This window comes from Pseudomonas sp. Soil_N_39 (assembly GCF_057655955.1).
Map to the genome: position 1 here is coordinate 55,220 of NZ_JBDGLI010000017.1, position 57,671 is coordinate 112,890.

A 57,671-nucleotide genomic window follows, 5' to 3' on the forward strand; every position below is an offset into this window, starting at 1 on the left:
TGTTCACCGCAGATCTTTGTGAGAGCGACTTGCTCGCGATGGCGCCGGTACAGTCCACATCCCTGCAAGCTGACATACCGCTATCGCGAGCAAGCTCGGCTCCCACACTGATCTCGGGTGTTCATGGAATCGGTGTTCACCGCAGATCTTTGTGGGAGCGAGCTTGCTCGCGATGACGGCGGCACATTCAATCTCAATGCAGCCTGATCCACCGATATCGCGTGCAAGCTCGCTCCCAGTCGATGCCGCTTGCGTCGCGGGCAAGTTGTCCTTTAGCATTGGGAATACTTCTCAATTGCAAAAAGCTGCAGCCATGAGCGAAACCCTGCCCGCGAACAACGACCATCATCTGCGCGTGATCGAAGACCTGTACGCCGGCCATCACGGCTGGCTGTACGCCACGCTGAAGAAAAAGCTGGGCAATGCCATGGATGCGGCGGACCTGGCCCAAGACACCTTCACGCGCATTCTTGCCTCCCAAGTCACGGCCATTGACCAGCCCCGGGCCTACCTGAGTTGCGTGGCCAAGGGCATTCTCATCAATTGGTATCAGCGCAAGGCCCTGGAACGTGCCTACCTGGAGGCGCTCGCGCATTTGCCGGCCCAGGAAGTGCCGTCCCCTGAATTGCGCTTCTTGGTGCTGGAAACCTTGCACGAAATCGATGCCATGCTCGACACCCTCCCGGCGCCGGTCAAGCGGGCATTCCTGTTGTCGCAGATCGGCGGTCTGAAATACGACGACATCGCCCAACAGCTGAACGTCTCGCTGATCACGGTCAAGCGCTACATGAAGCAAGCATTCGTGCAGTGCTTGATGCTGGTGGAATGAATGCTCACTCGTCGCCGTGAGCCGCCCCTCGATCCCAAGGTTCTCGAAGAAGCCGCCGAGTGGCTGATGCGCTTGAGTGAAAGCGACCTCAGCGACACCGAGCGTGCCGAATGGGAGTGCTGGAGAGCCAGCAGCCCCGAGCGCGGCCGGGCCTGGTCTCGTGCGCAGTTGCTGCAAAGCAAGCTCGGCGGCTTGCCACGAGCATTGGCAATGTCGGCGTTGGATCGCCCAAGCAGCCCCGAACGGCGTGCGGCCCTCGGCAAACTGGCGTTGCTGCTGGCAGCGGTGCCTGTCGGTTGGGGCAGCTGGAAACTGGCGCAGTCGCAGCAATGGTCCGCCGACTACCGCACCGCCATTGGCGAGCGTCGCGAGTTGACCCTGGCCGACGGCTCGCACCTCACCCTCAATACCGGCACGGCCATCGACGTGCTGTTCGACACCCAGCAGCGGCTCATCCGTGTGCGCGAAGGGGAAATCCTGGTGCAGACCGCGCCGGATGCTTCACCCCAGGCCCGACCGTTCCTGGTCAGCACCGGCGAGGGTCGGATGCAAGCCCTGGGTACGCGGTTCACCGTGCGCCAACTGCCATCGCGCACCCAGTTGGCGGTACTCGAAGGCGCCGTGCGGATTGAATTGGCCGAGGCTCGCCGGGCCGCGCCGCTCATCGTCAACGCCGGGCAGCGCACTGACTTCTCGTCCCAGGCCTTCGGCCCGTTGACCCCGACAGATCGCAACGTCGGCGCCTGGACCCAAGGCATGCTGATGGCCGACAAGATGCGCCTGGCGGATTTCGTCGCCGAACTGGCGCGCTATCGCCGGGGCTTCGTGCGGTGCGACCCGGCCATCGCCGATCTGCGGGTTTCCGGCGCCTTTCCCATCAGCGATACCCAGCGCACGCTCAACATGCTGGTGCAAACCTACCCGGTCCTGGTCACCGGCCATTTGAGCGGTTACTGGGTAACGCTCTCCCCTGCCTGACCCCACAAAAATTATTCGCTACCCAGGTGATACTTTTTTTGATCTCAACTGGCAAAGAAAGGAATAACCATTTCATCTCCTCCATAGGGTCATCCATCCATGCTCGTTGCACGGCCCCTGCGTCCGGATCGTCCGTCCAAGCCCGTCATGCGCAGTGTGCTGTTGAGCCTTGCGTTGAGCACGGTCACCGGGTCGTTCGCCTTCGCCGCCGTGCCCGCGCAACTGGAAGCCATCGCCCCGCGCGCCTATGAAATCGCCCCCGGGCCGCTCGGCCCCGCCCTGTCGAGTTTTGCGATAGCCGCCGGCATTGCCTTGTCGTTCCAGCCGTCAATCACTGAGGGCCTGGTCAGCCCGGGACTCTCCGGCACTTATCCGACAGCCCAAGCGCTCACACACCTGCTGGCCGACAGCGGCGTGGAGATGGTTGCCCGCGACGATGGCAGTTACACGCTGGTACTGCGCCAGGTGTCCCTGCCTGAGATCAACGTCGATGCCGCCGGTAGACGCAGCACCGGCCTGCCACCCACCGACGCCAGTGGCCAGGTCGCCCGCGGTGCCCGCCTCGGCCTGCTGGGCAACGCCGATGTGATGGATGCGCCGTTCAGCATCAGCAGCTACACCTCGACGATGATCAAGGATCAACAGGCGGTCACCGTGGGCGACTTGCTGGAGCGCGATGCTTCGGTGCGCTCCACTGGCCAGGCGGGCGGTATCGTCGACTCGTTCTTCATCCGCGGTTTTCCGCTGGGGGAAGGCAATCTCGGTGAGTTGGCGTTCGACGGTGTGTATGGCGTGGCATCCAATTACCGGGTATTCACCGATTACGCCGAGCGCATCGAACTGGTCAAGGGCCCCGCCGCCCTGCTGTATGGCATGTCGCCCAACAGCGCCGTAGGCGGTGTGATCAACGTGGTCCCCAAGCGCGCCCTCGACGAAGACCTGACCCGGTTCACCAGCCGCTACGCCAGCGACTCGCAACTGGGCGGTCACCTCGACGTCAGTCGACGCTTTGGTGAGGAGCGCCGGTTCGGGATCAGGCTCAACGGTAGCCTGCAGCAGGGTGACACGGCCATAGACAAGCAGTCCCGAGACGTCGGTACCGGCGCCATGTCCCTGGATTACCAAGGGGATCGCCTGCGCATGACCCTGGACCTGATCAGCCAGGATGAAAAGTTCGACGCCGCCTCACGCCCTTTCAGGATCGACCCCGGCGTGCAAATTCCCTCCGCCGCCAACGGCCGCACCAGCGTCAGCCAGGACTGGGGACGCTCGCGAGCCCGGGACAAATCGGCGTTGCTGAGTGGCGAGTATGACCTCAGCGACCAGTTGACCCTGTTTGCCCACGCCGGCGGTGGGAAATCCGAGGTCGAGCGCCTGTCCGACCAGACCCCGACCATCCTCAATGCCGCCGGCGACACCTCATCGGTACCCGGTTATTACAAGTTCAAAGTCCAGCGCTACACCGTCGACGCCGGCGCGCGCCTGGGCTTCGACACCGGGCCGGTCAGCCACCGCGCGGTGCTGCAAGTCAGCCGTTATCGCGACGAGTTGTCCCGGGGCATTGTTTCCGGCCCCGCCATCCTCTCGAACATCTATCACCCGGTCGACCGGCCCCGGCCCAACCTCGCCGAGCCCCACACGCCGAAAGTCTCGGCGAGCGAACTGTCGGGCGTCGCCCTGGCCGACACCTTGTCGGTGCTCGATGAGCGCCTGCAAGTCACCCTCGGGCTGCGCCGGCAAAACATCCAGTCGGACAACTACAACACCACCGTGGCCACCCCGTCCTACGACAAGAGCAAGACCACGCCCCTGTTCGGTATCGTCGCCAAGCCCTGGGAGCATGTCGCGCTGTACTACAACTACATCGAAGGCCTGAGCAAGGGTGACATCGCGCCGTCCGCCGCCACCAACGCCGAAGAGGTTTTCTCCCCCTACATCTCCCGCCAGCAGGAGATCGGGGTCAAGGTCGACTACGACCGTTTCATGGCCACGCTGGCGTTGTTCCAGATCAAGAAACCCAGCGGTGAATTGTCATCCGGGGTGTTTTCGGTGCAGGCCCAACAACGCAACCGTGGCGTGGAATTGAACCTGTCCGGCGAAGTTGCCCGGGGCACGCGCCTGCTCGGTGGCGTAACGCTGCTCGATGGAGAACTGACCCGCACCCGTGTGGCCGCCAACCGTGGCAACACACCGGTGGGCGTCCCCACGGTCCAGGCCAACCTCTGGGCCGAGTGGGACACCCCGGGCATCGACGGGCTGACGCTGACCAGTGGCGCGATCTACACCGCCAGCCAGTACGTAGACCAGGCCAACACCCAAGAACTGGATGCCTGGACCCGCTTCGATGTCGGTGCCCGTTATGCCACCCGCATCGCCGAACGGCCGACGACCTTTCGCGCCACGGTGCAGAACGCCTTCGACCGCGCCTATTGGTCGGGAGTCGCGTCCTATGGCGCGTTTTCCCAAGGCGCACCGCGCACCCTGTTGTTATCCGCCACCGTTGATTTCTGAAACCTGCGGGCCGGGGCGGCGACTTGCGCCGTTGTCCGGTCCGGCTTTTGTAAAGGCATGAACCATGGTTACCGCTTTTCGCCGCCCTCACACCCTCTTCGCCCTGCTGTTCGCCGGGCTGCTCGGTGTGTCGTTTCTTTCGCTGACGCCCCGCAGCGCCCTGGCCGTCGAGGCGGCCCCTGCCCTGGGCAGCGTGACCGACCTGCTCGGGCGCCAGGTCAAGGTCCACCTCCCGGTCCGGCGGGTGATCCTCGGCGAAGGCCGCCAGTTGTACCTGGTGGCGGCGCTGGATACGCAAAACCCCATCGAACGCATCGTCGGTTGGCGCAAGGACCTGATCCAGTCCGACCCGGACACCTATGGCGCCTACCTGCGCAAATTTCCCGACATCGCCAAGATCCCGACCTTCGGCGGGTTCGAGGACGGCACCTTTGACATCGAGCAGGCGATTTCCCAGCGTCCCGATGTGATCATCCTCAATATCGAAGCCCAGCACGCCACCGAGGATGCGCGCTACATCGAGAAGCTCGACGCCTTGGGTATCCCGGTGGTCTACGTCGACTTTCGCAACAACCCGATGCAGAACACCGAGCCGACCATGCGCCTGTTCGGCCAGTTGTTCGGCAAGCAAGCCCGTGCCGAAGCCTTCATCGATTTTCGCAACCAACAGATTCGCCGCGTCACCGACGTCATTGAAGCGCGCCACCCTGCCCGGCCAAAAGTCTTCATCGAGCGCATCGGCGGTTACACCGATGATTGCTGCCTGAGTTTCGGCAACGAGAATTTCGGCCTGTTCGTGGAAATGGCCGGCGGCGATAACATCGCCAAAGGCATCATCCCCACCACGTTCGGCCAGTTGAATGCCGAACAAGTGGTGGTCGCAAATCCGGCGCAGGTGGTGGTCACCAGTGCCAACTGGGAAGCCTTTGCCCCCGGTGGCCATTGGGTCGGAGTCGGACCGGGGGCGGACATGACCCAAGCCAGGCAAAAACTGGCGTGGTACACCCAGCGGCCAGCCTACGCCGGCATCAAGGCCCAGGACGACCGAGCGTTCCACGCCATTTGGCACCAGTTCTACAACAGCCCCTATCAGTTCGTAGCCATCCAGCAATTGGCCAAATGGTTTCACCCGACGTTGTTCGCCGACCTGGACCCGGATGCCTCGTTCCGCCAACTGCATGAGCAGTTCCTGCCGGTGCCTTATGAGCCGGGCTACGCCGTCAGCCTGCGCCAGACCGAGGACAAGCCATGACTTCGCTGAACGAAACCCTGGTGATGCAACGTGACACCTACCGGCGCCTGGTGCTGCGCAAGCGGCTTATCCTCGGTGGGCTCGCGCTGTTGCTGATCTGCAGCGTCCTGCTCGACCTGGCCCTCGGGCCGGCCCGCTACAGCCTCGACGAAGTCCTCGGTGCGCTGTTGTCACCCGACAGCGCATCACCCCAGGTCCGCGTGGTGATGTGGGACATCCGCCTGCCCGTGGCGCTGATGGCCGTGGCGGTGGGTGCCGCCTTGTCGCTGGCCGGCGCGCAGATGCAGACGATCCTCAACAACCCGCTGGCCAGCCCATTCACCCTGGGTATTTCCGCCGCCGCCAGTTTCGGCGCGGCCATGGGGCTGGCGTTTGGCGTGGCCTTGTTCCCGCTGGCGGCGCAGTACATGGTGCCGGTGAACGCGTTCATCATGGCCATGCTGTCGGCATTGCTGATCCACTTCCTGAGCCTGCGTCGCGGTGTCACCGCCGAGACCATCGTGCTGCTCGGCATCGCCCTGGTGTTCACCTTCAACGCGTTGCTGGCGCTGGTGCAATTCTTTGCCACCGAACAAGCCGTGGCTGCCGTGGTGTTCTGGACGATGGGCAGCCTGACCAAAGCCACCTGGCCCAAGCTCGGGGTGATCTGCCTGGTGATCCTGGTCACCCTGCCGATTTTCGCCCGGCGCGCCTGGGCCTTGACCGCGCTGCGCCTGGGGGACGACAAAGCCGCGAGTTTCGGCATCAATGTGCGCAGCCTGCGCTTTCAGACGCTGATCATGGTCAGCCTGCTTGCCTCGTTCCCGGTGGCGTTTGTCGGCACGATCGGCTTCATCGGCCTGGTCGGCCCGCACATTGCGCGGATGCTGATTGGTGAAGACCAGCGGTTCTTCCTCCCGGCGTCCCTGCTGACCGGCGCACTGATTCTGTCCGCCAGTTCGGTGATCAGCAAAACCCTGATCCCCGGGGCCATCTTCCCCATCGGCGTGGTCACGTCGCTGATCGGCGTGCCCTTCTTCATATCCTTGATTCTCGGCGGGAAGAAAAACTCATGGTAACGATCCGGCTGGAGAATCTCGGGGCCCGCTACGGCCAGCGCACGGTCATTCACGGCGTCACCACCGCAGCGTTTGTCGGCGGCCAAGTGGTGGCGGTGGTCGGCCCCAACGCGGCGGGCAAATCCACCTTGTTCAAGCGCATGGCCGGGTTGATCGACGGCCCTGGGCAGGTGGTCTTGGCGGACTCGAAAAAGGGACCCCAGGGCATCAGCTACATGCCCCAAGGCTTGAACGCCAGCGCCCGGTTGACGGTGTACGAGTCGGTGCTGCTGGCGCGCAAGCAGCTCACGCCGGGCTGGGTCGTCCATGATGATGAGCTGAAGCTGGTGGACGACATTCTCGCCGCACTGGGCATCACTGAGTTGTCGTTCCGTAACCTCGGCGAGCTCAGCGGCGGACAGCAGCAACTGGTGTCGATCGCCCAGACCCTGGTGCGCGAACCGGAAATCCTGCTGATGGATGAACCGACCAGCGCCCTGGACATGCATCGGCAAGTCCAGGTGCTGAACTTCATGCGGGCCCTGGCGCGCAAACGCCAGGTCATTGTGTTCATCGCCATCCATGACCTGAACCAGGCGCTGCGCTTTGCCGACCAGGTGCTGGTTATCGCCGACGGCACCGCCCAGGGCAGCGGCCCGAGCGCCGAGGTGATTACCGAGCCGATGCTGCGCCAGGTCTACAAGGTGCAGGCACGGATCGAGCAGTGCAGCCGCGGCGAGCGCCACATCCTGATTGACGATATCGTTTGAGCGCACACCCGGGCCTTGCGCCAAAGGCCCGGGGCCGCAGGACCTAGGCCACCTTGAAGCGATTGACCAACTGTTGCTGGTACTCGGCCAGGCGCGCCAGTTCCTGGCTGGTGATGGCTGTCTGTTCGGCTCCGGCGCTCACCTGGATCACCAGGTCATTGATCTCGTTCACGTTGCGATTGATATCCTCGGACACCGCGCTTTGCTCTTCGGCAGCGGAGGCGATCTGGATGTTACGGTCGCTGATCGTCGCCACGCCCTCGGCGATCTCCACCAACAACTCGCCCGCGCGCTCGACTTTGCTCGCCCCGTCCTGAGCCTTGTCCAAGGTCTGCTGCATGGACAGCGCCGCACGATCCGACCCGGCTTGCAGGTTGCTGATCATCTGTTGAATGTTGCCCGTGGATTCCTGGGTCTTTTGCGCCAAGGTACGCACTTCGGAGGCGACCACCGCAAAGCCGCGCCCATGATCCCCAGCCCGCGCCGCTTCAATCGCCGCATTGAGCGCCAACAGATTAGTCTGTTCGGCAATGCCGCGAATCACATCGAGCACGGAAGAAATGGCATCGCTTTCCAGCTTGAGATCACCAATGATCCCAGCGGTTTCCTCGGCCTGCCCGGACAATTGGCGAATCAGCCCGATGGTGCTTTCGATTTCCACGCGCCCTTGGGCCGTATTGAGATTGACCTGTTGCGACATGTGCGCCGCATCGTTGGTACTTTGCGCCACCTCGCGCACCGTGGCGCTCATCTGATTGATCGCGGTGGCCACCAACTCGGTGCCTTGGCGCTGTTGCTCGACACTCTCGCTGGTCTGGACCGTCACCGTGGAAGACTCTTGCGCGGCGGTGGCCACTTGCGCCGTGGCATTGCCGATTTCCTGCACGACTTCGCTGATCTCTTGCGCCATGCGATTGAGGTTGCGTGAGATCTGGCCGAACTCATCCCGGCCTTCATAGGTGGCCCTGGCGGTGAGGTCACGCTGGGCAAGGCCGTTCAGAACCCGGTTCACATCGCGTACCGCCAGATCGATCAGGCGGATGATCACATACGACAGTACCGTCACCGCCAGCAGCGCCACGATGACCGAGCCGAGGGTCAGCCACAACGCACGGTTTGCTTCATCACGCCCCTGTATCGCCAGGCGGCTGACGCTTTGACCGAGAGCTTCTTCCACCTGGCTCATCATGTCGATGCGCTGAGTGGAGAGTTCGAACCAGGCCTCTGGCTTGATGCCCAGCGACTGGCCCAAAGGAACCTCGAAAGCCAGGCGCTGCAACTTGCCGACTTCGACCGCAGCGGGTTTGAGCATCTGCTCGGTAAATTGTTGAAGCAGGGCTGGCTGGGCCTGGCGACGGAATGCGTCGGAATAAGCAGAGAACTCGCCGAGATTTCGGCTAAAGCGCGATAACAAGGTCTCGTCGAAACGATCCTGACTGAATACCAGGCCCAGCACGACCCGTTCGCGTCCGGCCCGTTCTTTCATCTCGATAAACTGATTGAGCGCACCGAGCGCATGAACAATGGTGGCGTTATTGATCGTCGCTTCCAAAGAGTGGGTATAGCCCATCAGCGCTTGAATGATCTCGGTATAACGAACACCGGATTCGGTGCTACTGATACCCAACTTATCCACTTGCCCACGAATGGCGGGCAGTTGCTCCAAGGCCTGGAGGACAGTGTCCAATTGCGCGCTCCCCGACGCAGACAACCGGCGCACCACCTCGGCCGAGGCATTGGAGCCCTGGCGCGCCTGGGCCATCCGTTCGCCCATCGACTTGCCACCGCTGCCCAGGAACACCCCGCTGGCGCCGCGCTCGCGCTGCAATACCGTGATCAGTTGACTCAATTTCTGCGCCGTGGCGCTGGCGGTGACCGTGGCGTCCATATCGCGCAGTGTCTTGTAGTTGTCCACGACAAAGACGCCGGCCAAGGTGAGGAATCCCAATAAGGGAAGTAGCAGGATCAATAAAAGTTTCAGACGCAGCGGTGCATTCCTGAGCATTTCCGTTCAAGCCTCATTTCATATTGAATTAGTGACGCGTGAACTTGTTGTAAGAAGGCTGTTATACACGCTGACTTGGGTCGATCTTAGCGCAATACTAAATAGCCATCACCCCTGATATTGCACCGCTTGGCACTTATAACGGTCATGAAGCGGGAATATGTATTTGCCTTGATCGAGGTCAAGCTTTCGACAATTAACCGTAAGTATCCGGTAAGGGAAAACGCTCAACGATAGGCGCGCATTTCATCCTGTCCCGTTGGAGCCCCCCATGCATTTGCTGCGCTTAGCCGTTTCAACCATCCCGAATGTGATCCTGCTCGCCGTGGTCAGTTCGGCGATGACCGCCCAGGCTACAGAGCCTGAAACCGTCGAACCGTCGTCGTCCTGGGGACTGGGGGTCGGCGCGATCAGCAGCCAGCAGCCCTATACCGGCATCGATCGTGACAACAAGGCGATACCGCTGATCTACTTCGAGAACGAATACCTGCGGGTGTTCGGCCCAAACGCCGAGGTCAAGCTGTCGCAGTTGGAGATCAGCGACACCCAGCAAATCGATTTCAGCCTCGTGGGCCAGTACGACTTCAGTGGCTATGATGCCGATGACTCGCGGGTTTTCGATGGCATGAGCGACCGTAAAAGCAGCTTCTGGGCCGGGGCCAAAGTGCAGTGGCACACCAATCTGGTGGACGTGCACGCCGAGTGGCTGGCGGATGTCTCGGGCAACAGCAAGGGGCAGCGCTTCAACCTGGGCCTGGAGCGGACCTGGCGGCTCGGCGAGCACATCACCCTCACGCCCCATGTGACGGCGATGTGGCAGGACAAGAAATACGTCGATTATTATTTTGGTGTGCGCGACAGTGAAGCCCGCATCGGTCGCGCGGCCTATGACGGCAAGTCTGCCCTCAATAGCGAATTTGGCATCCGGGGAAACTACATGTTCGATCAGCACCACTCTGTGTTCCTCGATATCAAGGCGACCCGCTTCGCCAGTGAGATCAAGGACAGTCCGCTGGTAGACCGTTCTACCGAAAACAGCGCGCTGTTCGGCTACCTGTACCGCTTCTGATGAGCCGCATTCTGCTGGTCGAGGACCACGAACGCTTGGCGCAACTGGTCAGCACGGGATTGACGAACGCCGGGATCGCCGTCGATGTGATCAACCGCATGGATGGCGCATGGGCGGCCATCCAGCGGATGCCCTACCAGGCGTTGATCCTCGATCGCGGCTTGCCGGACGGCGACGGGCTCGTTTTGTTGAAGCGCCTGCGCAGCGCCGGGCTTGGCCTGCCGTGCCTGGTGCTCACGGCACGGGATGCCCTGCATGATCGGGTACAGGGGCTCGATGCCGGTGCCGATGACTATCTGCCCAAGCCGTTTGCCATGGATGAAATGGTTGCCCGGGTGCGGGCTTTGCTGCGGCGCCCGGTGGACTGTCGCCCACTGGCCCCCAGCCACGGTGACCTGAGCCTGCAACCCGAGACCGGCACTATGTGTTGTGCCAATGAAAGCATTACCTTGGCGCCGGCGGAAATGCAGATCATGTTGCTGCTGTTGCGCAAGTCTGGGGAAATCGTCCGTCGCCCCAGCATCGAGGCGGCGGGCTGGGGCTTGAGCGAAGCGGTCACGCCGAACGCCCTGGACGTGGCCCTGCACCGTATCCGCCGCAAGCTGCTGGCCATCGGCTCCCGCCAACGCATCGTCAACCTGCGAGGTCTCGGTTATGCGCTCCGCCAGGTCGACGTGGTTGAGTAGCCTCAGGTTCAAGGTGCTGCTGGCCTATATTGCCGGCGTGGCGCTGAGCATCCTGCTGATCGTCTCGGCGGCGTTGGTCCTGGTCACCTCACAGAGCGACATCCTGTCGGTCATGAACATGGCCGAACGCACCCAGGAGCTGGCGGAAAAACTCCAGTTCGATGCTGGCGGGCGCCCGGTCGGATTCGACCCCAGCGAGGCGGATCGAATCTGGACCTATGACAGCATGCGCCAGGAGATCGGCTACCGCGTGCTGGACGCCTCGGCAAACGTGGCCCTGGCGTCCACCGATGCGACCTTTTGGCCGGCGAGCGCCTCGGTGCGCCCTTTGGAGCAGGAACCGTTCAAGTTCGAGCGCCAGGGCATTTTGATGTATGGCGCCACCGCACCGGTCGAACACGACGGCCAGACCTGGTTCCTGCAGCTCGCCGTCAGCGAACGGTTGATGGACCTTTTCCACGGTGCCTTCGCCCTGCCCTTCATGGGCGCCGGCATCGTCCTGTTCAGTCTGGTACTGCTCTTCGTCTTTGGCGCCTGCGCCTATGTCATTTTGGGCTATACACTCAAACCCTTGCGCGAAGTGTCCGAGTCAGCCGCGGCCATCTCGCCTCGCTCGCTGCATTCACGCTTGCAAGTCAGCAGCGTACCGTCCGAGGTCGTGCCACTGGTGGACAGTTTCAATCGAGTCCTCCAACGCCTGGAAAATGGCTACCGGATCCAGCAGGAATTCCTGGCGACCGCGGCACACGAGCTGAAGACACCGCTGGCGCTGATACGTGCGCAAATCGAATTGATGGCAGACAGTCCCAATCGCAATGCGCTGCTCAACGACGTGGCCCACATGACCCGTCAAGCTCAGCAACTGCTGTTGTTGACCGAAACCAGTGAGGCCCAGAATTATCGGTTTGCCGCGGTCGAACTGGCCGATGTGGCGAAGGAAGCCACCGACTATCTACAGCGCATGGCCGAAGCCGTCGATGTGCGCCTGGTGCTGGCCGAGGATTGCACGGGCATTGCCCCTTGGCAGGCAGATCGCAGCGCCCTCTTCACCTTGCTGAAAAACCTGCTGGAAAACGCCCTCCAACACGCCCCTCGGGGCACGGAGGTTCGGGTGGACATCGGCAGGGATCACCTGAGCGTACGCGACTGGGGCCCTGGGGTTGATCGGGAGCAACTGCCCCAGCTGTTCGTACGCTTCTGGCGCGGACCTCATCGTCGCGACCATGGCGCCGGCCTGGGTCTGACGATCTGCCAGGAAATCGCCCAGGCCCATGGCTGGACGCTCTCGGCCACGAGGGCGGAGCCAGGCTTGTTGCTGCAGGTATCTCGACGAGATGACTAGATTCAGATGCCAGGCATGATATGCAACTCAATGTGGGAGCGAGCTTGCTCGCGATGATGGCGGCACATCCAACATCGATGCCTGCTGGACCACTGCTATCGCGAGCAAGCTCGCTCCCACAGGGGGTTGAGTATGGGGGGAACTTGATGGGCGGCCTCAGGCAACGCCACCGTCAGCTACCGCAAGGGTGTCGACCTGGGGAACGCGGCTTGGCCGGAACGTCTCGGGCATCGCCAGCAACAGACCAAATGCCAACGCGGCAATCGCCGCCAGGGTCAGGAACGCCGCGCTGTAGCCAGCTCCTTGCACGACGAAGCCGGCCAGGCTGTTGCTCAACGCAGCACCGAACCCGAACACCGTCGACAATACCCCGAGGCTGACGTTGAAACGCCCGGTGCCCTGGGTCAGGTCCTTGACCACCAGCGGAAACAGCGCGCCAAACAACCCGGCACCAATCCCGTCCAGCAGTTGCACCGCCACCAACCAATAGGGATCGTCGGAGAGTACGTACAACACACCGCGGATGGGCAGGATCAGGAAGCCGGCCAGCAGCAACGGCTTGCGGCCCCAGGCATCGGCCTTGACCCCCACCAGCCACGCCATGGGTACCATGACCAGTTGCGCCGCAACGATACAGGCCGACGTCAGCGGCGTGGCCAGGTGTACGTTGGCCTGGGCCAGCTTCTGGCTGACCAGGGGGAGCATCGCCGCGTTCGCCAGGTGAAACAGCCCACAGCAAATGGCGAACAACAGCAGCGTGCGGTTATCTAGCAAGACCCGCAGCGTCGAGGGTACCGGGCCGTGGACCGACTGACCGGCCTCCAGGCCCCGTGCCACGTCATGGTCGATGGCTTCGGCGGACACGCAACTGACCGCCACGATGCTGGCCAATGCCATGGCCGCCATCAAGTAGAACACCGCAATGGGACCGAACAGCCAGGCGAACCCACCCGCCAGCAGCGCTGCGCAGGCATTGCCTGCATGGTTGAACGTTTCGTTGCGCCCGGTGCGCCGCGTAAAGGCCTTGGCGCCGGTAATGCCCAGGGAAATCGCGGCGATAGCCGGCGCGAAGACCGATGCCGCCACGGCGCCGATGGCCTGGGTCAATGCCACCAGGCCGAAGGACGACGTGAACGGAAGCACCAGACAACCCAGCGTCACCATCAAGGCCGCGACAGCCACCGCGGCACGCTTGCTGCGCACCCGATCGATCAACGCGCCGGCGGGCGCCTGGGCGACGAGTCCGGCCATCGCCGCCACCGTCATGACCACGCCAATGCTGGCCGGGTCCCAGCGATGCACCGCCAGTAGGTAGATCGCCAGGTAAGGACCCAGCCCATCGCGCACATCCGCGAGGAAAAAATTCAGGCCATCCAGGGACAGGTTGTTGCGTCGGTCTCGGTTTCGATCCACAGCGGCCTCGACGAGGGCTTTGCCCAAAGTTGATTGACGCCATGATGTCGCAAAGAATCGAACCGAGCCACCGCGACGAACCCGAGGTCACTGAGAAAACCGTTGATAGTTCCCACCTGTGGGAGCGAGCTTGCTCGCGATAGCGGACCATCAGCCAACGATGATGCTGGATCTGACACCGTCATCGCGAGCTCGCTCCCACACTGGCTTTTGGGTTGGGTGGGAGTTCCATGTTCACCCCTCAGCAAGGAGAGCTGAGCCCGATCTCGCAACGATTCGATCCTAGCCACTGCGATGTACGCGCAGCCGCTGAGGGCGCGCTACGCCAAGGCGTCGGCCGTCGCACACAGCGCCCTACCAAAGCGCGATGTCGTAGGTGAAATAGATCCGGTTGCTGTCACGGCCCCGGGCAAAGTCCGAGCGATAGACGTAGTTTCGCACCTTCACGCCCAACCCCTTGAACGTACCCTGCTGCACCACATAGGCGATCTCTGCGTCACGTTCCCACTCTTTGACCGTGGTGTTGGACTTGCCGTCGTTGCCGCTCAGGTAACGGGTGGAAAACGTCAGGCCGGGCACACCGAGGCGAGCGAAGTCGTAGCCGTAACCGAGCATCCAGGTCTTCTCGTCTTCCTCGATGAACTTGCCGATCCCGACGTTGCTGAAGGAATACACCGTGGCGCCGCTGATGTAAGGCAAGCCCGCATCGCCGCTGAGCGTTTGGTAGCCGGCGCTCAACGTGTGGCCGACAACGGCGTAGGACAGCGACCCGCTGAGCATGTCGTTGTCGACCTTGCCGCCGTAGGCCGACCCCGAATCGACGCTGTTGAAGTAGCGCAGGTCGCTGGTCAACACCCCGGCGCCCAGGGGCAGATCATGCTGGATGCCAACAAAGTTCTGTCGATAGAAATTCTCCAGCTCGCCGTAGAAGTAACTCAGGCGGATGTTCTTGCCCAGCTTGTAGTCGGCACCGGCATAGCTGAAGTCACCGGACTTATCGCCACCATAGCCGTCGGGCACGATAGGCATGCTGTCGCTCGAATCCCGCAGCTTGAAACGCTCCAGATGCCCGCCGGTGAGGGTGAGGTTGTCGATGTCACTGCTCATGATCTGGGTGCCCTGGTAAGTCTGGGGCAACAGCCGCGCATCGTTGTAGATCAGCACCGGGGTCTTGGGCAGCAAGGTCCCGTATTTGAGCGTGGTCTTGGCCAGCCTGGCCTTGGCAGTCATGCCCGCGCTGGCAAACTCGTCGGCGGCGCGACCGTCGTCATGCACCGGCAGCAGACCAGTGCCGCTGCGGCCACGCCCGGAGTCGAGCTTGACCCCGAGCAGGCCCAAGGCATCGACCCCAAAGCCGATCGTGCCCGGCGTAAAGCCTGACTGGTAATCCAGCAGGAAACCCTGGGCCCATTCGGTGCGCTCACTCTTGGCGGTCCTCGCCGCCCGTGCGCTCATCCCGTGCTCGTCACGGAAATTTTCGTTGAAGTAGACGTTGCGCAATTGCAGCTTCAGCTTGCTGTCGTCGATGAAACCTTCGGCGCTGGCCGTGGCCAGGGGCAACAAGCCAAGGATTGGAAACAAAGCCCCGCGGGTAAGCAAAGTGGTCATGTCTAGCTACTCGTTGTTGTTATTGGGCGTGCAGGCCGGCACACCCCCACTTGCGGGGGCGTGTCAGGCAGGAAAACCAAGGTTGTCGGGTGAATCAGGAAAACAGCGTCAGCGCCCCGGTCAGCAGGGCCAGTGCGGTAATCACCAGGGACGTGAGCACCGCCCATTTGACGGTGGCTTTCTGGAAGTCGCCCAGGTCGCGGTCGACCATGCCCACCAGCAATAGGGTCGATGCCACCAGCGGGCTCATCAGGTGCACCGGCTGGCCGAGAATGGAGGCCCGGGCAATTTCCACCGGATCGATCCCGTAGGCTGCCGCGGCGTTGGCCAGGATCGGCACGACACCGAAGTAGTAGGCATCGTTGGACAAGACGAAAGTCAACGGCATGCTGGTAATCGCCACCACCAGCGGGAACAGATGACCCCAGGAAGGCGGGATCCAGTCCACCAGGGTTTGCGCCAGAGCATCGACCATTTTCGTCCCGGAAAAAATCCCGGCGAAGATGCCCGCGGCAAACACCAGCAGGACCACGGTCATGGCGTTACCCGAATGGGCAAGAATGCGCTCCTTCTGAATATCCAGTTGCGGGTAGTTGATCATCAGCGCCAGGACGAAACCGATCAGGAACAGGATCGCCGAGTGCATGAGCCCCATCACCAGCGCGACCATCACCGCAACCACCAGCAGCAGGTTGACGTAGGCCAGCTTCGGACGCTTGTGTGGCGTGTCTTCCATGATCGCGTTGATGTAGCAGTCACCGCCACCGCTTTGCAGTTGAACGTTGCCGATGCGCTTGCGCTCGGCACGGCCCAACAGGAACGCCGTGAACACCACCCACATCGCACCGCCGATCATGGTCGGCAGCAACGGCACGAAATACTCGCCGGCATCCAGGCCCAGCGCTGCGATCGCACGGGTCGCCGGACCGCCCCAAGGGGTCATGCCGCTCATGATGCTCAACGAGAGCATGGAAATGGTTGCCAGGATCATCGGATTCATGCCGATGCGCTTATACAGCGGCAACATCGCGGCACAGGTGATCATGTAAGTCGTCGTGCCGTCACCGTCCAGTGCCACCAACAGTGACAGCAGCGCCGTGCCCACGGCGATCTTCATCGGGTCGCCGTTGACTCGTTTGAGGATCTTGCGGATCAGCGGGTCGAACAGACCGGCGTCGATCATCAGGCCGAAAAACAGGATCGCGAACAACAGCAGTGCCGCCGACGGCGCGACCATTTTCAGGCCGTCCAGCATCATCTTGCCGGTGGTCCCGCCAAAGCCGCCGATCACGGCAAAGACGATCGGTACCACCGTCAGCGCGACGATCGGTGATAACCGTTTGGTCATTATCAGGAAGGTGAAGACCACCACCATGGCCAAGCCAAGTAAAGCGAGCATATGTCAGATCTCTTGTTGTTATGAGTAGCTTGGCAGACACCCAGGCACACGCCCTCCCACCCGCCAGGCAACACTAAGGCGTGCCTGGCGCAGAGGTATTGAGTGAGCTTACGCGGTGCTGTCAAGTCAGCCGTGAGCGGTTAGATGTGTTTGGCGACCTTCGTGCCGTCCCAGCTCGAGTCCGTTGCCGGGGTCTGCGTCTGGGCGGGTTTGCCATCCAGGGTCTGCAACAGGACTTTGCGGTCACAGGCATTTTCCGAGAGGGAGATCACCACGGTCGCGACGGCGTTGCTCGCCAGGCTGGTCAACGCCCGCGCTTCAGACATGAACCGGTCGATTCCGATCAACAGGGCCAGGCCCGCCAGGGGAATGTCGTGGATGACCGTCAAGGTCGAGGCCAAGGCGACAAACCCGCTACCGGTCACACCCGCGGCACCCTTTGACGACAGCAGCATGATCGCCAGCATGGTGATGACCTGGGTCAGCGTCAGATCGATGTTGCAGGCCTGGGCAATGAAGATCGCCGCCAGTGACAGGTAGATCGCCGTGCCGTCAAGGTTGAACGAATAACCGGTCGGCAGTACCAGCCCCACGACGCCTTTCTTGCAGCCCAGGGCCTGGAGTTTTTCCAGCATTCGCGGCATCACCGGTTCGGTCGAAGACGTCCCCAACACCACCAGGAACTCTTCACGCAGATAACGCAGCAGCTTCCACAGGCTGAAACCGTGTGCCCGGCAAATGCTGCCCAACACCACGAAGACGAAGAAGGCGCAGGCGATATACAGGGTCATGATCAGCTTGGCCAGGGAGCCCAGCGACGTGATGCCGTACTGCCCCACCGTGAAGGCCAAGGCCCCGAAAGCGCCAATCGGAGCGAAACGCATCAGGTACGAGAAAATCTTGAACACCATGTGCGAAGCTGATTCCAGGACCTCCAGCACAGGCTTGCCGCGCTCGCCCAAGGACGACAAGGCAAAACCGCAGAGCACCGCGATAAACAGCACCGGCAACACCTCGCCTTTATTGAAGGCGCCGATGAAGGTGTCGGGGATGATGTGCATGAAGAAGTCCACCACGCTCAGTTTCGCGGCGGAGTCGGTGTACTGCGACAGTCCTTGGGTGCTCAACTGCGTCGGGTCGATGTTCATGCCCGCGCCGGGCTTGAACAGATAGACCGACACCAGGCCGATGATCAGGCTGATCACCGTCAGCGCCAGGAACAGCAGCATGGTCTTGCTCAACAAACGCCCCAGCGAGCGCTTATCGCTCATGCCGGCGATGCCAGTGACAATGGTGCAGAACACCACCGGCGCGATCATCATCTTGATCAGCTTGATGAAGGCATCACCCAGCGGCTTCAAGGCAATCGCCTGTTGCGACCAGAAATGCCCGACGACCACGCCCAGCAGCACGGCGCAGATGATCTGGAAGTAGAGCGATTTAACAACTTTCATGGCATCACCCATTTTTAGAATTGTTCTGATGCAAAAGACCCAGGCGACCTGGGCTATCCGGCCAGCCGTTGGGACGCCGTGGCGTAGACGTAGCCTGAGAAAAGCCGGCGCGCAGTACGTACTACCGAAGCCCGAATGGTCTCACCCTTTTCACCGGTGTAGGACAGTACGACATCGATACCGCCGCTTGGGTGTTCGATCCGAACCTGTTGCAAGCGCGGCTCACTGACGGTGCCGAGCAACTGTGCGACGACACTGCCCTCGGTCACGCATGCGGTGGCCAGGCCGATGGAGCCAGTGATCGCCAGGGCGCGGTGACAGTTGTGCGGCATGAAGTAACGCACCTGGATCGTCCCGCCGGACTTGGCCGGAGACACCAGCACCGGCTTGGGAATGACCTTGTCACTGACATCACCCAGGCCCATGGCCAGGCCGGCTTTCAGGCGCAGGGACTCCAGGCGCTGCAGGAAGGCTTTATCGGCGTCCAGTTCAGCGGGGCTTTCATCGCCGCGCTTGCCAAGCTGGCTGGCCTGAACAATCACCATCGGCATCGCCATGTCGATGCAGGTCACCGGGATGCCGTCAATCACGTCCAGGGTTTGCCCGGTCGGAAACAGTTTCCCGGTCTTGCTGCCCGCTGCGTCGAGGAAGGTCAGTTGCACCGGAGCGGCCGTGCCAGGCACGCCGTCGATGGCGGTGTCGCCTTCATAGCTGACCTTGCCTTCCGGGGTTTGCACGTCGGAATTCACGAAGGTCCCGGTATTGAGGTTACGAATGCGCACCTGGGTCAGGTCACCGGAAGCCTTGACCAACCCCTGCTCGATGGCGAACGGGCCGACGGCGCAGAGCATATTGCCGCAGTTGGGAGCGGTATCGACCCGACGCTGGGAAACCATGACCTGAACGAACAAATAATCGACATCCGCGTCAGGGTGCAGCGATGGGCTGACGATCGCCACTTTGCTGGTTTGTGGACTACCGCCACCGATGCCGTCGATTTCCAGCTCGTGGCCGGAGCCCATCAGGTTGAGCAGCAGCTCGTCACGTTCGGCGATGGCGACCGGCAGATCCCAGGCGAGAAACACCGGGCCTTTGGAGGTACCGCCGCGCATTAGCACACAAGGAATTCGCTGCATGATCACTAACTCTTGTTGATCAATCTGGATAATTGATGCTCTGGACACAAGAGTGGCAGGGTTTAAAAAGTGTTTCCAATGCAAAGATCGGAGCAATTATTGCGTTTCACAAATGAATTATCTTACGATGATTGGTATCGCGCAGCCCTCTCTCCGCCGAGGTAGAACATGGAATATGAGCTCCAGGACATACGATCTTTCGTGAAAATCGCCGAACTGGGCAGTTTCCACGAAGCCGCTGATGCGCTGCACCTGTCGCAACCGGCCCTGAGCCGACGGATGAAAAAACTCGAGGAAGGCCTGGGCACCGCTTTGCTCGATCGCACGACTCGCAAGGTCAGCCTGACCAGTGTCGGCCGTGATTTCCTGCCCAAGGCGCGGCGCCTGCTGGATGATTTCGACGACTCGATTCTCAACATCCGCGAGCTGGCGGAACGGCAGATCGGCCGGGTGACCTTGGCCTGCATCCCCACGGCGGCGTTCTATTTCCTGCCTTCGGTGATCCGCCTCTACAACGAGCGCTACCCGAAAATCCGCATCCGCCTGCTCGACCTCAGTGCCAACGAAGGGCTCGAAGCGGTGCTGCGCGGCGAAGCCGACTTCGGCATCAACATGATGAGCGGCCAGCACCCCGACATCGAGTTCGTGCCCCTGGTCAACGAACCCTTTGTGCTGGCCTGCCGGCGCGACCATGAGTTGGCTGAACGCAATGCGGTCACCTGGTCGGAACTCAGTGACTATCGGCTGATCGGGGTCGGTCGCCTGAGCGGCAACCGCATGCTGCTGGATCATGCGCTGTCGGGCCTGAGCTGGCGCCCGCAGTGGTTCTATGAAGTGCAGCACCTGTCGACGTCGCTGGGGCTGGTCGAGGCGGGCCTGGGCGTATCGGCGATGCCCAGCCTGGCAATGCCCGCCGGGGATCATCCAACCCTGGTCAGCGTGCCGCTGATCGAGCCGGTGGTAAACCGCTCGCTGGGCCTGGTCTACCGCCGGGGCGCATCGCTCTCCCCGGCCGCGGAGAAATTCGTCTCGATCCTGCTTGAGCAGTGGCCGCAATGAAGCGAGCGCCGCCACAACACCAGTGCGGCGAGGCTGATCAAGGCGCCCAGCAGGCTGACCGCCCTCCAGCCCCACAGCGCATAGACCTGGGTCGCGGCGGCCGCCCCCAGTGCGCTGCCCACCGAGTAGAAGCACATGTACGCGCCGACCATGCGACTTTGGGCATCAGGCCGCGCGGCGAAAATCAGGCTCTGGTTGGTGACGTGCACGGCTTGTACCGCGAAGTCGAGTAGCACCACGCCGCAGACCAGTGCGATCAGGGAGCTCTCGGTAAAACTGATGGGCAGCCAGGAGAGCGTCAGGAGCCCCAGCGACCAGCCGGTCACCCGTTGTCCAAAACCTCGATCTGCCCAACGACCGGCGCGTCTGGCCGCCAGGGCCCCGGCGACGCCCGCCAGGCCAAACAGGCCGATGGCCGTGTGTGAAAGCGACAGCGGCGCGGCGCTCAACGGCAGCACCATCGCCGTCCACAGCACTGAAAAAGCGGCAAAGATCAGCAAGGCCAGCAGGCCCCGGGTCCGCAGCACCGGCTCGGTCGCGAACAGCATGAACAGCGAGCGGATGAGCGCCAGGTAGGGCTGCCGGTTACCGGGCGACACGGCGGCAGGCACCCTGGCCCAAAACACCGCCGCGATGATCAACATCAAGCCCGAGGAAACGAAATAAACCCCGCGCCAGCCCGCCAGATCGGCGATCACCCCGGAGGTAAACCGCGCCAGGAGAATCCCCAGGACAACGCCGCTGGTGACGGTTCCCACGGCCTGCCCTCGCTGCGAGGGCGAGGACAGCACGGCGGCATAGGCCACCAGCACCTGGACGACCACTGCCAGTAACCCCATCACGATCATGGCGCCCAGCAAAGCCAACCAATGTTGGGCTGCGCCGACGGCTGCCAGCGCAATCGCAGACAACACCAACTGCGCGAACACCAGCCGTTTACGGTTGATCCTGTCCCCCAACGGGACGATCAACAGCAATCCCAGGACGTAACCCACCTGAGTGGCCGTCACCGCCACCCCGATCAATCCTTGAGCAACGCCCAGGCTATCGGCCATCGAGGCAAGCAAGGGCTGGGCAAAGTAGACATTGGCGACGGCCAGTGCGCAGGTCACGGAAAACAATAACGTGAGCGATGGCGAAAGCCCTGGGCACTGCTGTTCATTCAACGACCCTGTGGCGAGGGAGCTTGCTCCCGCTGGGCTGCGTAGCGGCCCCTTTTGTGAGCGCTTCGCACTCAAGCGGGAGCAATCTCCCTCGCCACCCTGCTTGTCCGAAGGCTGCCGGGTGAAACAGTCGGCCTCTGCTGTCATGCACGTCTCCTTGGCGCTAAACTGGTTTCAATTAAAAACCTGAATGGATTGTTGATCGATCAGGTTTCAATTTGCAACCACAAAGTTCCGGCCAACTTGGCAATGCTTTTTCAGAGGTCAATGAAATGGAAACCGCTTCATCGCAAAACAACGAATGCCCGGTCGCCAGGACACTGGACGTGATTGGCGATCGCTGGTCGCTGATGATCATTCGAGACGCCTTCGACGACATACGTCGATTCAGCGAATTTCAAAAGAGCCTGGGCGTTGCCAAGAACATTCTGGCTTCGCGACTCAAAGCCTTGGTCGAGGTCGGCGTACTCGACGTTCGACCCGCCTCGGATGGGAGCGCCTACAAGGAGTACGTCTTGACGGAGAAAGGCCGGGAGATCTTTCCAGTGGTAGTCAGCCTGCGGCAGTGGGGTGAACGTTTCCTGTTCGAGCCGGGAGAGACGCGCTCCGTGCTGCTGGACAACGCATCCGGCCAGGCCCTCATGCCGATGGAGGTGCGCTCGGCAAGCGGTCAGACACTCGGGCCGACCGATTGCCACAGGGTGAGACTCGTGACCGACAACCTGACGTGAGCGTTTTTATCCCTGCAAGACCAGGGACAGGTCCGGGTACCTGGCGCACATGGAATCGGCCACTATGAAGACTTCGTTCGCGAGGCCGTCGCCGGGGTTTAAATGGCACAGGCAGTACTGTCAGGTCATCCCTGCTCAGCGATGGGCGCTCGGTCAGCGGATGACCGATCTGGAGACCACGGCGACGAAATTCGGCCCAGGAATCACCACACCGGCCAGGTAGACCAAAAAAACTGTCAAGACAGCGGAACCGTCGATCTTGTGCTTCCTCGCGAGGTCTGTGGGTGGTGATCGTTACCCAAAATGCCGTATGGCGGCCCTGCGGACGGGGCAACACCCTTACTCCTCGGCAGGCCTCATATGAAAAATCGTATAGGGCAGAATCAGCGTATCGGCGACGATACTGAAAGGCAGGTCAATGATTGCAAACGGTGCCAGCGCACGTGAATACACGTCGTTGTCGTTCGTCGAGCCCTTGATGATCTTGATATCGGTGGCCGCACCGCAGTAAGGCTGGCGGCCGCAAAGCTGCCCCATGCCAAAGGTTTCGTTAGCCGTCGCGCATCCCGTCAGCAGCGCCATCGTCAAAGCCAATACCACGATCCGCATGACGCTCTCTCCCCTGGAAAGACGGGACTGTAGCATCGATGGCGGACGACCTGTAGAGGTACACCATGCTGACGCTGCGTCGGCCGGTCGCTTAGGAGGCCTGTGTATTCGGCGCTCCCCACTCCCCGCTCGTTCAACGCTGCCTGCTTTTTTGGCAGCAAGTGAATCCCCGCCTGCACCCGCCAGATATTTAGCTTGACGCAAGAGATGACGATCATCATATTTATGAAAATATTACGATCATCATGTAGAAAGCCGCCGTCACTACGTCGGGGTCGCGAGCCACCATTGCGGCATTTGGCATCAACGTCTTTACCCGCCAAGCAAACACCGGAGAGGATGTATGGAAGCCCAAACTTCATTGGCGATTGCCAATACCCAGCCCCACGCCTCCACCCAACCATTGACCGGCAAAGTCGTGGCGCTGCTTGCAGGCCTGGCGGCGATCAGCATGCTCTCCACCAACATCATCCTCCCGGCGTTTGCAGATATCGGTGAAGACCTGGGCGTGACCGCTCGCGAGCTGGGCCTGACGCTGTCCAGCTTCTTCATCACGTTCGCCTTGGGCCAGTTGGTGGTCGGTCCACTGGCCGATCGCTACGGACGCCAGAAACTGGTGCTGGGCGGCCTGTCGGTGTTCGTGGTCGGCACCGTGATCGCCGGTCTTGCCAGCACGCTCGATGTCCTGATCGCCGGACGCGTCGTGCAGGCGTTGGGCGTGTGCGCGGCCTCGGTGCTGTCACGTGCCATCGCACGGGATCTGTTCGAAGGCGAGACGCTCGCCCGCGCCCTGTCGCTGACGATGATCGCCACGGCCGCGGCACCGGGGTTTTCGCCGTTGGCCGGCAGCGTCCTGGCCGTCACGCTCGGCTGGCGCGCCATCTTCATCCTGGTGGGACTGGCCGCCGTTGTACTGGCGTTTTTCTACGTGCGCGACCTCGGGGAAACCCACCCCGCCGATCGCCGGGCACCACACTCAGCCAAGAGCGTGGTGCTCGCCTATCGCCGATTGTTGCTGGATAAGCGCTTCATCCTTCCCGCCCTCTCAATGAGCTTGCTGATGAGCGGCCTGTTCGCCTCGTTCGCAGCGGCGCCGGCCATTCTGATGCAAGGTATCGGCCTGACGTCGGTGCAGACCGGCCTGTATTTCGCCGCCACGGTCTTCGTCGTGTTCGCGGCCGGCATGGCGGCTCCGCGCCTGGCCCATCGGCATGGCGCCCGAATCGTCACGCTGCTGGGCATTGCCTGCGCCATGGTCGGCGGCGGCCTGCTTCTGGTAGGTCCGGCCGTGCCTGGCCTGGGGTGGTATGCCCTCTCGATGGTCACCTTCCTTTGGGGCATGGGCCTGGCCAATCCGCTGGGCACGGCCATCACCATGGGCCCTTTCGGCAAAGAAGCCGGGATGGCGTCCGCACTGCTGGGCTTTCTCTCCATGGGTGCGGCGGCGCTGACCACCTGGCTCGCCTCGGTCTTGAGCTTAGCGCCGATAACGACGCTGGGTGGAATTCAGGCGACGGCCTGTCTGGTCGCGCTGGTGCTGCTTCTGTTGCGGGGCCGGTTGTGAGCAAGCGCCTTGCCAATCAATACACCGACCAGGTTTCGACAATCTTCCCCCCGCGCACGGCCAGCAAATCGCCAAACTGCAGCAGCACGGATTCAGTCTGGGTGGGTCGTAAAAATACCTGGTCCTCTGCGTTCAACCCCACGGCCGGCGAACCGTTGACCATTTCCTGATTGGAACTGCGACCATAGAGTTCGTTGCTTTGCAGCCCCGAGGGAGACTCGAACTCGGCCATCCAGTTGCCGCCATAGATGAAGAATGTTCCGCGCTGATTCGGATTCCACCAGGAGAACAATCGGGACTTGTCATCCAGGGCGGGGAAATTGACCGCCCCGGTGCTTTTCAACACGGGCGTTGCGATAAAGGCCGCCGGCACATGCTCGGCCAGCGAGGGCAGGTCGTAATGCGTCGGCTTGAGAAATGCTGTCCCCACCGAGACCTCGCTGCTCAAGCGCTCCTGCTCGTGCATGCCGTAGCTGGGGCTGCCGGCGGTATTGAGCGTGAGCCCGTCGTGCCAAAGCGCCGGGAAATGTTCACGCACGTAATTCACATGACCGTTGTAAATGACCATCACCTGATCGAACAACGCCTGGGACGAACCGAGGACCCGGGGCACGCCCATGCCGACAAACGGGTCATACCCCATGAAGCCTGAAAATTCGAGCTGCTGCGGGTGGGCACTGATCAGCGTCAGCATTTCGCCGAGCACCGCGTGATCCGCGACTCCGCCGCGATGCAGGCCGACATCCAGCTCGATATTGACCCGCATCCGAATGCCCAGACCCTGCGCTAACGCCCGGTAATCCATCAGCCGCTGCGGGGTGTCGATCAACCATTGCAATTGCCTGGAAGGGTCGAAGGTGCCTTTGTGGGTTTGGTAAAACAGCTCGGCCGAGCGCACCGGCAGAGGTTTGCCGAGCAAGAGGTCAGACTCGGGGAAAGTCACCGCATCGTGGTTGAGGAACGGCTGGTGAAACGACATCAGCCGCCGGGTATCGGTACGTTTGGCGATGTACGCCAACAACCCGGGCGACGGCAGGGACTTCTCCACCAGGCGCAAGTGTTTACCGGCACGTTTGACGGACTGCGTGACCACATTGATGTTGTGATCGAGCCGGTCGAGGTCGATCAGCATCACGGGGCGCATCGGCCCATGGACCTTCAGCTCCTGGTTCAACGCACGGAAGTACTCGTTGTAGGGACTGCCCCGGTCGCTCGGTCGCAACAGCGCACCCGCTGCCATCAAGGCACCCACGCCCGCGGTGCCGAGCATAAAGGTTCTACGGTTCATCAGGATGCTCCTTCGCGCGCAGTCAGGTGCACGTTACGGCAGCGGTACCAGGCTGTTGAGGCTATGGGAGGTCAGAAAGGGGACTTTGGCGGCCATGCTTTGCCGATGCCCGGAAGAAATGCCCCTCATGGGTGAGTGGCTACAACGGACTCGATCCGTTCATGCCCTCCTCTTGGCGCAAGTTTTTCCAAAATATCCTGATGACATATTCACGTCCGTGGTGGCAAGCTTCCGACCGCAGCCCAGCCCCATATGCAACCGGGCAAGTCGTCCATGGCCGATGCCCGTTGCCATTCATCTCGGGCTCCCATTACCTGTTATCCAACTGTACAAGGATGTCCTCATGAAAATCTCTCTTGGTGTCGTTGCCCTGGCTGGCTGCCTGTCCACCGCCCCTGTCTTGGCCGCCGGTCCAAGCCACAGCGATCTGTTCAAGGCCCTGGCGCAGTGCCAGGCCAGTGCGCAACAGGTGGGCGAGTTCAACGGCCTGGTTGACGCGGAGCAAGTGTCGCTGCCCAAGGATGAAGCGCACACCCCGTGGGGCGGTGGCGCCTGGCAAGCCTCCCCGGCACTGACGGTGCACGGCGTGTCGTCGACCACCCTGGTGATGACCGACCGCTTCAGCTTCTTTCTCCAGGCCAAGAGCAGCAATCCGAAGGCCGATGCAGAGAAACTCGCCAGCACCCTGAAACTGGAAAAGACCTTGGATACCGACGGCTACGTGGATTACCAGCGCAATCTCGACAACGGCGCGACCCTGCGCGTGGTCTCCACCGAAAACAAGGACAGTGACCTCTACGTGGGTTGCACCTATCAGCAGGACGCGTCCTGAGACCAGACGGCCTCGACACAAGGGTCGGGCCATACCCCAGGCCATTGTGGGAGCGAGCTTGCTCGCGATGAGGGCCACCCGGCTGATACTTCATCGACTGACCCTCCGCCATCGCGAGCAAGCTCGCTCCCACAGGTTGCATTCAGTCGTTGTTGAATGGCGCGGTTGTATCCCTTTCACCCGGCGGACCGGGCCTTTGCAGAGTGGAGCAATTCGAGCCAGGGCCCGATCCGTCGAGCTGGGCCTCAACGAAGGCAAATGCATCGTCCAATGAACCATGCAGCACCCCGTCATGCCCCAGGCCTTCATAAGTCCGCCAGGTGACTTGATTACCAGCGGCGCACAACGCCGCCGCGACCGCGTACTGGCGCACAGGGGTGATCGTTTCATCCGCCTGGCCGGTAGCAATGAGTAACGGGAAGGCAATCGATGCCTGGGGCATGTCGGTCGTTGGGATGCGCATCGCATTCAACGCCTCGGGGGTAACGGTCAGAAGCTCGGCAAACGAATCGATCTGCAACGCTTTGGATTCTCGGGCAATGTCACGGGTACAGCCGTGCCGAGCCACACTTAGCAGTTCAAGCCCCTTGTCCGTCAGGATGTCCTCGACCTGCGGCCCGTCCTCGCGCAAGCCGCCGGATGCCAATGCCAGGAACACCGTATTGGACTGGCGCGGCGGCAGCGCAATAGGGCCATGGGGAAATGTGCTATTCGGCGCCGTGAGTACCGCGCCCCGGATAGAAAGCTCCGGTGCGTAGCCATCGGCAAGGATCGCCGCGCCCAATGCCGCCCCTCCCCCCTGAGATTGCCCGGCCAGGATCGTGTGACTAGCCATCAGGCCCGGCCGGATCGAACGGACCGCGCGAATCGAGTCCAGGACAGAGCGTCCCTCGGCCTGCCAGAACGTGTAGGGATGCGGCCCTGGCCCTCCCAAACCTTGATAATCGGTGGCGACCACCGCGAATCCGCGCGCCAGCCAGCGATTGATATACGCCGCATCACGGTCGCGCCAGCCAGCCCAGGACGGTGCGCAAGCATCGGCAATCCCCAGCGTACCATGGGCCCAGGCCAGCAACGGCCAGCCTTGCGCGGGTGGAGGTCCAGCCGGCAGGTACAACGTCCCGCTGACCGCAACGAGTCCGGAGTGCCAGCGCTCGTCGATAGAGCTGTAGAGCAGGCGCAAAGCTTGCGCGGCGGCAGGCATCTGCGGTTGTGTCGGCAAGGTCTCGCTTCGCAGCAGCGCACCGGGCAGCGCGGGCATTGCTTCAGGCCAGCGGTAAAACGCCGACAGCTCGTTGTCTCCTGCGGCAGGACCGACAGGGAGCCTGCCAGCCGCGAGGGCGTTGGCCGCCATGACGAAGAATAGGCCGCCGCAAATTCGCGCAAAGCCCGCGCTACGGAATCGGCTCATGGGAAGTTCGCCTGAACAGAAAGAGCCTTGCGCAAAGCACTGCCCTGCGCAGCGATGACATCGCGCACGACCGGAGCCACCTCATTGAATCGGACAAACCCGTGGGTCATGTTCGCGAGCACTTGCAGGTGTGTCGCCACACCCGCGCTTTCCAAGCGGTCCGCCAGCTCACGGTTCTCATCCAGCAACGGGTCCAGTTCCCCCACCACCAATCGCACCGGTGGCAGGCCGACCAAGTCAGCGTTGATCGGCTGTACCCGCCAGTCATCCTCGTCATTGACCAGGTAGCTCGCCCAGTAGGCGCTCATGGTCTCGACCGACAGATTCTGCCCCCCGTATCCACCCAGCCTGTGCCACGAATCGGAGCTCATGTCGCGTGAGTAATTGCCGTAGAACAGCAACAACTGCCGCAACACATCAAACCCTGCGTCGCGCAGCGCAATCGCAGCACCCAGGGCCAGGTTGGCGCCTGCCGAATCGCCACCCAAGGCATAACCGCGCACCGGGCAATCGGTGATCGCCCCAAGCTTGATGACCCGGCTGATGATCGACACCACTTCGTTGAATGCCACCGGAAAACGATATTCCGGCGACAGCGCATAGTCGATGGACAGCACCGCCAGGCCACTGTCGCGCACCCACTGGCGCAGCGGCGCGTCCCAGCCGGCGAGCGAGCCGTGGCGAAACCCACCGCCATGGCAGTAGAACATCAAGCAAGGCGTCTCGTCGCCCTCCGGCCAATAGAGCTTGCAGGGCACCGTTCGACCATCGACGGCAAACCCCAAGGTGCGCTCATAGGACAGCGGCACGCTGCGGTGTGCAGCCCAGACATTGATCCGCTCCAACTGAGCCCTGACGCTATGCAAATTCCCGTGAACGACCGGCAGCAACCCTTGCTCGCGCAGTGTCGTGGCCACGGCCACCAGGTCAGGGTGAACCGGCGCAGGTGCATCCGCCGACAAGCTTTCAACGCCACTCATGGCCGGTCGTCCTCACCGCTTCCAAGCGCATCCAGCAGGATGAACGCCCATTGCGCTCCGTGCATGTCCCGGTCCTGCAAGGCGCCCTGCGCCACGGGACGCGGCAGGCTGATCTTGATCACGTTCAACGCCTCGATGGGGAAAACACTGATCGACTCCGCCGGCCTGCGGAACAGCTCGGCGACCGCCAATGCTTGCAGCTTCGGCGCCGCGGCCAGTTGCGCGAAGATTTCCGAGTCCTTGCAGAACACATCGATGGTCAGGGAAAACGGCCCGGCGTTCTTGGAACGGATCTCATAACCCAATGCTTGCAGAGTATTCATCTCATGCTCCCTCGACTGTCTTGATAGCAAACCGGAAAGGTGCCAACGGGTCTGCCACGACCATCACATGACTGAGCACGAACTCGTGCACCATGCCCCGGTCCATCGAGGCCGGCGAGAACGGGAACGCGTGGGTGGGCAGGTCCTTGTCGCCGGGCAACGGAAAGTGCAGCAGGTAGGGATTGAGCAACGCGACCATGTCCTGGGTGCGCTCGGCGGTTGCCGACGTGGCTATCGCCATGACACCGATTTCCACTGGCGTCACCCTTCGCGACTCGAGGGCTCCCAAAGCGGAATCCTTGCCAATGGCGCGGAACTGCAAGTCGTAGTCATCGGAGCCGATGCCCAGGTGTTTTTCGATTCGCTGACGCATGACCGAATCCAGGCTGGCAAGCCACTCATCGAAGCGCTCGACGTATTCCGGATCACGGACAATGCACATGACTACCGATTGGAAACCGCACGGCGCCGCTCCCTCCAACTTGACGGTGTAGTCTTCGCTGGGCTTCCAGACCGAACCTTCCACTCGCACGGTCTGTTCGTCCAACGCGGTGTAGACCGCCTCTTCCACGTGCAATACGCCGCCGGGCTCGACGAGCACGTAGGGGTTGCTGTTTTCATAAAGCATGTGGGCCATGACTGATCGCGGCGTGAGCCGGGCGCCCTCGCCGATGGCCTTGATGGTGAATCCCGTGTCGTCGATCGTTGCCATCACCACCGCGCTGGCGGGCGTCGTCGTGCAGGACGCGCCGCACTCCAGAATCTTTCCGGCATGCCACGCAGCGCCCTGATGGGCTCCGCGCAGGATGGGCAGCGAAGCCATGACCGCTGTGTCGGTGGAACGGCCCGCCAAGATAATATCGGCACCGTCTTCAAGCGCATGAATGAAGGGTTCCACGCCCATCAGCGCGACAATGCGCGAGCAGCGCTCAACCAGGGCATCGTCGATGTGACCCAGTTGCAAGGGCCTGATTCGACCTTGGGCCAGTGCTTGTTTCACGACGCTTGCCGGTTGTTCACTGTAGAGGCTCGCAATACGTACGACCTGACCGAGTTCGGCGGCGATGTCCTCGCACAGGCCGCGCATCAAGTCGACGCCCGCGTCGGAACCACAGGTGCCACAGCTGCCAATGATCAGCGGGATGCCCAATTGCGCCCGCGCCTGCATGAACACGCGCAACTCGGCCCGTAGTATCGAGGCCGAAGCCTTGGTCGTGCCGGTGCCCAGGTAATGAGGACCGGAGTCGGTAGACCCCGCGTCCATTGCAATCACGTCCGGTCGTTCCAGCAGCGCCTGGTCAAACGCCGCCCGTGGGAAGCCGGTGCCAATGGCACCCGTTGGCGTCAGCACTTTGATTGGGGTATTCATGGATTCTCCTTCGAGCCTGTAGAGCGACGTCCGTCAGCGATGACGCAATGACCCGGCAGGCTACGCCCTTGCAGCACGGCCACCGCACATTGAGCGGCAATCAGGTTGGTACGATTGAGCCCCTCGACCGTGGAGGCGCCGACATGGGGCGTCACGATCACATTCGGGAGCTGGATGAGTTGTTCGGTCACGGCCGAAAGCACCGGATCCGACTCGCTTTCGAACACATCGAGCCCTGCCCCGGCCAATTGGTTTTCCCGCAGGGCCCACAGCAGATCCGCATCCCGTACCAGCCCACCCCTCGCGGTATTGATCAGCACTGCGGAAGGTTTCATCCGCTTCAGCGCACGGCCATCGATGAGCCCCTGGGTATGTAGGTTGAGCGGCGCATGAAGGGTGATGAAATCGCTTTCCTCGAGCAGCGTTTCCAGGTCGACAAAGCAGCTTTGAGCAATACCGTCGAGCTGTGTGCCGCGCGGACGAGGGGTGTAGATCAGCGGTTTGACTTCGAACCCGGACAAGCGCTGCAGCACGCCCCGACCAATCCGGCCCAAGCCGACGACACCAACGGTCTTGCGGTACAGATCGCCCCCAAGGGGAATCGACCAGTCGTTTGCCGACAGCCCCAACTGGCAGCGTTTGAGCTGGCGGCACACGGCGAGCATCAACGCCACGGTATGGTCGGCAACGCTGGCGTCGTTGCCGCCGATGGCGATGGTCGCCACCTTTCCGGCCGCTGCTACCGCTGCGGTATCGACCCGCTCGTAGCCCACGCCACGACGGGCAATGACTTGCAGACGCGGGAGCGCACTCAACAGGCCCGACGTGACGTTCGCGTGCCCGACGATCCAACCGTCGGCGTCTTCCAGGAGATCGATCAATTGGCGTTCGCTCAGGTCGCCGTCCGCTTGCCCCTTAGCCAGCTGCGCGACGACAACGTCACAGCCATGGCTCTCCAGGTAATGCACGGTTTCTGAATCGAAGAATCGCTGTGTAACCACGATGGTGTGGCGAGGTTTAAACATCACGGGCCTCTCGATAGGTATGTCCGGCAATCAAAATGCGTAATCCAGGTACACCCGAGCCTCTGAGCCAGTCACCACGTTGTCGGGTTGAGCGGACACCAGCGCGACAAAGTCCTGGTCGATTCGGTAATCGATATAAATCAGGCCGACTGAAAGTCCGGAATATTCTTTTTCGTCAAAGCGATAGTAGAGACGGTATTCATTCTGTCGTTCGATCACGTCAGTGCGTCGGCCACTGAAAGGGTCGGTGGCATCAAATTCGCCTTGTTTGTAGATAGTCATGACTTTGAAACCGTCCAGCGAAGCCCCTAACAACGAATGCCCGCTCAAGTCATACTCGGCGCCTATTTGCCAGGTTCGCTCGCCATCGTTATTGAAGTCGTTACCGGAACGTGTCCAGGCATCCATCTTGCCATCGACGTTATCGCCATGATCGAAATAGGCGTAGCCCAGTTGTCCGTTGCTCAACTCGGCTTTTGTTTCGGAAAATGAAACACCCAGGCGAAGTTTATCGAGCAATAAACCCAGATTGATGTTCAGCCACGTGGCGTCATCGTCATAAGCGGCCTGGCCGGCCTGCCAATCACGCTCCCATATTCGTCCGGCTTTTTGAAACTCATAGTATTGAGTGTCCAATACAACACCCGCCTTTTCGCCGAGAGGTGCTTTCAGCGTCAGTCCATAACGGGTATTTTCATTGAAGTCTCGCGACACCCCATGATCGTAGCCAAGTTCAATGGCCTTCAAATCGTATTTGATGCCGTAGGTGTACAGGTCTTTTATTTCCTCGCCTGACTGGCTCAGCAGGTGTTCGAACTTTTCCCGGTCCCGAGGAGATGTGCGGTTGATGTAAGCGGTTTCAAACCCCAACGTACCGGGTAATGGGCCAATGCCCATCTCGGTAAAGTTCAAGTGGGCCCGGCCTCCTTGATAGGAGCCCGGGACGATCCGAGTGTCGAGTGTCACCAACGTTCCCGCATCGAACCGGCCCCGCCCTATTTGCGAATCGGCGTTCCAGCCCTCGCCCTCATAACGCAACTTGAAATAACTCTGACCGACTTTCGCGAAACCACCGTTAGTGCCGTCGGAGTCGTCAAACAAATCCCGACCATTGTCTTTCGAATCAATCATCGCCACACCATACAATGAGGCATCAAAGCCTACGACACCGGCCCAATAACTGGAGTTGTAGTCCAGGATCGCGCCAACCCCTGTCCCGCCCAACTCGGAGCCGTCCGGAAACCCACCGAAACGATCTTCGATCAAATCGTTGGATATCCGCGTATTGATATACATCGATCGAAGATAAGCATTCAGCTTGCCTTCATGCTGGAACCTGTCCGGATTGCTGATGGTTGCCGATAGACAAACATCAGACACCAACAATGTCGACAGCAACGTCATAGCGACGGCGTTAATCGATTTCATCGACCACCTCATCTATTATTTTTATTTTGACGTGAGCAGACGCGACCTGGCGTCCTTCAAACTTCGGCGCAGCGAACTAATTAATCAAATAATCGCCCGTGTAATAACGGCAGTTACAATCAAGACAAGGCTGCTGCCTATGGCCCAGAGCAAGCAGTATCGTTGCATGTCACCCATGTCGCGTTTGATGATGCCGCTGATGAGATAAACCGCCGCGACCAACGGGCTGAGTGCATGGACCGGCTGTCCCAGTACCGCCGCACGGGCGATGTGCATGGGATCAATACCGTATTCGGCACCCGCCGCCCCCAGCACCGGCAAGATGCCGAAGAAGAACGCGTCGTTGGACAACAGGAAGTTCAGCGGCAAGGCCACCAGTGCGGTAATAATGCCGAAGTATTGTCCGCCACCGTCGGGAATCAGCTGGACGATTTTCGCCGACATGCCATCGACCATTCCAGTGCCTGACAAAATCCCGGTAAACGCACCTGAAGCGAATATCAGGGCGATGACCATCAGGACACTTTCAGAATGAGCCGCAACCCGTGCCTTCTGTTCCGACAGGCGCGGATAGTTGATCAGCAGCGCCAGGGAAAACCCCACCATCATCAACATGGGCAAAGGGGCCAGCCCTGTCGCCATGGCGTACATGAGTCCTGCGGTGAGCGCCAGGTTGACCCAGAAAAGCTTCGGACGCTGTGTTTCGGATTGCACGGTCGGCAAGGCGACCTCCTCCGGTGCGACGTACTGGCTACCGGGCGTCCAGCCCAAGCGGCGCCGTTCCTTGTGGCCGATCCAGAACGCCACGACGAATGCATAGGCAAGCCCCGCGAACATGGCCGGCACCAAGCCCAGGAACATATCCGCCACATCGAGATGAAGGGCGCTGGCGGCGCGGGCGACCGGCCCTCCCCAGGGAATCAGGTTCACTACGGTATTGGTCAGCAAGAGCATCAACGCCAGAATGAGCGGGTTCATCCCGAGGCGCAGGTAGAGCGGCAGGAACGCGGTCGTGACGATCAAGACCGTCGTCGCACCATCGCCATCGAACGAGATGACAGCGGCCAGCAGCGCAGTGCCCAGTACGACTCGAAGAGGATCATTGCCGACGAACCGCAAAATCCGCCGTACCGCAGGTTCGAAGAGCCCAGCGTCAAACATGATCGCGAAATACAGAATTGCAAACATCAACATCAGTGCGGTGGGAGCTACTTGCTTGACGCCGTCCATCACCATCCCACCCAGTTCCGGCCCTGCCCCACTGGCCAGCCCGAAAGCGACCGGAATGAGAATGAGCGCCGTCACCGCGGAAAGTCGCTTGCTTATGATCAATGCCATAAACGTGACGACCATTGCGAAACCTAACCAAGCCATGCGTTTCACCTTTTCGTTTTTATTGTTATCGATGCATCGAAAATCAATGTGAACAACTTTTGCGCACTCGAAATCTACATAGGGGGCGAAAGCCTGTAAATCTTGATTTTTTTCGTCAATATCCCCGTCAAGTTCATCGGTTTTGATGAAAAATTTTAGGGTGGAACTGAAGAAAAACCGCTACCTTGTTTACATTGATGAAATGACGGTATATCTAATAAACATGTACGCCTTTCAATCAATCTGATCGGACCCGTCATGCCAGAACAAGAAGACCTCTACCTTTCGGCAGAAGAGGCTGCTGCCCTACTCGGGATCAGCCTGCCGACGCTGTACGCCTACGTCAGCCGCAAAAATATCCGCTCCCTCAAGATCCCGGGTACGCCCAAGCGCCGCTATTGGGCCGAAGACATCCAGCGCCTGGTCAAGCGCCCGGCGGGAGAGAAACACGCATTCAAGCGCTCGTCACCGTCGGACAGCGCGATTACGCTGATCACCGATGATGGCCTGTTTTATCGGGGCCATGACGTCGTCGAGCTCGCGGACCGCGCAACGGTTGAAGAAGTCGCCGAATTGATCTGGCAAGTGCCTTCGGCGTTCGGCCCGTCACTGCCCCGTGTACCGAGGGACAGTGTCAAGCTGCTGAAGATCTACGAACACATGTCCGCCCAGGAAAAAGCCATCGCGCTTTTCCCCTTGGTGCAAAGAGAAAATCCCAAGGCCTTCGACCTTTCCACGGACAGCTACGCGCGCACCGGCGCCGATGTCGTGAGATGGTTTGCCGCCTTGGTCGTGGGAGCGACCGAACCGAGCACGCAACCCTTGCATGAGTTCATCACCCAGGCCTGCGGCGCTCCGCCTGAGCATGCGGACCTGATCCGGCGCCTGCTGATCCTCAGTATCGACCATGAGTTGGATCACACCACCCATAGCGTGCGTGTCGCCGCCACGACCGGCGCAACCCCCTACTACGCGGTCATTGCCGGACTTGCCGCAGCCCGGGGCCACAAAATCGCGTATGGAAGAAATGAAGCCGCCAGCAGGATGATCGAGGAAATCTGCACCGCTGCGGACCCTGCGCGACCTATTTTGCAGCGCTACAGCCAGGACGGACACATTGTCGGGTTCGGCCCCAATGTCCATTCCGTCAACGATCCGCGAGCCAGTAACCTCATGGCGGCGCTGACCGCGGTGTTCGAGGGTGACAGCGAGTTCGCAAAGCTGCAGAAAGCTTTTGCGGTGGCCTCGGAACTCGTGGCGTACCCGCCGGAATTCATCCTGCTGGTGAGCTTCATCGGTCAGAAATTCGGGCTGCACGGGCAGGAAATTTCATTGGCGGGCGTCGGTCGCTTGATCGGCTGGATAGCCCATGCCAGCGAGCAATACAACCAGCACCATGACGCCCGCCCTCGCGCCCGTTACGTAGGGACGTTGCCTACGGCAACCGAGACCGACCGCCGTTAAGCCCCGTGCGGTCGCTCCTTTGGCGAAAACCCATTGGAGCGACAGACCGCTAGGAGACAGCCATCGCCGCAAACAGCGATGTGAATTCGGTCTGCTTCTCGAGGCCTGCGACGAACCCGAGCACTTCGGCCTGTGCCGATGCGTCGATATGCGGCAAGGCCATGCGCCGGAATTTTCGTTCGAAATCGTGATCGGTCATCGGCGTTTCGACTGACCCGGGCCCGGTGATCATCTCGCTCACGACTTGCTCGCCGGAAACCAGGGTGACGCTGACACGGTTGGCAAGATGGCGTGGGAACAGCGCGGTCAACGCCGGATCCTCGACCACGCTGACCTTGTCCATCAAGGCAATCACCGCAGGGTCGGCAATCTTTTCAGGGCAATACGAACCCACCGTGAGGTCACCGTCGAGCAAGGCTCGGGCCACGTTGTAAGGTAGGCTGTGGTCCGCCGTTTCCCTGGTTTTCGGCAGCCATTTCTCAGGCGTATCCGCCAGTACCCGACGGTTGAATTCAGATGTCTCGATCGTAATAGTCGCGATGGCCTTTACATCGTCGATCCGTTTGCGGATATCAAGCGCGGCCCAGACGGCGGTGTGCAGCTCGCCATTGGTGGGGAATGTCTTGGTCAGGGAGCGCCGTATCGCGTAATCGCCATTGTCGGGCGTACCAAAACGATTCGTCTCCAGGTCGAACGGCCCCGAAACCTGTTTGAAGAAACCCATCTCACCTTCAAACACTGGCGACGGCCCCGTCATGCCATGACGCGCCAACTGAGCGGCGAAAATGGCGTTGCGCGCGGCATTGGCGGCTGAGCAGCCCTTCCAGTCGGACAACGCTCCGCTGCGTACCTGACGCATGGCCAAGTGACCACTCACGGCGATGTTGATCGCTTGCTCCGTCTGTGCCACGTCCAGCTTCATCAGGTTGGAAGCCGCCGCCGCCATCGCGACGTTGATGTAATTGACGTGGTCCCAGCCACGCTTGTTCAAGCTTGCCGCATCCTGCAAGCGCATCTGGATTTCATAGGCCAGGACGATAGCCGAAATCAGTTCGGCACCGGTGGCCCCCTCCGCTTGCGCCACGGCGAGGCAGGCTGGAATGTTGTCACTCGGATGGCCCGGCTCCAGGCCCATGTAGCCGTCGTTATAGTCCAGGAAACGAACCATCAGGCCATTGGTGAAGGCCGCGATTTCCGGCGTTGTTTGCAGGTTCGTACCAAATACGCTGGATGATTTCGCGGTATTGGCGGCGGCGTAGCACACGGCGGCCTCGACCGGATCAGCTCCGTAGGCACCCAGCACGCACGCCAGGCTGTCGATAAAACGCTGGCGCACAAGGTGGATGATCGCTTCGGGCAAGTGCTGTTTTCTGAATGCGTGGGCATAGCGCGCAAGCCGCATCGCAACGGTCGAGTCCGTCATAACTACCTCGGGTTGAATAGGTGGGTCAGGCCTCGTCCATGAGGCGAACAGATCAAGGGACGACATGGCGCCCGACGTCTCAGTCGATGACGACGTCAAGCAAGCGGACGTATTGCTGGCCAGCGTGCATGTCCCGCTCGACCATCCCGCCTTGTGGCGTTGCACGAGGATAGGAAATCTTGACCATTTCCAGGTCCGGCACTGCAATACGCTTGACTCGTTCGGGATCGGTTCCGTAGAGCCTGGCAAATTGCGCCGGGGACAGTGCGGCACAATCGCAATAACGCTCGAAGTTCTCGCGTCCGTTGAAAAAAATATCGAATGTAATCCAGAACGGCCCCGCCTGTTTGGATCGGACATGCCGGCAAACATCACGCAACTTAATCATTGTGCAAGCTCCTTCATCGCCATCGACGTGTCCGACAAATCAATCCATTTCAAACGGATCAACTCCATGGGATTCTCGAGTTGCACCACATGGTTCAACTTGAACTCATAAATTTGGCCTCGGGGTATATCCGCAGGTGTAAAAGCGAATCCGTACGAAGGTAATTCCTTGCCCATGACGCTGGGATAATGAAAGAAGTAAGGATTACAGGCATGGGCAATTGTATTAGCCATTTCCTGAGTAGCAGCAGTGGCTACAAACAACATGCCTATTTCAGACGGAGGTAATGTTCCGACAGGCGGTTTTACACCGGTGACGCCATTCCACCCGTACATCCGCAGGGAAATATGAAACTCGCCCAACTCTTCGGCTGGAATGGATTGGCGGGTTCTTGTGTAAAGTGCTTCCAGCAAACGATCGTGAAACCCATCGACATCATTGAGCACATCCGGGTCCTGGATGCCCACCAACATGATCGTTTGATATAAACCCGCCGCCGCCCCTTCCAATTTCATTGTGTAGGGCATGCTTTCCCAGCGCGAGCCTTCCACCCGAACGGCACGTCCATTCAAATCGGTATAACGCGCCTGTGCAACATTCAGGATGCCACCCGGCTCCACCAACCGGAATGGGTCGCTGTTTTCATACAGCATATGCGCCGAGACGCTATGGGGCGTGCACTGGTTATCCTGGCTCAAGGGCTCGACTTCAAAGCCGTTCGCATCAACACTCAGCAAGATGCCCGATCCAAGCGTGGGATTGACGGCGCATTGCACGCCGCATTCACCGGTCTTGCCAGCGTGCCAGGACGGGCCCCACGGTGCGCCTTTCCAGATGGGGTAACAGCCAATGACGGCGGTATCGGTCGCGCGGCCGGCCAATATGATATCGGCACCACCGTCCAAGGCCGCGATAAAGGGCTCCACCCCCAGTGCAGCGACAATGTGTTCACAACTGTCCACCGTTGCGTCTTCCAACTCGGCGTGAGGCGGGAGCGCTTTGATACGACCTTCGGCATTGAGTTTCTTGATGGTGTCTTTGTCTTGCTCGCAATAGATGAGCGCAATCTTCGGCGACACGCCCAACTCTTTGGCGATTTCCAGAGCAATATCGCGCGTCCAATCAAGATTGAGATCACCTCCGGCCTGCCCTGCGGTTCCCACAATGATCGGCACACCGGATCGCGCTTGCGCTTTCATCAATATCGTCAGGTCACGTTTTACCGCGCCTCGGTTGTTCTTGGACTTTCCAAGTGCAAGGTAGGCCGCGCCACTGTCCGTTGAACCTGCATCCGTGGCGATGACTTGCGCCCCTGCCGCCAGCCCATAAGTAATTTCTTCTTCTCGAACACCCGCCCCCAAAGAACCACAGGGAACGATCACTTTTACGCAACCTTCAAATAACTGCGCCATGACAACCTCTTCTAGACCACTCAGTGCGCCAATAATAATGGCTGCAATTACGCTGACAAGTGGACAGAATTTATCCATATATCGCTGACAAACAAACGGCAACTCAGGCACTCCAAAAATAACCGGATCAATATCGCGGAAAGACTTCGAGCCTATTTTTTATTTCCAGGCGGGTGTGTTAAAAGCTGGTCTCAGGGGTGTAATCGATGGGCACTTGCATTGCAACGCATGAACGTTTAGCGCATCCATTGCAAACTGACTCAGATCACATCATTGGAATAAATCCAAGCCATGAGACGCAAGCCTACCCATCGAGAACAATTCCTGCTGCCGGAGGACCTGCGCGTGTTCCTCACCGTCATCCGCAAAAACGGCTTTGGCAATGCTGCCGAGGCCTTGGGATTTTCCCCTGCGTACGTCAGCAAGCGGATCTCCGTCCTCGAGGCCGCGTTAGGCGCGAAGCTGTTGCATCGGACGACCCGACGTGTCGCATTGACCGACGATGGCGAACGTGTCCGCGTCTTCGCGACTCGACTCCTGGGGGATATGGACGACTTCATCAGCGAGTTGACCGACTCGCGCCAACAATTGCAGGGGAGCCTGCACATTTGCAGCTCTTTCGGTTTTGGCCGCAACCACGTCGCGCCCGCGATCGCCGCGCTGTCGCAGTTGTACCCTCGACTGGAGATTCGCCTGGACGTGTTTGATCGCATGGTCGATATCGTCAACGAAGGCTTCGATCTTGAAATCAGGGTGGGTTACGACCTCCCTCAACAACTGCTGGGAAAAAAACTCGTGAGTAACCGCAGGGTGCTCTGTGCAACCCCCGGGTACCTGGAAAAACGTGGCATCCCGACGTCCCTGGATGATCTGGCCCGGCATGATTGCCTGGTGCTCAAGGAGCGTAACAACGCCTTTGGCATCTGGAACCTGACAAAAGACGGCGTTGAAGAGTCCATTCGCGTCAACGGCCCGCTGTCATCGAACAGTGGCGAGATTGTGTTGCGCTGGGCCTTGAGTGGCGCAGGCATCCTTCTGCGCTCCTTGTGGGACGTCAAGCCCCTGCTTGAAAGTGGACAACTGGTCCACGTGCTGCCTGACTATTCCCAGAGCGCCGATGTCTGGGCCATTTACCCGACGCGGGTCAGCCAGTCCGCCAAGCTAAGGGTCTGTATCGAATTCTTCGAAGAGCATTTCAGAACCCTCGCCCTCGCTTGAGCGCCCGGCAGCCGCAGCTGGCAGGCGCTTGGGAACTCAGTTCAGCCACGGATTTTCTGTGTAGTGACGCGCTTCGAAATCACGAATCTGCGCCGCCCGCTGCAAGGTCGCGCCGATAGCGTCCAGCCCCGACAACAACGATTGCTTGCGTAGCGCATCAATGGGGAATTCGATGACCGACCCCTCACTTAGCCAAATCCGCTGGTTCGGCAGATCGACGCTGATGGTCGCGGTGGCCCCATTGTTTACTACGCGAGCCAGTCTTTGTAGCTGCGATTCGCAAAGTTCTATCGCGAGCACGCCGTTACGCTGACAGTTGTCATAGAAGATACCGGCAAAGCTTATCCCGATCAGTGCACGAATCCCCAGTTGCTTGAGCCCCCATACCGCGTGCTCGCGGCTGGAACCACAACCAAAGTTGGGCCCGGTCACCAGGAAACTGGCCCCGCTCCACGCTGGTTGGTTGAGGACGAAGTCTGGATTGAGCTCGCCGGACTCAAGAAAACGCAGATCGAAAAACACACCTTTATCCAAGCCACTTCGATCGATCCCCTTCAAGAACTGCTTGGGCATGATGACGTCGGTATCGATGTTGGAGGCGAGCAAAGGCGCGGCTTTTCCAGTCACGATCTCAAAAGGTTGCATGGTTCAAGCCTCCTCGGCCAATAGGCGTACGTCCGTCAGGCAACCGCGGATGGCCGCAGCGGCAACCATCGCCGGGCTCATGAGGTGAGTGCGTGCGCCCGCCCCCTGACGACCTTCAAAATTTCGGTTGGTGCTGGACGCACAACGATCGCCCGGAGCAAGCACGTCATCGTTCATGGCGAGACACATCGAGCATCCGGACTGGCGCCATTCAAAACCGGCCTCGAGGAAGATCCTGGCCAAGCCTTCCTCCTCAGCCTGGGCACGCACCAGAGTTGATCCGGGGACGATCATCGCCCGCACTGTCGAGGCGACTTTCCTGCCCTTCACCACCCGTGCGACGTCACGCAAGTCTTCGATGCGCGCGTTGGTACACGAGCCGATGAAGGCATGGCTGATCTGCACGTCACTCAACGCCATGCCGGCCTCCAGCCCCATGTAGGTCAAGGCGCGCTGCATGCCCTGGCGCAGGATCGGATCGGCGACGGTCGCTGGGTCTGGAACCTTGCCACCCACAGGCGACGCCTGGTCCGGGCTGGTTCCCCAGGTCACCATCGGCTCCAACGCAGCCACGTCCACCCGCACTTCCCTGTCGAACACCGCGTCCTCGTCGGTGAAGAGTTCGCGCCACTTTTTTTCGGCGACATCCCAGTGCTCGCCTTGAGGCGCACGCGGCTTGGACTTGAGGTAGTCATAGACCTTTCCATCGGGCGCCATGAAGGCTCCCCGGGCGCCGGCCTCCACTGCCATGTTGCACATGGTCATCCGCGCCTCGACGCTTAATGCGCTGATGACCGGGCCGACGAACTCGATGGCGTACCCGGTCGCGCCTGACGCGCCAATCTTCTCGATCAGCGCCATGATGATGTCCTTCGAGGTGACGCCCATGCCCAGCGTACCGGTGACCGTGACGCGCATGGTTTTCAGGCGCTTGTAGACCAACGTCTGCGTCGCCAGCAAATGCTCGATTTCAGAGGTGCCAATACCAAAACCAAACGCACCCAGGGCGCCATAGGTCGTGGTATGGCTGTCGCCCGCGGCCACCACCATGCCAGGCAGGATAAAGCCTTGCTCCGGCGCGACCACGTGTTCAATCCCCTGGCGCTTGTCCAGCACATCGAAAAGCTCGATGCCGAAGTCCCGACAGTTCTCCTCGAAATATGCGACCTGCAAGGCGCCGCCGGCGTCGGGCATGGCAGCGACACGACTCGGGGTGGTCGGGTTGACATGGTCGACGACCGCCAGCGTGGCCTGAGGGCGCCAGACATCACGCTTCGCCTCGCGAAGCCCGCTGAAGGCTTGAGGGCTGGTGTATTCGTTAGCCACCTGGCGGTCGATGTAGAGCAATACATGCCCTTGATCGTCCAGGGTAGCGACAGTGTGGCTGTCGATGTGTTTCTGGTAGAGGGTACGAGGGCTGTTCATTGCGATGCGCTCTGTTGTGCCGGGTCACGGATGAACAAAGAATATTCGCAATGAAAAACCCTTCAATGGCCCTCAGGTAATGGTATGAAACACGATTCGTGAACAATCAGCGTGTTCAGACACCGAGCTTCCGCCAGCGTCATGCAGTCATCATTGAATTAGAACGCCCACGCCACCAGTACCTGACCATAAAGATTGGCGCGGCTATTGCCCACTTGCGTCCCGCCGCTCGCCGAACTCTGCTTCGGCTTGTAGAGACCGACCAGTGGCATCAGGGTCCAGTGCGGGTCGATCGCCCATTCGGCATAGATATCCGCTTCATCGGCGTCAAGCTGTCCACGGCGAGTATCGAGCGTACGGAACGTGTAGAGCAACATCCCCAGCTTGAGGTCATCGGCGGCGGTGACCTTCAAACCCAGATGCTGCACGGCCGCGTTGCTGTTGAACGGCCCCGCATAGTTGGCCGCGACTTCACCCTGGAACCAGGTGCCCAGCGCCCGGCCGTTTCCATAGAAAAGCGGGTCGTAGCCCTCTGAGAAACGGCTGTAGCGGTAGTTGATCGAAGGCGTGCCGGGCAGGTCGGCAAAGGTCCAGCCGGCCTCCAGGTACCAGGCGTTCTCCCTGGCGTTGTCCTTGTCTTCCCAGGCGTATTCACCCGCCAGGAATAACCCGGCAACACCGGCATTGCCTTGCCCTCGCACGCTATAGAGCTGCATGCCCTTACGGTCGGGAAACAGCATGTCGGCCATGGTCTGGTCAGTGTCGGTGACGTTCAGGTAGGTCAGGCCAAGGGTGCCTTGGGGACTGACATGTTCCAGCGTACCGACCGCCAGTTCCGGACTGGCTTGGGCCGGGTTGTCAGACTTGAGCCACATCAGGTCACCGCGCCAGCCTTGCTGGCCACCCAAGCGCAGCACGGCCGTGCGGTCGAACGCCTTGCGACCGGTCAGGTAGTAAGCCCCGCCTCGATTGGCCTGGCCGTCGAGAAATTCCTTGCCCAAGTTCAGGGCATCGCCACTGACCAGAAAGCCGTCGCCGATCACAATATTTTGCCGGCCGACCGACAGGTCCACGCCATTCTCGCCCAAGGCGCTGAACAGCGTGCCAGAGTGCCAGCCCACGTAGGCATCTTCGATTTTTGTCGTGCGTTCGTCACCAGAGGTCCAACCCGCCGGATCGCCATCGCCAAAGGTCGCGGAGCTGACCCAGTTCAACGAGCCATAGAGTTGCGAACCGGCGTCGAGGGTATGGCGCGCATCAAGGCCGTATTGCAGCACCGCTTCCTGCCAGCGGCTGGAACCCTCACCGCGGGTCCCAGACTGCGAGTAGTTTTCACGGCTGTAGAAGGCACCAGCCAACGCCAGCAGGCGCGCATCGACTTCTGTTGTCCCATTGTTGTAGAGCGGTTGTGCCAGCCCTGGAACAGCGGCGCAGGTGAGCGAAAGCACAACGATTGTTTTTTTATAGGCGTGCATAGGCCGAACTCCGATGTCAGAAAGGAGAAACAGTGGGCGCCGCCAGGCGGCGCTGGTCAGGTCAGGGATAAAGCGGTGTCAGCGGCGACCGTTGCGGTAGCCCGCCAGTTGGTGACTGACTTTTCCGAGTGTGCAGATCAAGTTTCGCCAATGGTCCTTGCCAGGAATACGCGTTCGCGGGATCGCACTCATCACATCCCAATGCCGCGATCCGCTGGTCATCCCGTCGGCAATGACACGGCTGACCACGTGGCTCGGTGTCACGCCGAAGCCCGAGTAACCCTGGACGAAATAAGCGTTATTGCGCCCAGGCAGCGTGCCGATTTGCGGGAACAGGTTGGCGCTGCACTCCATCGGCCCACCCCAGGCCAGGTCGATTTTCACGTGTTCAAGGTACGGAAAAACCTTGAGCATCAGATGGCGGTTCCATACCTTCAAATCGTTGGGAATGTACTCCAGCAGGCGCGTCGCGGAACCAAACAGCAGACGATTTTCATTGGTCACCCGGTAGTACTCGATCACCGGGCGAATATCACTGAACGCCCCACGGATCGGGCTGATCTGCTCGATCAGCGAGGTCGGCAGCGGCTCCGTCACCAACTGAAAGGCGTAGGTGCTGACCATCGTCTTGTGCAGCTCGGGTTCCAAGCGGTCGAGAAATGCGCCGCAGGACCAGAGAATCTTTTTTGCTCGCACCGATCCCTTCGCCGTGCGCAAGGTGATGGTGTCGCCGTAGGTCACTTCAAGCACGGGGGTATTTTCATAAATGCGCCCTCCCAGTCCCACCAGGGCCTTGGCCGCCCCCAACAGCATGTTCAGCGAGTGGATGTGACCGTTGCCCATATGCTTGAGGGCACAGCTGTACACATCGGAGCCGACGATGTTCCTGACTTCGGCGCCTTCGAGGTAGGCAATCTCATGCTCCGGATTGAGCTGCTTGTATTCCTTTTCCCACGCCTGCAGCAGGCGCCCCTGTCGCTTGTTGAAACCCAGGTAGCCGTAGCCATGGCAGAAATCCGCGTCAATCTGGTAACGCTGGATGCGGCTCTGGATGATCGATGCGCCCAGATCGCTGATCTCGAAAATCGCCTTGAGTCCCTCCTCCCCGACGCTTTTGCGAATCTTCTCCAGGTCATGGCCGATCCCGGCCATCACGTGTCCACCATTGCGCCCCGAGCCACCAAAACCCAGGTAGCGGGCCTCCAGCACGACCACGTCCGTCACTCCGCGCTCGGCCAGTTCCAGCGCGGTATTGATGCCGGAGAATCCGCCTCCGATGACCACCACTTCGGCTTCCAGATCCTGCTCCAGATCATCGAATTTCAAATCATATTTGCGGGTGGCCGTGTAATAGGTCGTAGGTGTTTCAACGGACAACATGGGTGTTCCTCTTGGTCAGCGCTTTTATTATTGTCAATACGATGCAGTTCAATGCTGGGATACCGGCGGCAAGGCTGGCACACGGTCCTGGACGACGCGTCGATAGGCATACAGCAGCAGCGAACACGTGAGGATGCCCACGGCGATCAAGACTTCTTTCAAACCGCCATAACCGGCCAGTTCGGCCGAGGCGGCACCGACCACGACCACCACGGCGGTGAACAGGCTCAACAACCAGGCCACCGCCAGCCAGCCTCGTCCCAGGCGCACCGGACGCGGGTGCAGCGGCGCGTCCTTGCGCAGCCAGATAAACCCCGAGAGGGCGAAGAAAATGGCGATCAGATAACCGATATTGGCCGTCACCAGAATCGCCAGGGGCGAAGACAGGAAAAAGATCATTGCCAGGTTCACCACCACCGCCACACTCATGCAACGTCCCGGCACCTGATGCTTGTTGAGCACGCCCAATTGCTTGATGGTCAGCCCTTCCAACGCCGTTCCGTACAGCGCCCGCGAGCCATCGGCCAATGCCGCATTCAGGCCCATGAACAGCCCCACCAACAACGTGGCGACAAAAAAGCTGCTCCAGCCCGAGCCCAGCACGGCGTTAAAAGCGCCGATGTAGAAGCCGCTGGGGTTTTCCAGGGCCGCTTGCGGATCCACCAAGCCACCCAAGCCGAAGGCCACCGCGGCAAACACCAACACGGTGTAACCGCCTGAACTCATCAACGCTAGGCGCATATCCCGCTGGCTGCGGTATTCAGGGCCGAAGGCCGCGCACATCTCCGTGCCGTAGGCGCTCCAACTGATCAAGAACAGCCAGACCAACGCGGTGCGCAACGATCCCCAGTTAAACGCCTCTTGCGCCTGCCAGGCCGACTGGAACCGGTCCAGGCTCCAGCCATGGGCCAATAACGGTGCGACCGCCAGCACCAGGATCGGCACCAGCAACAGCGCCCCCATGTATTTGGAAATCGATGCCGCCAAATGGATGCCACGCCGGTTGAATTGCCAGAAGATCAGGATCAAGCCCGCCCCGATCAACTGCGCCAGACCGATGTTGGCCAGGCCGGTGTCGAGGCTCCAGGTCTGCTCGGGAAACCACTGGGCCTGAATCAGCGCGCCGGCGCTGACGCCGATGATGGAAAGCACCGCCGACCAACCCAACCAGTAGCCGAACGCGGCCAAAGGGCCGACCCAGGCACAGCGCTTGCGCCAGCCTTCAGCCGCGATCATCGCGATGCCGCCGGGTTTATCGGGAAACATCGCGCTGACCTCAAGAAAGATCCAGTTCTGACAGGCACCGATGGCGGCCGAACCGACCCAGAGCAACAAGGCCGCGACCGGGCCGAGTGCGCCGAGGGCAAAGCCGAAAGAGGCGAAAATCGAGCCCGACACCGCCATCGACAGCGCGAATGCGTCCGTCCAGCGCAGGGTCTTTTGCAGGTGCGAAGCCGAGGCCTGGGTATTGTTATACGTTGTATCCACGGGAATAGACTCCAGCCGAGTAAGAAGCACACGTCCATTAAACGCCCCTCTGGACGGGCAAGGACATGGTTCAGAATGTCGTGCACATGTCTGTCACTGCCATGGCTGGGCGGATGCTTGCCTTTTCAACAGGCCTGTTACTAAATGCTTCTATCGCCGGAAACCTGCCGACGGTCGATCCAACCATAAAAACAAAACCGGCGATCAGTCGGCAGCCGAGGTCACGATGCATAACGCTTGGCAAGCAGAGCCGCTCTACCAGGGCCCCCAGGGGTTCGAAGCCTGGCATCACGACCTTGGCGAAAAATGCGGCACCTTTCATGCAGAACCGCCGGCCGGACCGGGTCTGGCGAGTTTCACCGGCGCGATGAAAAACTTGATCGGCCCCCACCCTGCGCTGGACGGCTCGCGCATCATCAGCAACTGTCAGCACCTGCACCGAGCCCACAGCGACATTCGCGCCGACGACAAGGATTTCTTCTACCTGGTCTTACAAGTGGGTGGCAGTGCATCGATGTGCCAGGCTGACAATAGGGCCCGGCTCGGCAAGGGTGACCTGGTGCTGCTGGACATCACCCAGCCCTGCGATTTTTATTTCGATAGCCTGAGCGACCAGATGTCCCTGATCATTCCCCGTCAGGCGCTGCGGCAACGCCTGGGACAGCGGCAATTGCTGTTCAATCGGCCCTTGGCTGCCAACAGCGCCCTTGGCAGCATGGCCGGCCTGATGACCCAGCGCTTGTTCGACGCCGCCAGCCTTCAACCGGAAGAAACCGCAGCGTTGTTCGACGCCTTGCTGATGCTGTTGCGGCCCGGTGTCAGCGCCGCGCACGACGGTGAGCATTCCAGTGGCCAGGCACAGAAACTCGTCAAGGCAAAAGTCCTGATCGAACGGCATCTGCGCGACAGCGAACTGTCTCCCGAGCGCCTGGCCGAAGCCATCGGCACGTCGGTCAGGAACCTGCACCGGTTGTTCGCCCAACAGCACACCACCATGGGACGCTACATCCTGGAACAGCGGCTGCAACACTGCGCCGAGGCCATCCGTCAGGCTGCCCCTCAGGAAAAAATCACCGCCATTGCCTACGCCTGGGGTTTCAACGACGTCAGCCATTTTTCCAAGGCGTTCAAGGCGCGATTCGGCATTTCTCCTCGCGACTATCGCTATCAGCATTCAGACGAATACAGGTGATCTCGGCGTTGTCGGCAATGTGTCACTCCAGCACAAGCGATGGCACCCTGCGCCAAGACATTGATAGCCCCCCGCTCCTAGCATGAAACCTCAATCGGCACCGGCCGTGAAATCGAGGAAGCGTTGTGAGCTATCAAATTGAACAAGCATTGAAGAACCAGCCTTTCGTGCCAGAAGAACACTGGCCAACCCTGGAAGAAATGGCCGATGGTTTCAATGAATACAAATACCCACCGAGCCCATTCCTGGCTGGAAAAAAAGCCAACCTTCGCTTCGAAAACGGCTGGCTGATCGAGCATCACTTTGTCGATGACACGACGTTGACCTGGACCATCCTCGAGGGCGAAGGCACCGGCGCATCCGAAACGGAAACCTACGAAGCGGTGGAAGTACGGCCTGGCATTTTCTTCGTCGAATTCCTGAAACCCGAACACCAGGAGTCGGCCACGCTGGTGTGGAAATACGAGACCGGCGACGTGCTGGCGGCGGTCTCCGCCTTCTACAATCGTGGGAGTGAAAAACGCACCCGTACCGACTTCGTCACCGCCGTGGTCGATGGCAAGCCCGGTGGTTCGCCCATTCTCCAGGCATCCAGCCTGGTCGGTAAGCGCGTGCTGTACCGCTACAGCGCGGACGATTGGTATGAGCACGTCTATTTCGGCGCGCAAACCATGGCCTGGCACTGCGTGAACGGCGCGGAAAAAGGCATGGCCGATGTCGAGCGTTGCGCATATTTCGACGTTGCCGATGACCTCTACGTGTTGTTCTGGACCGAAACGATCATGCCCGTGGAATCGGTCATCGTCGTGGATCTCGCGCAAATGCGTTCCATCGGACGCTTCTTTTGCTGGGACCCAAAGCCCGGAAAGCTGATCCACCTGACTTTTGGTTCGAAGGCGACGGTACTGAACGAGACGGCGTACCCTGCTTCATTTTGAACGTACGAATGTGTAGGAGCTGTCGAGCGAAGCGAGGCTGCGATCTTCCCCCTGACACTTGAATTTCAAGCGAAAGATCAAAAGATCAAAAGATCGCAGGCTTCGCCAGCTCCTACAGAGCCCAGCGGGAGCAAGCTCCCTCGCCACGGGTTTGTCACTCGCACCTATCCGCGTTCGAGTGACACCGCTTTCACTCGCGCCAACAGCACCTGCAATGGATGAAGCACCGCCACACCCTCTTGCCGCTTCACCTGGCTGCGGCAGGAATACCCATCGGCAACCACCCTGCCCGACTGATTGAATTTCTGCAGGAGCGACTTCCAGGACTGTCCATAGATCGTGTCAGACGTTCCAGCATTTCGCGTTTCATGCCCATAGGTGCCCGACATCCCGCAACAGCCGCTGGCTTGCACTTGAAGCGTCAGGCCCACGCGTTGGAAAATCTTCTGCCATTGCCCGATGCTGCCCGGCTCGTTGGTTTTCTCCGTACAATGCGGCAGAAAGTGATAAGGCTCGCTCGCCTCCACAACTGCATGTTCCGGCAGCGCATCAATCAACCACTCCTGCGCAAGCATCACCTGGGGAGCGTTACCGGTTTCCAGGGTCTTGGCGTACTCCTGTCGATAGACCAGCGTCATCGCCGGGTCGAGTCCCACCAATGGAATCCCGTACTGCTGAAGGCTGAGCAAGGACTGGCCATTGAAGCTGGCAGCCTTCTCAAACGCCTTCAGGAAACCCTGGACCTGAAGCGGTTTGCCATTGGGCGCGTACGGGGCCAGGAAAACCTTGTAGCCCAGTCTCGAAATCAGATCCACCCAGTCAACAAGCAATGGCGTTTCAAAAAAACGGGTAAACGCGTCCTGAACGAGGATGACGCTTTTCTCCCGCTGCTCAGCGCTAAGCGTTTCCAGGCGTGCAGGGGTTGCCACCTCCACGTTCCAGCGCCGGCACACGGCGGCAAAATCCACCAAACTGAGCAGCGGGCTATCGACCATCCCGGCTACTCGTTCGAGCCCCCAGCGGATCGGCCGGGCACTCATCACGAAGTTGTACAGGCGCGGCATTTTGGCGAGATACGGCACCGTGTATTCCAATGAGCCAATCAGGTAGTCCTTGAGAGGACGCAGGTAGCGGCTGTGATAAAGCTCAAGGAAACGCGAGCGGAACTCCGGCACATTCACTTTGACAGGACACTGACCCGAGCAGGATTTGCAGGCCAGGCAACCGGTCATCGCTTCGTAGACCTCATGGGAAAAATCTGGCTGCCCCATCTTCCGGGCCAGGCTATTCACGGCCCGACGCGCGACACCCTGCGCCCCGCCAGCCCCTCGAACCCGATCGCTGGCCGCCAGCACATCGACACCCTGCTCCCCCTGCAACCTCAGCCATTCCCGGATCAGCGAGGCCCGCCCCTTGGGCGAGTGAATGCGATTGCGCGTCGCCTTCCAGGACGGGCACATGGCGTCATCCGGATCGAAGTTGTAGCACGCGCCATTGCCGTTGCAATGAACCGCCGTGTCATAACTTTGCCAGACGCGTTCATCGATGGTCCGGTCCAGGGCACCGCGCATTTCCACTTCATCGACGCGGGTCAGTCGAGCATCGGGGACCGTATTCGGGGTGGCGATCTTGCCCGGGTTGAGTTGGTTGAAGGGATCGAAAGCCGCCTTCAACGCTTGCAGCGCGGGGTACAAATCACCGAAGTAATCGGGCACGTATTGCGACCTCAGCCCCTTGCCGTGCTCGCCCCACAACAATCCGCCATACTGCTGCGTCAAAGCTGCGACCGCATCGGAAATCGGCCGGATCAATGCGGCCTGAACAGGATCCTTCATGTCGAGGATCGGACGCACATGCAGGACGCCGGCGTCGACGTGACCGAACATGCCGTACTGCAAGTCATGGCTATCGAGCAGCGCACGGAACGCCTGGATGAAGTCCGCCAGGTGTTCAGGTGGAACCGCGGTGTCTTCGACAAAGGGCTGGGGCCTGGCCTCGCCCTTGACGTTGCCCAATAACCCCACGGCGCGCTTGCGCATCGCATAGACACGCTTGAGCGCATCGGCGCCGATCGCCAGGGTGTGGCCCAAGCGGACAACGGAAGCATCACGCTGCAGGTGCAGGACGAACTCATGAACCTGCTGCTGAACCGCCTCTTCGTCATCCCCGCTGAACTCAATGAGGTTGATCCCCAGCGTCGGCGTAGCAGGGTCTTCAGGGAAGTACTCGGCGACGCCGTGCCAGACAATGTCCTTCATCGCCAGCATCAGCACTTTTGAATCCACGGTCTCGATCGACAGCGGCTTCATGGCCATCAACGCCTTGGCATCACGCAGGGCGTCCATGAACCCGGCGTAACGCACGTTCACCAGGATCGAATATTTCGGGATGGGCAGAACATTTAATTTGGCTTGGACGATGAAGCCCAGGGACCCTTCGGAGCCGCAAAGAACGCTGTTCAGATTGAAGCGCCCATCGGGTTCGCGTAGATGGGCCAAGTCATAACCGGTCAGGCAGCGGTTGAGTTTCGGAAAGGTGTCCCTGATCAGTTCGGCGTGGGTATCGGCGATGTCCACCGCGCACTGATAGACCTCGCCCACCCGATCCTGGCGGTTGACCAGCGCCGGCAAAAGCGCGGCGTCGACTGCGGAACTGGTGAGACGCTCACCGCCCAGCAACACCGTCGAAAGCTCAAGCACATGATCGCGCGTCTTGCCGTAGGTGCAGCTCCCTTGGCCACTGGCGTCCGTGTTGATCATGCCGCCAATGGTGGCGCGATTCGACGTCGAGAGTTCGGGGGCGAAGAACAAACCGTAGGGCTTGAGCGCTGCGTTCAGCTGGTCCTTGACCACACCGCTCTGCACCCTGGCCCAGCGTTCCTCGACGTTGATTTCCAGGATGTTGTTCAGGTGACGGGAAAGATCGACCACCACGCCGTCGGTGAGCGATTGCCCATTGGTGCCGGTGCCACCACCACGCGGCGTGAGCACGACTGCACGGTGTACGGGTTCGGCGGCCAGGCGCGCCAGGATCGTCACGTCCTGTTCATCCAGGGGAAACACTGCCGCTTGGGGCAGGCGCTGGTAGATGGAATTGTCGGTGGCCAAAACCGTCCGGTCGCCATGGTCGCGGGCAATCTCGCCTCGAAACCCCGCCACTTGGAGCGCGTTTAGAAAAGCGTCATAGGTCGCTTTCTGGGGATCAGGAGGCGTTAACCGGGCAATCATGATGTATTCCTACAGGCTGAGAAGCTAATCTATGCATTCACATTACGTATGCTCGGCACAAGACGCATCGAGCAGTTGCACAAGGTTTTCATGATTCTTGCCTCCCTTCACGGTGGGAGCAAACGTAATTCCTGCTGGCTTTGCATGAGCTTTATGAATGAACCCTAGACGCCTGACACCCTCGATGTCACTGCTGGTTGCCTTTGAGGCCGCCGCGCGCCATTGCAGCTTCACCAAGGCCGCGGAAGAGCTGGCATTGACCCAGAGCGCCGTCAGTCGACAGGTACAAACCCTGGAGGCGCAACTTGAAATCGAACTCTTCCGCCGTGAAGGCCGCAAGATTGAATTGACCGCGGCGGGCGCGCTGTATCAGCACGAGCTGGCGGCCGCGCTGGGGCGTATTCGAAGCGCAACGTTGCAGGCCATCGCCTACAAGAACGACAGCGGCCCCTTGAACCTGGCCGTCCTGCCAACCCTCGGTTCCAAATGGCTGCTGCCACGGATGCATGAGTTCTATGCCAAGCACCCGGACCTGCTGGTGCACATACATTCGAGGATCATCCGCGAAGACGTTCAATCCTCCACCCATGACATGAACGCAATCATCTGCGCAGGCTCGGGGGAATGGCCCGGCTACGTTTCCCATCAGTTGCTCACGGAAAAGCTGGTGGTGATCGCCAGTCCGACCGCGCTGCCCGAGTACCGGGCCATGTCGCCGGCAAACGTTGCCGAGCATGCCTTGTTGAACGTCGTCTCAAGGCCAGGTGTCTGGTCGGACTGGTTCGACAAGCACAACGTCGACCACCGCAACATGCGATCAGGCCCGAGCTTCGAACTCACGGCCCACCTTATCCAAGCCGTATCAGCGGGAATTGGAATCGGGCTGGTCCCGCAGATCCTGGTGCAGGATGAACTGAAGAGCGGCGACCTGGTTGCGTTGTTCGAACCGATGGAAAGTGGGCGCAGCTACTACCTGGTCTATGCGAGCCGATACCAACATCTACCGGCGCTGAAGGCCTTTAGCACTTGGCTTCTGTCGTTGCCGTTTCCCGATAACTGAGGTCGCCTCACCCATTCCCCAGCATCTGCCACAACGACGCCCCTACCCCGGTAATGCTCTCCCCGGCAATCAACCCCGCCGCCGCGGTAATGGCGAAGCGTTCGGTGAGGCTCGGCCAGCGACAGCTCACCAGCCACGTGAGCACCGCACCGAGGGCCATCATCAGGGACACCGAGGCCGGCAAGACGAAGGCCAGTCCCAAGGCCGCCGTGCTTGGCAGATAGCGGGCCCGATGCGCCGGCAGCAGGCTGTCGAGGATCCCCAACAACAAACCGACCACGCCGCCGATGAAAATCGCCCAGCGAATGCTCGCTGATAATGAATCCAGGCCCAGGGTCAGTGTTTGCGCCACGGCCTTCCAGGTGGCGACCGCCGGGGCCGGCCACTCTTCGGTGAGCAGCATGGTTTGCGGGTCCGGGATCAGGGCCAGATAGGCCAGCACGCCGACGATGCTGCCGACGAAAATCCCCAGGGTCTGGGCGATCAACTGCTTGCGCGGCGTGGCACCAATCGCCCGGCCGACCTTGAAGTCGTTCATCAAGTCGGTGCACTGCCCGGCCGAACCACCAGCGGTGTTGGCGCTCATCAGATTGATCGGTACTTGGCCCGGGGCGGCGATGCCGAAACTCAACTGGGACAGTTGCCCAATGGCCCCGATCGGCGGAATGCCCGTGGCTCCGACCACACGGGCGGCCACCGCCGCCAGGCAGATCGCCAAGGGAATGGTCAACAAGGCCATCCATGGGTTGATGCCGAACAACAGCACTTGCAGGCTGACCACCAAAATGATCGACAGCGCGAAACCGACGGCAGGCCCAGGCTTGGGGACCGTCCAGATCGCCCCGCCGCCCGCCTTGGTCGACCGGTGCAAGGCCCACAAGCGAATCGCCAATGAGGCCAAGGTCGAGCAGACCATCAGGCTCACCCCCGGCCAGAGCAACCACTCCACCAGCGCCGCGAACTGCGGGCCGCTGCTGCCGCTCGGCAACTGCACCAGGCCTTGCTCCAGCAGCCACGGCGCCAACCCGCCCCACGCCAGCAAGGCGCCGAGCAGCAGAGTCAGGCCCACGCGAATACCGATGATGCCGCCAAACCCCACCAACAGCAGCGACGGGTCAGCGGTGAAGGTCAGGCGTTCCAGTTGAGCGCTCGGAGACCAGCGCGGGATGGCCCACATGAAGGTGTCGACCGCCTTGACCAGCCCGGACAGCAAGGCGGCGCTGAGCAGCACCTTCAAACGCGTCGCGGCTTCGTGGCCGTGGTTGTAGATGTGCAGCAGCGTTTCCAGGGTTGCCATGCCTTCGGGAAATTTCAGCGCCTTGTCATTGAGCAGTGAGGGGCGCAGGTACCAGGCAATCCAGATCCCCAGGAAACTCACCGAAAAAACCCAGGCCACCATGGGAATGGCCTCCAACTGCTGGCCGGTCAGCAAGGTGTAGGCCGGGATGGGCGCGACCAGCCCACCGGAAATGATCGACGCAGCGGCAGAGGCTACGGTCTGGTTGATATTGCTTTCGTGCAGCGTCCAGGGCAGTCGCCCCACCGATCGACTGGCCAAGCCTTGCCAAATGCCATAGCCGATCAGCAAGGCGATGATCGACATATTGAACGACCAACCGATCTTCAACCCGGCATAGACATTGGAAGGCGTCAGCAGGATACCAAGGACGATCCCCGTACTGACCGCACGCAGGCTAAGTTCGCGTTCGACGGTGGTGTGCAAGGGAAATGTGGACGAGGTTGGATGCATGCGAAGTCCTTATCGGCACTGGGAAGCAGCCGCCAGACGCAGACAGGCCCCCTGTGGGAGCGAGCTTGCTCGCGATAGCGGAGTGTCAGTCGCTAGCCTTGTAACTGATCCACCGCCATCGCGAGCAAGCTCGCTCCCACAGGGGTCATATGGGTCACTTAAAGCGGCAACTTAATAAGTGAACCCAGTATTGGCGCAAGGTTCACACGACGGAGGCAAGCCCTGGCGAGCGTGCTCGGCAGAATCGCCAATCCAGGGGGCAGGAAATGAAGAGTGTCGCGAGCGCTGCCAAGGGCCAGACACCGCATCGCGACCGAGGCACCGTCAGGCTTGTTTCGCCCCCTCGCAATTGACCATCCAGGCAATCCCGAAACGGTCTTCGAACATGCCGAAGCGTTCCGCCCAGAAGGTCTCCTCCAAACCCATCTGCACGTGACCTTTCTCACTCAAGCGCTCGAACAGCCGCTCGGCCTCCTCCACGCTGTCGACATTGAGGGAAATCGACACGCCTTGGGGTTTGCTATACGGCTGACCCGGCGGGCAGTCGGACGCCATCAGGCTGAAACTGCCCACGGTCAGGCAGGCGTGCATGATCAGGTCCGGATCCTTGGGCATACCGACGTCTTCAGGCGCCTCGGCAAAGGACATGGAAAACAGATCGCCGCCAAGCACCTCCTTGTAAAACGCAAAGGCTTCCTTGCAGCGGCCGTTGAAGGTCAGGTAAGGGATGATTCTCATGGTGGGTTCTCCTGTCGTCGGTTTCACGATTGACCGGCCATCTGCGCCCGCAAGCGTTCTTCCTGCTCGCGCAATTCAGGGGTAAAGGAGTCGCCGAACTCTTCGAGTTCGAAGATCTGGCGGATTTCGATTTCGCTGTCGCTGACCATCGGGTTCGGGCAGCGCTTGACCCAGTCGATGGCCTCCTGCAATGACTGGACTTTGAAGATCCAGAAGCCGGCGATCAGCTCCTTGGTTTCAGCAAAGGGCCCATCGACGACAGTCCGGTGCTTGCCGGAAAACTGTACACGCACGCCCTCGGCACTGGGATGCAGGCCTTCACCGGCGAGCATCACCCCGGCCTTGACCAATTCTTCGTTGTAGGCGCCCATGGCGGCTAGCAGTTCCTCGCTGGGCATTTCTCCGGCTTCCGACTCCGGGCTGGCCTTGACGATCACCATAAATCGCATGCTCGTATCTCCTGAGAATGGATGGATCAAGCCGTCCTTGTGACGGCTCTACGGACTAATCGAATGGCAACGGCCGAAATCGACAGGTCGGCGCCATTATTTTTCGATAGACCGTTGGCGGCCTGGGAGATCCAAGCTCCCTTGCCGTGAAGTCACGTCCGAATCTCAGGGATTCCACTGGAATCGATAGATGTCTCGATAGCCATTGCTGGGGTCGTACAGCAGCTTCGTCCCGCCGTCCATGGTGATATTGTCGGCATTGACCAAGTGAACCGGTGCCACGAAGCCGCTCACCGGCTTTCCTGCCATCAGTCGGTTCAATTCATCGATCACTTGCCAGCCATGCACATTGAGCGGTTCGGCCACGGTGACGGTCTGGTAGTTTTTTTCCTGGATGCGCAAGAACGCCGAAGCGCTACCGTCACCGGCCGACAACAAGCTGATGCCGTCGCGGGGTATCGCGGCGCTGGCCAAGGTGGCCACCGCGTAGTCGAAATAGATATCGTTGATGGCCAGCGTGTGGGTCCAACGCTTGCCATGGCGCTGAAGCAGTTCCGTGGTGATGGCCGGCATCTTCTCGCGACTTTCGGAGATCGCGACATCGCGCACCTCCAGCAACGAGCATTCCCGACAAGCCCGAATCACGTTTTCCATGGCCTTGGCTTTCGCCATGGCGATGCTGTAGCGGGAGTCGGTCAGGATGACCACGCCGGCCTTTCCGTTCGACTGCGCCACTGCCGCCATGGCCGTGATGCGAGCCACTTCGAGCGGATCGGTCGTGACGTTCATGGCCATCGGCGTGCCGTCAATCGGCCCGGGGCGCTCCCCGGCGTGCCAGCCCACCACCGGCACGCCCTTGTCGGCGAAGACAGCCAGCGCCGCCTTGTTTTCCAAGGCATCGGCGCCGCACAGAATGAGCCCATCGGGGTTCGCCGCCAGGGCGTCGGCAAAGGCCTTTGCACGCCCGGCCGGGGATCCAACGCCATCGAATACCCTCAGCGTCCAGCCCATCGCCTTGGCAGCCTCGCGAGCACCCTGGGCGACACCGACAATACCGCCGTTGCGCATATCTTCTGCGACTATGGCGATGCTCTTGCCACGCTGGGCGCGCGGGCCGGATTCAGGGCCGCTCCAGGGAACGGCGCCGAGGGTGGCCTTGGCAACCATTTCCTGCGCTTGAGCCACCGTCACCGTGGGGTCCGTCGCGGCCGCCAGATCCTGTCCGTATCCGGGCGTTGCCGTGAAGAGACAGAAAACCGTCATTGAAATTATCTTGAGCAACCGGGGCCTGGTCATGCAGGTTCGATCACCGCAGGTGATGACGGGTCTGGAGCCGATGGCGCGATCATAATAT

General features: G+C 60.6%; 47 protein-coding genes and 1 pseudogene. 18 read left to right on the plus strand and 30 right to left on the minus strand.

Features of this window, described 5'->3' with window-relative positions:
• Positions 1 to 313 precede the first annotated feature (313 nt).
• The 6 genes from AC3A5O_RS22365 to AC3A5O_RS22390 all read left to right on the plus strand — a co-directional run bounded on the left by AC3A5O_RS22365 (position 314) and on the right by AC3A5O_RS22390 (position 7,377).
• Entirely contained in the window at positions 314 to 829 is a 516-nt protein-coding gene (locus tag AC3A5O_RS22365) for a sigma-70 family RNA polymerase sigma factor (protein WP_122568383.1), read from the plus strand.
• Positions 830 to 1,807, plus strand: coding sequence for a FecR domain-containing protein (locus tag AC3A5O_RS22370; protein WP_487753732.1), 978 nt, complete (start codon positions 830 to 832; stop codon positions 1,805 to 1,807).
• A gap of 99 nt (positions 1,808 to 1,906) precedes the next feature.
• On the plus strand, positions 1,907 to 4,318 hold the full coding sequence (locus AC3A5O_RS22375; RefSeq protein ID WP_487753733.1) for a TonB-dependent siderophore receptor: 2,412 nt from the start codon (positions 1,907 to 1,909) through the stop codon (positions 4,316 to 4,318).
• A 64-nt stretch (positions 4,319 to 4,382) separates the two neighbouring features.
• A complete protein-coding gene (locus AC3A5O_RS22380) occupies positions 4,383 to 5,570 on the plus strand; it encodes an ABC transporter substrate-binding protein (RefSeq protein WP_487753734.1) in 1,188 nt (395 codons plus the stop codon).
• Positions 5,567 to 6,628, plus strand: a complete 1,062-nt coding sequence (locus tag AC3A5O_RS22385; protein WP_122568379.1) for a FecCD family ABC transporter permease — start codon at positions 5,567 to 5,569, stop codon at positions 6,626 to 6,628. Before AC3A5O_RS22380 ends, AC3A5O_RS22385 begins: the two co-directional genes overlap by 4 nt.
• Complete coding sequence (locus tag AC3A5O_RS22390) at positions 6,622 to 7,377, plus strand: ABC transporter ATP-binding protein (RefSeq protein ID WP_122568378.1); 756 nt, start codon at positions 6,622 to 6,624, stop codon at positions 7,375 to 7,377. The genes AC3A5O_RS22385 and AC3A5O_RS22390 overlap by 7 nt, the downstream gene beginning before the upstream one ends.
• 43 nt (positions 7,378 to 7,420) lie before the next feature.
• Here the strand turns inward: AC3A5O_RS22390 and AC3A5O_RS22395 are convergent, their stop codons facing one another.
• Entirely contained in the window at positions 7,421 to 9,382 is a 1,962-nt protein-coding gene (locus tag AC3A5O_RS22395; RefSeq protein ID WP_305481391.1) for a methyl-accepting chemotaxis protein, read from the minus strand.
• 271 nt (positions 9,383 to 9,653) lie between these two features.
• Between AC3A5O_RS22395 and AC3A5O_RS22400 the strand changes: the two genes are divergently transcribed.
• Genes AC3A5O_RS22400 through AC3A5O_RS22410 form a run of 3 tightly spaced genes read left to right on the plus strand, consistent with a single transcriptional unit; the run spans position 9,654 to position 12,479 of the window.
• The gene (locus tag AC3A5O_RS22400; protein WP_487753735.1) at positions 9,654 to 10,451 is read left to right on the plus strand and encodes a MipA/OmpV family protein; all 798 of its coding nucleotides are present in this window, start codon (positions 9,654 to 9,656) and stop codon (positions 10,449 to 10,451) included.
• On the plus strand, positions 10,451 to 11,137 hold the full coding sequence (locus tag AC3A5O_RS22405; protein ID WP_122568375.1) for a response regulator transcription factor: 687 nt from the start codon (positions 10,451 to 10,453) through the stop codon (positions 11,135 to 11,137). Before AC3A5O_RS22400 ends, AC3A5O_RS22405 begins: the two co-directional genes overlap by 1 nt.
• Positions 11,130 to 12,479 (plus strand): sensor histidine kinase, encoded by a 1,350-nt coding sequence (locus AC3A5O_RS22410; RefSeq protein ID WP_487753736.1) that lies wholly within the window; start codon positions 11,130 to 11,132, stop codon positions 12,477 to 12,479. Before AC3A5O_RS22405 ends, AC3A5O_RS22410 begins: the two co-directional genes overlap by 8 nt.
• A gap of 156 nt (positions 12,480 to 12,635) precedes the next feature.
• On the opposite strand, the gene AC3A5O_RS22415 is transcribed toward AC3A5O_RS22410, so the two are convergent.
• The 5 genes from AC3A5O_RS22415 to AC3A5O_RS22435 form a co-directional block, all read right to left on the minus strand.
• Positions 12,636 to 13,892, minus strand: a complete 1,257-nt coding sequence (locus tag AC3A5O_RS22415) for an MFS transporter (protein ID WP_487753737.1) — start codon at positions 13,890 to 13,892, stop codon at positions 12,636 to 12,638.
• A gap of 354 nt (positions 13,893 to 14,246) precedes the next feature.
• Positions 14,247 to 15,500 (minus strand): OprD family porin, encoded by a 1,254-nt coding sequence (locus tag AC3A5O_RS22420; RefSeq protein WP_305470625.1) that lies wholly within the window; start codon positions 15,498 to 15,500, stop codon positions 14,247 to 14,249.
• Positions 15,501 to 15,594: 94 nt separating this feature from the next.
• The gene (locus AC3A5O_RS22425; protein ID WP_122568372.1) at positions 15,595 to 16,899 is read right to left on the minus strand and encodes a CitMHS family transporter; all 1,305 of its coding nucleotides are present in this window, start codon (positions 16,897 to 16,899) and stop codon (positions 15,595 to 15,597) included.
• Positions 16,900 to 17,039: 140 nt separating this feature from the next.
• Positions 17,040 to 18,365 carry a dicarboxylate/amino acid:cation symporter gene (locus AC3A5O_RS22430; protein ID WP_122568371.1) on the minus strand — a complete coding sequence of 442 codons (1,326 nt, stop codon included), beginning with the start codon at positions 18,363 to 18,365 and terminating at the stop codon, positions 17,040 to 17,042.
• 41 nt (positions 18,366 to 18,406) lie between these two features.
• A complete protein-coding gene (locus tag AC3A5O_RS22435) occupies positions 18,407 to 19,489 on the minus strand; it encodes a 4-oxalomesaconate tautomerase (protein ID WP_305470623.1) in 1,083 nt (360 codons plus the stop codon).
• A 168-nt stretch (positions 19,490 to 19,657) separates the two neighbouring features.
• On the opposite strand from AC3A5O_RS22435, the gene AC3A5O_RS22440 reads away from it, so the two are divergent.
• On the plus strand, positions 19,658 to 20,548 hold the full coding sequence (locus AC3A5O_RS22440) for a LysR family transcriptional regulator (RefSeq protein WP_487753738.1): 891 nt from the start codon (positions 19,658 to 19,660) through the stop codon (positions 20,546 to 20,548).
• Here the strand turns inward: AC3A5O_RS22440 and AC3A5O_RS22445 are convergent.
• On the minus strand, positions 20,473 to 21,858 hold the full coding sequence (locus AC3A5O_RS22445) for an MFS transporter (protein ID WP_487753739.1): 1,386 nt from the start codon (positions 21,856 to 21,858) through the stop codon (positions 20,473 to 20,475). The genes AC3A5O_RS22440 and AC3A5O_RS22445 overlap by 76 nt on opposite strands.
• 125 nt (positions 21,859 to 21,983) lie before the next feature.
• Here AC3A5O_RS22445 and AC3A5O_RS22450 point away from each other — a divergent pair, with 125 nt between their 5' ends.
• On the plus strand, positions 21,984 to 22,442 hold the full coding sequence (locus tag AC3A5O_RS22450) for a winged helix-turn-helix transcriptional regulator (RefSeq protein ID WP_122568368.1): 459 nt from the start codon (positions 21,984 to 21,986) through the stop codon (positions 22,440 to 22,442).
• Between the two features lie 162 nt (positions 22,443 to 22,604).
• Here AC3A5O_RS22450 and AC3A5O_RS22455 read toward each other — a convergent pair.
• Both AC3A5O_RS22455 and AC3A5O_RS22460 read right to left on the minus strand, forming a co-directional pair.
• Positions 22,605 to 22,700, minus strand: a pseudogene (locus AC3A5O_RS22455) (LysE family translocator); the annotation flags it as partial.
• Between the two features lie 81 nt (positions 22,701 to 22,781).
• Positions 22,782 to 23,051 carry a YceK/YidQ family lipoprotein gene (locus AC3A5O_RS22460; protein ID WP_122568367.1) on the minus strand — a complete coding sequence of 90 codons (270 nt, stop codon included), beginning with the start codon at positions 23,049 to 23,051 and terminating at the stop codon, positions 22,782 to 22,784.
• Between the two features lie 343 nt (positions 23,052 to 23,394).
• Here AC3A5O_RS22460 and AC3A5O_RS22465 point away from each other — a divergent pair, with 343 nt between their 5' ends.
• On the plus strand, positions 23,395 to 24,615 hold the full coding sequence (locus AC3A5O_RS22465) for a multidrug effflux MFS transporter (protein WP_487753740.1): 1,221 nt from the start codon (positions 23,395 to 23,397) through the stop codon (positions 24,613 to 24,615).
• A 16-nt stretch (positions 24,616 to 24,631) separates the two neighbouring features.
• Here AC3A5O_RS22465 and AC3A5O_RS22470 read toward each other — a convergent pair whose 3' ends face one another.
• On the minus strand, positions 24,632 to 25,837 hold the full coding sequence (locus tag AC3A5O_RS22470; RefSeq protein ID WP_487753755.1) for a DSD1 family PLP-dependent enzyme: 1,206 nt from the start codon (positions 25,835 to 25,837) through the stop codon (positions 24,632 to 24,634).
• Between the two features lie 409 nt (positions 25,838 to 26,246).
• On the opposite strand from AC3A5O_RS22470, the gene AC3A5O_RS22475 reads away from it, so the two are divergent.
• Positions 26,247 to 26,735, plus strand: coding sequence for a hypothetical protein (locus AC3A5O_RS22475; RefSeq protein ID WP_487753741.1), 489 nt, complete (start codon positions 26,247 to 26,249; stop codon positions 26,733 to 26,735).
• Between the two features lie 142 nt (positions 26,736 to 26,877).
• Here the strand turns inward: AC3A5O_RS22475 and AC3A5O_RS22480 are convergent, their stop codons facing one another.
• The 7 genes from AC3A5O_RS22480 to AC3A5O_RS22510 all read right to left on the minus strand — a co-directional run bounded on the left by AC3A5O_RS22480 (position 26,878) and on the right by AC3A5O_RS22510 (position 34,645).
• Positions 26,878 to 28,146, minus strand: a complete 1,269-nt coding sequence (locus AC3A5O_RS22480) for a lipase family protein (protein ID WP_305470619.1) — start codon at positions 28,144 to 28,146, stop codon at positions 26,878 to 26,880.
• The gene (locus tag AC3A5O_RS22485; protein WP_487753742.1) at positions 28,143 to 29,126 is read right to left on the minus strand and encodes an alpha/beta hydrolase fold domain-containing protein; all 984 of its coding nucleotides are present in this window, start codon (positions 29,124 to 29,126) and stop codon (positions 28,143 to 28,145) included. The genes AC3A5O_RS22480 and AC3A5O_RS22485 overlap by 4 nt, the downstream gene beginning before the upstream one ends.
• Positions 29,123 to 29,449: a DUF4387 family protein gene (locus AC3A5O_RS22490; protein WP_305470617.1), complete on the minus strand. Its 327-nt coding sequence runs from the start codon at positions 29,447 to 29,449 to the stop codon at positions 29,123 to 29,125. Before AC3A5O_RS22490 ends, AC3A5O_RS22485 begins: the two co-directional genes overlap by 4 nt.
• A 1-nt stretch (position 29,450) precedes the next feature.
• Positions 29,451 to 30,818, minus strand: coding sequence for an acyclic terpene utilization AtuA family protein (locus AC3A5O_RS22495; protein ID WP_305470616.1), 1,368 nt, complete (start codon positions 30,816 to 30,818; stop codon positions 29,451 to 29,453).
• The gene (locus AC3A5O_RS22500) at positions 30,815 to 31,843 is read right to left on the minus strand and encodes a phosphoglycerate dehydrogenase (RefSeq protein ID WP_305470615.1); all 1,029 of its coding nucleotides are present in this window, start codon (positions 31,841 to 31,843) and stop codon (positions 30,815 to 30,817) included. Before AC3A5O_RS22500 ends, AC3A5O_RS22495 begins: the two co-directional genes overlap by 4 nt.
• A 30-nt stretch (positions 31,844 to 31,873) precedes the next feature.
• Complete coding sequence (locus AC3A5O_RS22505; protein ID WP_122568358.1) at positions 31,874 to 33,271, minus strand: OprD family outer membrane porin; 1,398 nt, start codon at positions 33,269 to 33,271, stop codon at positions 31,874 to 31,876.
• 84 nt (positions 33,272 to 33,355) lie between these two features.
• A complete protein-coding gene (locus tag AC3A5O_RS22510) occupies positions 33,356 to 34,645 on the minus strand; it encodes a CitMHS family transporter (protein ID WP_305471185.1) in 1,290 nt (429 codons plus the stop codon).
• A gap of 258 nt (positions 34,646 to 34,903) precedes the next feature.
• Between AC3A5O_RS22510 and AC3A5O_RS22515 the strand changes: the two genes are divergently transcribed.
• Positions 34,904 to 36,109, plus strand: a complete 1,206-nt coding sequence (locus AC3A5O_RS22515) for a citrate synthase (RefSeq protein WP_122568356.1) — start codon at positions 34,904 to 34,906, stop codon at positions 36,107 to 36,109.
• 49 nt (positions 36,110 to 36,158) lie between these two features.
• On the opposite strand, the gene AC3A5O_RS22520 is transcribed toward AC3A5O_RS22515, so the two are convergent.
• The 3 genes from AC3A5O_RS22520 to AC3A5O_RS22530 all read right to left on the minus strand — a co-directional run bounded on the left by AC3A5O_RS22520 (position 36,159) and on the right by AC3A5O_RS22530 (position 39,332).
• Complete coding sequence (locus AC3A5O_RS22520) at positions 36,159 to 37,532, minus strand: MmgE/PrpD family protein (RefSeq protein WP_305470613.1); 1,374 nt, start codon at positions 37,530 to 37,532, stop codon at positions 36,159 to 36,161.
• 79 nt (positions 37,533 to 37,611) lie between these two features.
• A complete protein-coding gene (locus AC3A5O_RS22525) occupies positions 37,612 to 37,920 on the minus strand; it encodes a DUF4387 domain-containing protein (RefSeq protein ID WP_122568355.1) in 309 nt (102 codons plus the stop codon).
• The gene (locus tag AC3A5O_RS22530) at positions 37,917 to 39,332 is read right to left on the minus strand and encodes an acyclic terpene utilization AtuA family protein (RefSeq protein WP_487753743.1); all 1,416 of its coding nucleotides are present in this window, start codon (positions 39,330 to 39,332) and stop codon (positions 37,917 to 37,919) included. The genes AC3A5O_RS22525 and AC3A5O_RS22530 overlap by 4 nt, the downstream gene beginning before the upstream one ends.
• Positions 39,333 to 39,623: 291 nt before the next feature.
• On the opposite strand from AC3A5O_RS22530, the gene AC3A5O_RS22535 reads away from it, so the two are divergent.
• On the plus strand, positions 39,624 to 40,550 hold the full coding sequence (locus tag AC3A5O_RS22535; RefSeq protein ID WP_487753744.1) for a LysR substrate-binding domain-containing protein: 927 nt from the start codon (positions 39,624 to 39,626) through the stop codon (positions 40,548 to 40,550).
• Positions 40,551 to 40,586: 36 nt separating this feature from the next.
• Here the strand turns inward: AC3A5O_RS22535 and leuD are convergent, their stop codons facing one another.
• From leuD to AC3A5O_RS22560, 5 genes are all read right to left on the minus strand, one after another.
• Positions 40,587 to 41,195: a 3-isopropylmalate dehydratase small subunit gene (gene leuD, locus AC3A5O_RS22540; RefSeq protein ID WP_122568353.1), complete on the minus strand. Its 609-nt coding sequence runs from the start codon at positions 41,193 to 41,195 to the stop codon at positions 40,587 to 40,589.
• A gap of 3 nt (positions 41,196 to 41,198) precedes the next feature.
• Positions 41,199 to 42,620: a 3-isopropylmalate dehydratase large subunit gene (gene leuC, locus AC3A5O_RS22545; protein WP_487753745.1), complete on the minus strand. Its 1,422-nt coding sequence runs from the start codon at positions 42,618 to 42,620 to the stop codon at positions 41,199 to 41,201.
• A 158-nt stretch (positions 42,621 to 42,778) separates the two neighbouring features.
• Complete coding sequence (locus tag AC3A5O_RS22550; protein ID WP_354336563.1) at positions 42,779 to 44,095, minus strand: alginate export family protein; 1,317 nt, start codon at positions 44,093 to 44,095, stop codon at positions 42,779 to 42,781.
• Between the two features lie 78 nt (positions 44,096 to 44,173).
• Positions 44,174 to 45,475 carry an NAD(P)/FAD-dependent oxidoreductase gene (locus AC3A5O_RS22555; RefSeq protein WP_122568350.1) on the minus strand — a complete coding sequence of 434 codons (1,302 nt, stop codon included), beginning with the start codon at positions 45,473 to 45,475 and terminating at the stop codon, positions 44,174 to 44,176.
• A 48-nt stretch (positions 45,476 to 45,523) separates the two neighbouring features.
• Positions 45,524 to 46,963 (minus strand): APC family permease, encoded by a 1,440-nt coding sequence (locus tag AC3A5O_RS22560; RefSeq protein ID WP_240998518.1) that lies wholly within the window; start codon positions 46,961 to 46,963, stop codon positions 45,524 to 45,526.
• A gap of 226 nt (positions 46,964 to 47,189) precedes the next feature.
• Between AC3A5O_RS22560 and feaR the strand changes: the two genes are divergently transcribed.
• Positions 47,190 to 48,155 carry a transcriptional regulator FeaR gene (gene feaR / locus AC3A5O_RS22565; protein ID WP_122568349.1) on the plus strand — a complete coding sequence of 322 codons (966 nt, stop codon included), beginning with the start codon at positions 47,190 to 47,192 and terminating at the stop codon, positions 48,153 to 48,155.
• Positions 48,156 to 48,280: 125 nt separating this feature from the next.
• A complete protein-coding gene (locus tag AC3A5O_RS22570; RefSeq protein WP_122568348.1) occupies positions 48,281 to 49,093 on the plus strand; it encodes a molybdenum cofactor biosynthesis F family protein in 813 nt (270 codons plus the stop codon).
• 164 nt (positions 49,094 to 49,257) lie between these two features.
• On the opposite strand, the gene ydiJ is transcribed toward AC3A5O_RS22570, so the two are convergent.
• Positions 49,258 to 52,320 (minus strand): D-2-hydroxyglutarate dehydrogenase YdiJ, encoded by a 3,063-nt coding sequence (gene ydiJ / locus AC3A5O_RS22575; protein ID WP_487753746.1) that lies wholly within the window; start codon positions 52,318 to 52,320, stop codon positions 49,258 to 49,260.
• 157 nt (positions 52,321 to 52,477) lie between these two features.
• Between ydiJ and AC3A5O_RS22580 the strand changes: the two genes are divergently transcribed.
• Entirely contained in the window at positions 52,478 to 53,380 is a 903-nt protein-coding gene (locus AC3A5O_RS22580) for a LysR substrate-binding domain-containing protein (protein WP_122568346.1), read from the plus strand.
• Positions 53,381 to 53,387: 7 nt separating this feature from the next.
• Here AC3A5O_RS22580 and AC3A5O_RS22585 read toward each other — a convergent pair whose 3' ends face one another.
• The 4 genes from AC3A5O_RS22585 to AC3A5O_RS22600 form a co-directional block, all read right to left on the minus strand.
• Positions 53,388 to 55,130, minus strand: coding sequence for an OPT family oligopeptide transporter (locus AC3A5O_RS22585; RefSeq protein WP_487753747.1), 1,743 nt, complete (start codon positions 55,128 to 55,130; stop codon positions 53,388 to 53,390).
• A 324-nt stretch (positions 55,131 to 55,454) separates the two neighbouring features.
• Positions 55,455 to 55,868: a VOC family protein gene (locus AC3A5O_RS22590; protein ID WP_122568344.1), complete on the minus strand. Its 414-nt coding sequence runs from the start codon at positions 55,866 to 55,868 to the stop codon at positions 55,455 to 55,457.
• 23 nt (positions 55,869 to 55,891) lie between these two features.
• Complete coding sequence (locus tag AC3A5O_RS22595; RefSeq protein WP_122568343.1) at positions 55,892 to 56,317, minus strand: YciI family protein; 426 nt, start codon at positions 56,315 to 56,317, stop codon at positions 55,892 to 55,894.
• Between the two features lie 165 nt (positions 56,318 to 56,482).
• Entirely contained in the window at positions 56,483 to 57,502 is a 1,020-nt protein-coding gene (locus AC3A5O_RS22600; RefSeq protein WP_487753756.1) for a substrate-binding domain-containing protein, read from the minus strand.
• Between the last annotated feature and the right edge of the window lie 169 nt (positions 57,503 to 57,671).

What these genes read in the sequence shown, in the direction of transcription:
- AC3A5O_RS22365 (WP_122568383.1), top strand. Translation starts at nt 314, where the DNA reads ATGAGCGAAACCCTGCCCGCGAACAACGACCATCATCTGCGCGTGATC.
- AC3A5O_RS22370 (WP_487753732.1), top strand. Translation starts at nt 830, where the DNA reads ATGCTCACTCGTCGCCGTGAGCCGCCCCTCGATCCCAAGGTTCTCGAA.
- AC3A5O_RS22375 (WP_487753733.1), top strand. Translation starts at nt 1,907, where the DNA reads ATGCTCGTTGCACGGCCCCTGCGTCCGGATCGTCCGTCCAAGCCCGTC.
- AC3A5O_RS22380 (WP_487753734.1), top strand. Translation starts at nt 4,383, where the DNA reads ATGGTTACCGCTTTTCGCCGCCCTCACACCCTCTTCGCCCTGCTGTTC.
- AC3A5O_RS22385 (WP_122568379.1), top strand. Translation starts at nt 5,567, where the DNA reads ATGACTTCGCTGAACGAAACCCTGGTGATGCAACGTGACACCTACCGG.
- AC3A5O_RS22390 (WP_122568378.1), top strand. Translation starts at nt 6,622, where the DNA reads ATGGTAACGATCCGGCTGGAGAATCTCGGGGCCCGCTACGGCCAGCGC.
- AC3A5O_RS22395 (WP_305481391.1), bottom strand. Translation starts at nt 9,382, where the DNA reads ATGCTCAGGAATGCACCGCTGCGTCTGAAACTTTTATTGATCCTGCTA.
- AC3A5O_RS22400 (WP_487753735.1), top strand. Translation starts at nt 9,654, where the DNA reads ATGCATTTGCTGCGCTTAGCCGTTTCAACCATCCCGAATGTGATCCTG.
- AC3A5O_RS22405 (WP_122568375.1), top strand. Translation starts at nt 10,451, where the DNA reads ATGAGCCGCATTCTGCTGGTCGAGGACCACGAACGCTTGGCGCAACTG.
- AC3A5O_RS22420 (WP_305470625.1), bottom strand. Translation starts at nt 15,500, where the DNA reads ATGACCACTTTGCTTACCCGCGGGGCTTTGTTTCCAATCCTTGGCTTG.
- AC3A5O_RS22425 (WP_122568372.1), bottom strand. Translation starts at nt 16,899, where the DNA reads ATGCTCGCTTTACTTGGCTTGGCCATGGTGGTGGTCTTCACCTTCCTG.
- AC3A5O_RS22430 (WP_122568371.1), bottom strand. Translation starts at nt 18,365, where the DNA reads ATGGGTGATGCCATGAAAGTTGTTAAATCGCTCTACTTCCAGATCATC.
- AC3A5O_RS22435 (WP_305470623.1), bottom strand. Translation starts at nt 19,489, where the DNA reads ATGCAGCGAATTCCTTGTGTGCTAATGCGCGGCGGTACCTCCAAAGGC.
- AC3A5O_RS22440 (WP_487753738.1), top strand. Translation starts at nt 19,658, where the DNA reads ATGGAATATGAGCTCCAGGACATACGATCTTTCGTGAAAATCGCCGAA.
- AC3A5O_RS22445 (WP_487753739.1), bottom strand. Translation starts at nt 21,858, where the DNA reads ATGACAGCAGAGGCCGACTGTTTCACCCGGCAGCCTTCGGACAAGCAG.
- AC3A5O_RS22450 (WP_122568368.1), top strand. Translation starts at nt 21,984, where the DNA reads ATGGAAACCGCTTCATCGCAAAACAACGAATGCCCGGTCGCCAGGACA.
- AC3A5O_RS22460 (WP_122568367.1), bottom strand. Translation starts at nt 23,051, where the DNA reads ATGCGGATCGTGGTATTGGCTTTGACGATGGCGCTGCTGACGGGATGC.
- AC3A5O_RS22465 (WP_487753740.1), top strand. Translation starts at nt 23,395, where the DNA reads ATGGAAGCCCAAACTTCATTGGCGATTGCCAATACCCAGCCCCACGCC.
- AC3A5O_RS22475 (WP_487753741.1), top strand. Translation starts at nt 26,247, where the DNA reads ATGAAAATCTCTCTTGGTGTCGTTGCCCTGGCTGGCTGCCTGTCCACC.
- AC3A5O_RS22480 (WP_305470619.1), bottom strand. Translation starts at nt 28,146, where the DNA reads ATGAGCCGATTCCGTAGCGCGGGCTTTGCGCGAATTTGCGGCGGCCTA.
- AC3A5O_RS22485 (WP_487753742.1), bottom strand. Translation starts at nt 29,126, where the DNA reads ATGAGTGGCGTTGAAAGCTTGTCGGCGGATGCACCTGCGCCGGTTCAC.
- AC3A5O_RS22490 (WP_305470617.1), bottom strand. Translation starts at nt 29,449, where the DNA reads ATGAATACTCTGCAAGCATTGGGTTATGAGATCCGTTCCAAGAACGCC.
- AC3A5O_RS22495 (WP_305470616.1), bottom strand. Translation starts at nt 30,818, where the DNA reads ATGAATACCCCAATCAAAGTGCTGACGCCAACGGGTGCCATTGGCACC.
- AC3A5O_RS22500 (WP_305470615.1), bottom strand. Translation starts at nt 31,843, where the DNA reads ATGTTTAAACCTCGCCACACCATCGTGGTTACACAGCGATTCTTCGAT.
- AC3A5O_RS22505 (WP_122568358.1), bottom strand. Translation starts at nt 33,271, where the DNA reads ATGAAATCGATTAACGCCGTCGCTATGACGTTGCTGTCGACATTGTTG.
- AC3A5O_RS22510 (WP_305471185.1), bottom strand. Translation starts at nt 34,645, where the DNA reads ATGGCTTGGTTAGGTTTCGCAATGGTCGTCACGTTTATGGCATTGATC.
- AC3A5O_RS22515 (WP_122568356.1), top strand. Translation starts at nt 34,904, where the DNA reads ATGCCAGAACAAGAAGACCTCTACCTTTCGGCAGAAGAGGCTGCTGCC.
- AC3A5O_RS22520 (WP_305470613.1), bottom strand. Translation starts at nt 37,532, where the DNA reads ATGACGGACTCGACCGTTGCGATGCGGCTTGCGCGCTATGCCCACGCA.
- AC3A5O_RS22525 (WP_122568355.1), bottom strand. Translation starts at nt 37,920, where the DNA reads ATGATTAAGTTGCGTGATGTTTGCCGGCATGTCCGATCCAAACAGGCG.
- AC3A5O_RS22530 (WP_487753743.1), bottom strand. Translation starts at nt 39,332, where the DNA reads ATGGCGCAGTTATTTGAAGGTTGCGTAAAAGTGATCGTTCCCTGTGGT.
- AC3A5O_RS22535 (WP_487753744.1), top strand. Translation starts at nt 39,624, where the DNA reads ATGAGACGCAAGCCTACCCATCGAGAACAATTCCTGCTGCCGGAGGAC.
- leuD (WP_122568353.1), bottom strand. Translation starts at nt 41,195, where the DNA reads ATGCAACCTTTTGAGATCGTGACTGGAAAAGCCGCGCCTTTGCTCGCC.
- leuC (WP_487753745.1), bottom strand. Translation starts at nt 42,620, where the DNA reads ATGAACAGCCCTCGTACCCTCTACCAGAAACACATCGACAGCCACACT.
- AC3A5O_RS22550 (WP_354336563.1), bottom strand. Translation starts at nt 44,095, where the DNA reads ATGCACGCCTATAAAAAAACAATCGTTGTGCTTTCGCTCACCTGCGCC.
- AC3A5O_RS22555 (WP_122568350.1), bottom strand. Translation starts at nt 45,475, where the DNA reads ATGTTGTCCGTTGAAACACCTACGACCTATTACACGGCCACCCGCAAA.
- feaR (WP_122568349.1), top strand. Translation starts at nt 47,190, where the DNA reads ATGCATAACGCTTGGCAAGCAGAGCCGCTCTACCAGGGCCCCCAGGGG.
- ydiJ (WP_487753746.1), bottom strand. Translation starts at nt 52,320, where the DNA reads ATGATTGCCCGGTTAACGCCTCCTGATCCCCAGAAAGCGACCTATGAC.
- AC3A5O_RS22580 (WP_122568346.1), top strand. Translation starts at nt 52,478, where the DNA reads ATGAACCCTAGACGCCTGACACCCTCGATGTCACTGCTGGTTGCCTTT.
- AC3A5O_RS22585 (WP_487753747.1), bottom strand. Translation starts at nt 55,130, where the DNA reads ATGCATCCAACCTCGTCCACATTTCCCTTGCACACCACCGTCGAACGC.
- AC3A5O_RS22590 (WP_122568344.1), bottom strand. Translation starts at nt 55,868, where the DNA reads ATGAGAATCATCCCTTACCTGACCTTCAACGGCCGCTGCAAGGAAGCC.
- AC3A5O_RS22595 (WP_122568343.1), bottom strand. Translation starts at nt 56,317, where the DNA reads ATGCGATTTATGGTGATCGTCAAGGCCAGCCCGGAGTCGGAAGCCGGA.